Below are 53,191 nucleotides of genomic sequence, written 5' to 3'. Positions count from 1 at the left end.
GCGCGGTGCCGGTATCGCAGGTATTTCCGGGCTTGCCGTTCCGGCTGAACTCTTCATCATCGAATCCATCGGATTTTCCGCGACCCCGACGCTGCGGAAAGGCCACGAGCCAACCCCGGCTGTTGAGAAAATCGGCGATTTCGAGCGAGGCCCAGCTTTGCCTGGCAAGCTCGGGCGTCGGAGTTCCGCCGGTCGAGCCATGATTGAACACCGCAAGCGGAAACGGCCCCGGCCCTGGAGGCTTGAAAATCACCGTCTCCAGCCGGACCGGATTGCCATCTTCGACCAAATCCGTTTGCAGCAATTCGGATGTACCGCGGGACCAGGCGACGACCGCACCGGGTTTGGTCAGCGAAGCCAGGTCCGTTCTGCTCATCGCCGCACGGGCGATCCGGCTGCCCTTGAAGAAGGCCTTCAACTGCCCTTCGTCATCCATCTCGTAGGTCGCGATGAACGCCGGTCTCGTCACGGTGAGCGTGCGCCCGGACACCACCGCGTCCAATCGCCACCAGCTCGCCGGCGCGCCGGTATAGGGATTGTCGGCCTCGGCATAAACAACGCCGGCTGCGCCATCCTCGCCGATGCGTTCGACCAGCAGGATATGCTTGAAGGCGCCATTCCATGCCCCGGTCCACACCCCGCTCCAGCGCCGCTGCAGGTCGGTGGCGGATTTCGCAACAGAGGCCACGCTGGCGTCCGCGGGAAGCGATACGCCATCAATGACGAGATCAGCGCCTCTCGCGGCCGGCGCTGCCATCATCAGCGTCAATTGGAAAGCGATGAGGAGATAGCGAAGCATCGACCCATCACTACATGGGCCACGTACAACTGGGAAGCCCGGCGCAATACCCGGTGAGCGACAGCCCAACAAAAAAGCCCGGTCCTGCGACCGGGCCTTGATTGTCTTTCCGACCTGTTGGCCGTCTTACGCCGCCTCGTCCGCGACCGCGGCATCGTCGCCTTCGGTGTCGGAATCCGCATCGGCTTCACCTTCGGCCTCGACTTCCGTCTCCGCCTTGGCGCCGCGGCGCGGGCTTTTGGCGAGCTGGCTTTCGATTTCCTTGACGGCTTCGGTTTCGGTCACGTGCTGCACGACGGCGATTTCACGCGACAGCCGGTCGAGCGCCGCTTCATAAAGCTGGCGTTCGCTGTAGGACTGTTCGGGCTGCGATTCCGAGCGATAGAGATCGCGCACCACTTCGGCGATCGCGACGATGTCTCCGGAATTGATCTTGGCTTCGTATTCCTGGGCCCGGCGCGACCACATCGTGCGCTTGACGCGGGCGCGGCCTTTCAGGGTTTCCAGCGCGCGCTTGACCAGCGCCGGCTCCGACAGCTTGCGCATGCCGACATTGGCGACCTTGGCGGTCGGCACCCGCAGCGTCATCTTGTCTTTCATGAAATTGATCACGAACAGCTCAAGCTTGGCGCCGGCGATCTCCTGGTCCTCGATGGCCAGGATTTGGCCCACGCCGTGGGCGGGATAGACCACGAATTCGTTGGTCTTGAAGCCCTGGCGCTGGGTCAGGACCTTCTTCGGCTCCTCGATACGCGGCGCGGCAGCCACGGGCTTGGCGGCCGGTTTGACGGCGGCGACCGGCTTGTGCGCGACAGGCTTGTGCGCAGGGGCCTTGGCGACGGTTTTCGGGGCAGTCTTGCTGACGGAAGTCTTGGCAGAAGTCTTGGGAGCGACCTTCGAGGCATTGGCCTTCGAACCCGTCGCTTTCGCGGCAGTTTTTGCAGTCTTGTTTGGCATTGCGCTTCTTTTGTTTTTCGAGGGTTTTGCAGCCGAGGCCTTGGTGGCGGCCCGGGCATCGCGGGCACGGCCCCTGGTTGCACCGCGGCTGGCCGCGGCAGCTTTCTTGGAGACCTTGGAAACACTCTTTTTACGCGTTTTCTGTGACACAGCCTGTGCGCGGAACTGCCACGCCCCTGTTCGATGGTTTTCACGGGAACCCATAGGGGCCCTGAGCGGGCTGACGGATTCGGCTAATAATGTGCCCAATATAGCACATTTTCCGCAAAAATCAATGATTTACGCCCTGTGGCGGGCGTTTGGGCGGGGTTTTGGCCACATACCGGGAACAGGGTTAAGTCGAAACCGGTTCCCGGTCAGTCGCCCTCGCCCGGCTTCGGAGAAAAATATTTCTCGAACTTGCCCTCCTCGCCCTCGAAATCCTTGGCGTCGGGCGGGGACTCTTTCTTCTGGGTGATATTCGGCCAGCTCTTGGCGTATTCAGTGTTCACCTCGAGCCACTTCTCCATGCCCGGTTCGGTGTCCGGCTTGATGGCGTCGGCCGGGCATTCAGGCTCGCATACGCCGCAATCGATGCATTCGTCGGGATGGATGACCAGCATGTTTTCGCCCTCGTAGAAGCAGTCCACCGGACAGACCTCGACGCAGTCGGTATATTTGCATTTGATGCAGGCTTCAGTGACGACGTAAGTCATCCAGAACTCCGAAACGGATCGATTTCGAGTGGTTTGCGTAGCGCAGGAACCCTCTAGCCGCAAGGGAAGCACGGCGCTCTTGGCAAGCGTTTTTGAGCGGTTATCTGCCGCCTGAAATGCAGCTTGCAGATAGTTATTCCCTCGGCCCCTGCAAATCGTCGTACAGCACGCGGGCAGCCGGCGCGTCGCCCCGCCGCTCGGAAAATCCCTTGATCCTGAGCACGCGGACGCTGCGATCGAGCCCGATCGTCAGCACGTCGCCGGCCTTCACGCTGTGACCGGGCGCGGTCTCGCGCACGCCGTTGATGCGGACATGGCCGGCCTCGACCAGGGCGGCGGCGCTGGTGCGCGCCTTCACCACGCGCGCGTGCCACAGCCATTTATCGAGACGCTGGCGTTCCAATCGACACCACAATCTCCGTCATCCTGAGGTGCTCGCCGCCTTCGGCGAGCCTCGAAGGATGACTATCCCCACGGTCCATCCTTCGAGGCGCGCAAGTCAGCGGCGCAATTGCGCCGCCGAGCGCACCTCAGGATGACGGTTCGCTCACAACCATACCAGTTCAGCCATCCTTGCGGCCGGCGGTGAGTTGCTCTTTCAGCGCCGCGAGTTTGGCAAAGGGCGAATTGGGATCGACCGGACGGTCGCGCTCGCGCGGCGCAGCGGTCGTGGCATATTGGCGGTGCGACGGCCCGCTCTCGCGGCCGCCCTTGTCGCGATCGCGGCCCTTGTCGCGGCCGCCATGGTCGCGGCCAGGCTTGTCGCGGTTGCCTCCGAACTTGTCGCCGTCGCGGCCCTTGTCGCGATCCTTGCCTTCAAAGCGCTCGCGGGAGGGGCGGCCCCGGTCCTCGCGCGGTTCACGAACCGGCGCGGCGTCGGCTGGCGCGCCCTCCGCGGGGACGGCTGCGACCGCGTCCGCCGGCGCGTCGGGACGGGGCTTTCTGAACTCGTTCTGACGCTCGCGCCGTCCGCGCCGGTGCCGTTCGGCCGCTGCGGGCGCGCCGCCTTCGCCTGACGCGGCGGCGGGTTCGGCGCCTTCGGCGGGACGCCCGTGGTGACGCTGACGGCTGCGATCGGGACGGGGCCGGCGTTCTTCCGAACGGCCGCCGGGGCGCCAGACTTCCACCATTTCGGGAACTGCCGGCGTCTCGGGCGCGGCGGCAGCCGCTTCTACCGGGGCGGCGTCGGAAGCAGCGGCCTCTGCTGGCACCGCTTCGGTCGCGGCGACTTCCACTGGCGCCGCATCGGTAGCCGCCTCGGTGGCGTCGACCGCTTCGATCTCCGCGGCTGCTTCAACTTCCGCCTGCGCCTCGGCCTCCACGGCTTCGACCGGGCTCATCGGCTCCGGTTGCGCCTCGATCGCCGCCGGCTCGCCTTGCGGTTCAACGGCGGTGGGCGCGGGTTCTGTTGCGACGGCCGCAGGCTCGCTCTCGGGCACGTCGACCGAGAACGCGATGTCCGGCAACAAGGTCGCCGACGGGGCTGCGCTGTCTTCGGTGGCCTGCGGCGCCTGGCCGGCCTGCGGCGCATCGGGGTTAGCGTCAGCGGCCACTGGTGTCTCCGAGGCCGGTGCCTCGGTCACCGCCGGCTTCGGCGGCAGCGGCGGGCGCTTTTCCATGCGGTAGCCGAGCGCGCGCAGCACCGAGGCGAAGTCCTCGCCGGCCGATCCCGTCAGCGAGGTCATCGCCTGCGTCACCACGAAGCCGCGGCCGTCGAACGCGCCGGCGGGCTTTGCACCGGGCGAGGTTTCGCGCCACGCCAGCGCGGGGCGAATGAGATCGGCCAGCCGCTCCAATATGTCGACCCGCACCGCGCGCTCGCCGCATTGCCGGTAGCCCAGCACGCGATAGGCATCGCGCGGCAGCGTCTTGTCGACCGGAAACGAGGTGCGCCCCGATCCCGCCAGATGCTGCGCGCCCGATAGCGCCGACATGTCGACATTGTCGTGCTTTTCGGCCCACAGCAGCGAGGCCAGCGACCGCGCCGCGGGTTTCAACAGCGCCGGGAAATAAATGTGATAGGCCCCGAAGCGCACGCCGTATTTGCGCAACGACGCCCGCGACGGCTGGTCGAGATCCTTCATCTCGGCCGAAATCTTCGAGCGCTCCAGCACGCCGAGCGACTCGATCAGCTGGAACGCGATGCCGCGCGCGATTCCTGTGATGTCTTCGGCCTTGTGGAGGTCGAACAAGGGCAGAAGCAGCTTTTCGATATGCGTCTTCAGCCACAGCTCGAGCCGGGTTTGCACGGCTTCGCGCGGCGCGCCGGAGAGCCGATCGTCGGAAATGATGCGCAGCCGCGGATGCAGGCTGTCGTCGGCCGCGACCAGTTTGGCTACCGCATCGCCGGTCCAGCGGATGGTGCCGTCTGACGTCAGCACGAACGCATCGTCGGGGGCGGCGCTAAGCTTCTCGGCGCGCGCGTCGATCTCGCCGGCCAGCGCTTTGAGCGCGGTCGCCTGCAGCGCCTTGGCGTCGGAGCCCGCTTCAGCGGCGTCTGGCGCAAAGGTAAATCCGTCGAGCCGGCCGATCACATGGCCCTCGACGGTGACTTCGCCGGTCTTGCCGATTTCGGTATTCAAAACGCTGTTCTCCCGCAGGCGGCGCATCAATACACTGGTACGGCGGTCAACGAAACGCTCCGTGAGCCGTTCGTGCAGTGCATCGGACAATTTATTTTCAACTTCCCGGGCAATTTGCTGCCAATGGTCGGGATCGGCCAGCCAGTCCGGCCGGTTGGCCACGAAGGTCCAGGTGCGGATTTGCGCGATCCGGCCCGATAGCGTGTCGATATCGCCGTCGGCGCGGTCGGCCTGGTCGACCTGGGCGGCAAACCAGGCGTCGGGGATGCGGCCTTTCTTCATCAGGAATTCAAACAAAGTGGTGACCAGCTCGGCGTGGGCGGCGGGCGCGATTTTGCGGTAATCCGGGATCTGGCAGGCGTCCCACAGCCGTTCCACGGCGCTGGCACCATGCGCCATGTCGCGCACGTCGGCGTCGCGCGCGGCGTGATCGAGCACGCGCAAATCCTCCGCGATCGGCGCGCGGGTCAAGGCGTCATGGCTGGGCGTCAGCGCCAGCGACACCTGAAGTGCGCCGAGCGAGGAAAAATCCAGCTTCGAGTTGCGCCATTGCAGGACTTTGACGCTGTCGAAGGTGTGGTTCTGCAGCGCGTTCACCAGCTCCGGCTCGAACGGCGCGCAACGGCCGGTGGTGCCGAAAGTGCCGTCGCGCGTGGCGCGGCCGGCGCGCCCTGCGATCTGCGCGAATTCCGACGGATTCAGCCGGCGGAATTGATAGCCGTCATATTTGCGGTCGGAGGCAAAGGCGACGTGGTCGACGTCGAGATTGAGCCCCATGCCGATGGCGTCGGTGGCGACGAGGTAATCGACGTCGCCGTTCTGGAACATCGCCACTTGCGCGTTGCGCGTGCGGGGCGAGAGCGAGCCCAGCACCACGGCGGCGCCGCCATGCTGGCGGCGGATCAGCTCCGCGATCGCATAGACCTCGTCGGCCGAAAACGCCACGATCGCGGTGCGGCGCGGTTGGCGGGTGATCTTGCGGTCGCCGGCGAATTCGAGCTGCGACAGCCGCGGCCGGGTGACGATGGAAGCGCCGGGCAGCAGCCGCTCGATGATCGGGCGCATGGTGGCAGCACCCAGCAGCAGCGTCTCGTCGCGGCCGCGGCGGTTGAGGATGCGGTCGGTGAAGACGTGGCCGCGTTCGAGGTCGGCGGCGATCTGGATTTCGTCGACGGCGAGGAACGAGACGTCGAGGTCGCGCGGCATCGCTTCGACGGTGGAGACCCAGAACCTTGGATTCCTCGGCTTGATCTTTTCTTCGCCGGTGATCAGCGCGACCGAATCCGCACCCGCGCGATCGGCGATCTTGTTGTAGACCTCGCGCGCGAGCAGCCGCAGCGGCAGGCCGATCAGGCCGGAGGAATGCGCCAGCATCCGCTCGATGGCGAGATGGGTCTTGCCGGTATTGGTCGGCCCAAGCACGGCGGTGACGCCAGAGCCTGGCGCGCGTTCGTGAGGAGATGCAAAGGACGATGACGAAAAGGCCATTTTTATTGAGTTTCTGCGGTCGCCATGAGGGAGGGGAGTGTTTCACAATGCGACGCATGGGGGTCGCGGCTTAAGCTCTGGAACGAGTCCGGAACGAATCGCGCCCGAATCGGTGACTGCTATGCTCTCCGGCTTCGTTCACCGCAATATCTCGCGTGGAGCGCCGAACGGCATCACTAGATCAAGTTTGACGCATCGCGACAAGCCAGCGTTTGGCGGCGGAATCCTTAACGTGAGAGGCGGTGCGGAGTCGAATCAGAAGCGGGGAAGAGTCAAGCGGGATTCGGCTGTTCGAAGCGATGGACCCTTCCCCCTCGCCCCGCTCTTCGCGGGGAGAGGGGCTGCCTCCACGAATACCGAATGCGCGGTGAGTCCCCCTCACCCGAAATTCGCTACCGCGAATTTCGACCTCTCCCCGCAAGCGGGGCGAGGTGAAATTGGAGCCCTGCACCGATTAGCTCACGCCGCCGTCGCCTTCAGCGCGGTCGCGGCCGAGGCGTAGCCGCCGCGGGCGCCGTCGATGAAATGCACGTGGTCGCTGCGCAGCGCCGACGGCGTGAAGCAGGTCATCATCGCTGCGTCCTGCCGATGCAGGCCATAGCGCACGATGCCGTCGGACGCAGCCTTTTCGAGGCGCTGCGTCAACGCGCGCTCCAACTCGCTCGAGCAGTCGAGGATCATGCGCAGGCCGTCGTCATATTTGCGGAAGTCGGAATTCTCGACGACCTGCTGCACATAGGTCTTCGGCACGAAGCCGCCGACCTTGATGCCGAAGCGCATCACGACATAGGCAAACAGGGTGTGGGCGAGCACGCCGGCCCGCCGCTTCAACAGCGATCCGCCGCGCTGCGCGCGCGCCTCGTAGTCGACGCCGGCCGGCGGCCATTTCAGCGGTGGCCCGCCGGGCGGCACCGGCCGCCCCGCATCCGGACTGCGCTCGACCAGTGCGATGACGTCTTCGATCACCCTGCGAAAGGCGTCGGTGCTGGCGCCACGCGCGGGCACCACCAGCACCGCCAGGATGAGACCGCGCACGGATGGGATTTCCTCGAACCGGCACGACAAGCCGGTGAGGTCCGGCTGCGTCCCGGGCGGGGCGACTGCGACCGCAAACTCGCCGCGCTTCATTGCAGCTTCGGCCCAACCGAGGCCGCCGCCGGAAAACATCGCATAGGACAAATTCGCCGACGGCCCGAACCGGGCGACGCGGACATCGAGGCCCTGCGCGCGGATCGCCGCGACCGGCACCAGCGCCACTCGCATCGCGAGATCGAGATCCTCCTTGACCCAGGCCGCCGTCGCCGCCAGCGCGTCGCGGGCGCGGTCGAGATCGCCGGGCGCGACCGCAAAACTGGCGCCGTCGCCGCCGAACACGAACGGAAACTCGCGGCCGTCGAACGCATTGGTCACCGCCGCGATCACCGAGGCCCCGGCCATGTTGACCGCCTTGTAGCGCGCTTCCGCGATCGCCTTGGTCGATTCCACGATATCGGCGACGCCGATCGACCAGTCGTCCGGCAACGGCGCATACAGCGCCGGGTCCATCAGGCTCGTGAAGCCGCGGAACACCGGGATGGTGCCGTAGAAGCCGTCGCTACCGCCTGACATGGTCATGGGTACGAGATGATCCGGATTGGTGGAATGGTCAAACAGATACGGGGTAGGTGATATCGGGGTTCACGTGACGCGATCTCGCCTCCCTATCGCCATTACCTGATCTTTACTTGCGGTTCTTCTGCGAACCACGCCGCGCTGGCTTTCCCTTCGCGCTCCCGCTTCGCACACGAAGTCCATCGACAAGGACATCAAGCAGCCGCACCACGCTCTTCTGCCAGCCGGGCTGGTCGTGCAAGTAGCACATGCCGACCAGGGCCCGCAGCAGGTCTTCCGGGCTGATGTCGGCGCGGATCTCGCCGGCGGCGATGGCGCGGTCCAGCAACGCGCCGACGGCCTTGGTCAAACGGTCGAACGAGAAAGCGGTCAGTTCCGACGTGCTTTGCACCGCGAGCGCCAGCGCCGCCGACATGCCTTTCTTGGTGGCGACGAACTCGACATTGGATCGCAGCCAGCGGCGCAAGGCATCGACCGGGTCGGCCTCGCTCTTCAACGCTTCGGCCAATTCGCCGAGTTGCTGCACCTCGCGCCGATAGACCGCCTCGAACAGGGCCTCGCGCGTCGGGAAGTGGCGATAGAGCGTGCCGATGCCGACGCCTGCCCGTTTCGCCACCGCCTCCAGACTCGCCTCGGGACCGCCCGCGCTGAACACGGTCTTCGCAGCCTCCAGAACCCGCTCGCGATTGCGGATCGCGTCGGCGCGCGGCTTTCGAACCATTGCTGCGGAGGGGGCTGCCATCTCACTTCGTCTTGATCACAATCTTATTACCTCTGGCCGGATCGTGGTCTCATCTCGTTGTTGGAGCATGATCTTTTCAGGAAATCCGCTCCCCTTTCCCTGCATCATATGGTGGTCGTCCCCTCACTTGAAAACGGAGGGTGCCTCCGTATATGCGTCCGAGTGTCTAGCCGCGACACGTCCGCCGATCCGCTTCGCCGGCGGCATTGATGTTCGACCATAGCATTGATCGGAGCCCTGCATGAACCTCTCCATCAGCCTTACCGTGAATGGTGCGCGGCGGGACGTCGCGTTATCGGACCCGCGCGTCACGCTGCTCGATCTGCTGCGCGAGCATCTCGATCTGACCGGCACCAAGAAGGGATGCGACCGCGGCCAATGCGGCGCCTGCACGGTGCTGGTCGACGGCCGGCGGATCAATTCGTGCCTCGCCTTGGCGGTCAGCCATGACGGCGCCGATATCCTCACCATCGAAGGCATCGCGCGCGGTGACCAGCTGCATCCGGTGCAGGCCGCCTTCATCGCCCATGACGGCTTCCAGTGCGGCTTCTGCACGCCCGGCCAGATCATGAGCGCGATCGGACTGATCGACGAAGCGCAAGCCGGCGACGACCCCGAACGCGTTCGCGAATGCATGAGCGGAAACCTCTGCCGATGCGGCGCCTATGCCGGAATCACCGAAGCGGTGCTCGAGGCGCAGCAAACTCTCGCGACAGTCAACCAGAGGCGCTCCGCATGAAAAATTTCGAATATGTCAGGCCGACGACTGTCCCGGAGGCCATCGCCGCCGCGGCAAAGCCGGGTGCCGTCTATCTCGCATCGGGCACCAACCTGCTCGACCTGATGAAGGGCGGCATCACCCGTCCGGACCGTCTGGTCGACGTCACGCGGCTGCCCGGGCTCGACCGCATCGAGCATCTCCCCGACGGCAGCCTCCGGATCGGCGCGCTGGTTCGCAATGCCGATCTCGCGCACGATTCCGGCTTTGCCAGATCCTATCCCGCGGTGGCCGAAGCGCTGTTGTCGGGAGCATCGGCGCAGCTCCGCAATGCCGCGACCGTCGGCGGCAATCTCCTGCAACGGACGCGCTGCGGGTATTTTTACGACACCGCCAGCGCCTGCAACAAGCGCGCGCCGGGCACCGGTTGCGACGCCCGAGGCGGCGAGAACCGGTTGCACGCCGTGCTCGGCTGGAGCGAGGCTTGCATCGCCACGCATCCCTCGGATTTCTGTGTGCCGCTGGTCGCGCTCGACGCCGTCGTCGAAATCGAAGGCCGAGGCGGCCGGCGCGAAATAGCGCTGGAGGCGTTTTACCGCCTGCCCGGCGATACGCCGGAACGGGAAAACCTGCTTGAGCCCGGCGATCTCATCGTCGCATTACGATTGCCGGCCGAGGCTCGCACGTTCGCCGCGCACGCCCGCTATCTGAAAGTGCGCGAACGTACCTCCTACGCCTTCGCCGTCGTGTCAGCGGCCGCCGCGCTGCGTGTCGAAGCCGGCAAGATTCGGCAAGCGCGGCTCGCGCTCGGTGGCGTCGCTGCCAAACCATGGCGGGCGCGCGCGGCGGAAGAGACGCTGGCAGGCGCCGATCCCACTCCCGCCGCCTTCCGGCGCGCTGCGGAAGCAGCACTCGCCGACGCAAAGCCTTCCGGCGACAATCTTTTCAAGATCGAACTCGCCAGGCGCATCATCGTGCGGGCGTTCACGCTTGCCGCCGCGGGAACGCCCGCGCGCATTGCCGCCCTTCCCGCCTCGCCTTTCGCATCCGTTTCCGGAGCCTTGCAAGATGCCTGAGATCAGACTTGCCGAAACGCCCGCCCATGCGCGGCACGGGTCGAACATTGGACAGCCGCTGACCCGCCGCGATGGCGTCCTCAAGGTCAAGGGCGAAGCCCGCTACGCCGCGGACAACCATCCGCCGGGCATGCTGCATGCCGTTCTCGCGGTCTCCGGCATCGCGCGCGGCCGCGTGACATTCCTCGACGTGCAGGCGGCGAAGAACCACCCTGGTGTGGTGGAGGTCATGACGACAGCCAACCGGCCGCCGCTCGCGGAAGACCCCGACGCCAAGACCAATCCCTTCATGTTCCGGATGGAGCTGTTGCAGAACGACCGGGTGCGCTACGCCAACCAGCCGATCGCGGTCGTCATCGCCGAGACGCTGGAGGCTGCGACCGAAGGCGTGGCGCTGCTCGCGCCACGCTACGACGCGTTGCCGGCCCGCGTCGGGCTTGATGGCGGGGAAGCTTTCGTGCCGCCCGCGGTCGGCGTCGGCAATCCGGCCGAGATGCGGCGGGGCGATGTGGAAGCGGGTCTGGCGGCGGCCTCGAAGCGGATCGATGCGACCTATGAAACGCCCACCCAGTACCATAACGCCATGGAGCCGCACGCCATCGTCGCTTCATGGGACGGCGATCGGCTGTCTATCGATACGCCGAGCCAGGGCCTCGCCATGGGCCAGATGCGACTTGCGGGACTGTTCGGCATCCCGCCGGAAAACATCCACATTCGCAGCCCGTTCCTCGGCGGCGGTTTCGGGTCCAAGGGATTGATGTCCGGGCCGCAGGTGCTCGGCGTGCTGGCGGCGCGGCTGGTCGGCCGGCCGGTGAAACTCGTGCTGCGGCGTGAGCACATGTATGGGCCGGTCGGCCACCGCTCGCCCTCCCGTCAGCGGCTTCGCATCGGCGTCGATAGCGAGGGACAGCTGACCGCGCTCGATCATCACGCCAGGATCGCGACCAGCACCTTCGATGAGTTCTTCGAGCCGGCCGCCGACGCCTCGCATACGCTCTACGCGAGCCCGGCGATTGCCACCTCGCACGAGGCGGTCCGGATCGACACCGGCACGCCGTTGTTCATGCGGGCGCCGGGCGAAGCCACCGGATCGATTGCGCTGGAGAGCGCGATCGACGAAGCGGCATGGGCCTGCGAAATGGATCCGCTCGCCTTCCGCATCAGTAACTATGCCGAAGTCGAGCCGATTTCCGGCAAGCCGTTCTCCTCGAAGGCGCTGCGCCAGTGCTACGCGCGAGGCGCCGAGCGCTTTGGCTGGGCCAAGCGCCCGCTCGCACCGCGACAAATGCGCGACGAGGCAGGCCTGCTGGTCGGCTGGGGCATCGGCACCGCGACCTTTCCGGCGCTGATGTTCGCCGCCGAGGCGCGCGCGGTGGTGCGCGGCGACGGCTCCGGGGTAATGGAAACCGGCGCCCACGACATGGGCCAGGGCGCCTGGACCGCGCTCGCCCAGATCGCGGCCGACGGCCTCGGGCTCGATCTCGAACAGGTCGAGTTCAAGGCCGGCACCTCCGACCTGCCGGACGCCGGCATCGCCGGCGGCTCGGCGCACACCGCGACCGCCGGGATGGCAATTCACAATGTGGGCGCGGCGGTGATCGCCAAACTCGCCGATCTCGCCACCGGCGACGAGCGCTCGCCATTATTCGGCGCGGGCAATGCCGGCGTGGTCGCGCGCGGCGGCCGCCTGTTCCGCCGCGACGACGAAACACGCAGCGAGAGCTACGCCGATATCCTCAAGCGCGCTCGCCTTGCGCAGATCGAAGCCCGCGGCAAAAGCGCCATCGATCCGGCGGCGCAGGCCAACTACGCCATGCATGCGCATGGCGCCGTGTTCGCCGAGGTCAAGGTCGATCCCGATCTGGGTCAAGTCCGCGTCACCCGCATGGTCGGCGCGTTCGCGGCGGGACGGATCATCAATCCCCGCATGGTGCAGAGCCAGATCTATGGCGGCATGATCTGGGGCATGTCCTTTGCGCTGCACGAACAGGCCGTCATCGACCGGCGCTCGGGGCGGATCATCAACGCCAATTTCGCCGAATACCACGTCCCGGTGAATGCCGACGTGCCGCGGCTCGAGGCGCTGATGATCGAGGAGCACGATCCCCATGTGAACGCGCTCGGTATCAAGGGCGTCGGCGAAATCGGCATCACCGGCTCGGCCGGCGCCATCGCCAATGCGGTCTGGCACGCCACCGGCATCCGGGTGCGTCGTTTTCCCATCGGGATCGACGATCTGGTGGCGGCGGGTTCAAACTAGAGCATGATCCGGAAAAGTGGGAACCGGTTTTCCGAAAAGATCATGCTCAAACAAAAAGATAGAGCGGGATGACGATTCGAAGAAAAGTCATCCCGGTCTAGGGCGTGGACTCATTAGCGCTCAGCCAAATGCGGATTGATGCGAACTTGATGAACGCCAGACAGTCAGCTGAGAGTTTATCGTATCGGGTCGCGACATGCCGACATTTGTGGAAGCAACGCACTGAGGAGAACCGAACACAACCGATTGCCGTGTGCATCTGGTAGGATCATTATTGTGCGGCAGTTCGTGTATTGATGGCCTTGGCGTCATCGTTTCGGTACCTGGCATGGCTGAAGCTTACGATGTGATCACGGTCGGTGGTGGACTCGCCGGCGCTGCGCTTGCGAAACGGCTGGCCGAGAACGGAATGCGTGTCCTGGTCCTTGAGCGCGAGGTCGCGTTCCGCGACCGCGTGCGCGGCGAGCAGATGCATTGTTGGGGCGTCGCCGAAGCGCGGACGCTCGGGCTTTACGAGCTGTTGCTGGAGACCTGCGGCCACGAAGTCCGATACTGGTCCGACCAGCTCGTAGGCTTCTCGGAATTTGGACGGCGGGATCTCGTAACGACCTCACCGCATCGCGCGGGATCGCTCAACTTTTATCACCCGGACATGCAGTCGGTGGTGATCGGCGCGGCCGCCGCCGCTGGGGCGACGGTACGGCGAGGCGCGCGTGCCGTCGAGTTGGTTTCGGAGGGGCTGCCTGGAGTTCGCGTTCATGAGGACGGAAACGGCGAGAGGGTTTATCGCGCTCGTCTCGTCGTGGGAGCCGACGGCCGCAATTCCCTATGTCGTCGGTGGGGCGGCTTCCACGTCGAGCGTGATCCCGAAGGGATGGTGATCGCTGGAGTTTTGATGGAGGGCCTTGCGGCTCCGGGGGACCGGATGAGCGCTTCTTTAAATCCGCGCCTGGGCATGCTCTCTTTGACGGTTCCGCTCGGCGCAGGTCGCTTCCGGGCCTACGTCTCCATTCACAAGGATGCCAGAGATTCGACCGCAGTTCCTTTGAGCGGTGAGGCACATTTTCCTTCCTTTGTGACCGCCAGCATCGCGGCTGGCGCTCCGGCAAAGTGGTACGAAGGCGCACGCGCAGCTGGGCCCCTCGCTTCTTACGATGCAACGGATACCTGGGTGAGCCACCCGCACCGGGCTGGCCTGGTCCTGATCGGCGACGCCGCAGCGTCGAATGACCCATCGTTCGGCTGCGGATTGTCATTGACGCTGCGTGACGTCCGGGTACTCGCCGACAAGCTCCTCGCATCCGACGACTGGTCCGAGGCGATGGATGGCTATGCTGAGGAGCACGATCGCCATTATGGCGTGATTCATCGCCTGACGGGCTGGGCAAGGGCACTCTTTTACCATCCCGGTCTTGTCGCCGCTGCGGCGCGGGAATCCGCGCTCACACGACTTATTGCGGACCGAACCCGCGCCCTCGATATCGTTGGCGTCGGCCCAGACTCTCCTTGCGACGAGGCTACTCGCCGCCGCTTCTTCGGAGGGGATTGAGTAAATCGCCGCGGGGGTCATCGAAAATCCCTTGTCCGCTTGCTAAGTGTGGGGGATGCCGGATTCAAATCCAACGGCCCTGCAACTGACCGCGCACGCGCTCCTGATCGGCGACCGCATCAATACGGCCGGCTTTGAGGGCCAGGTGCTGTCGAGCGCGCCGATGGCGGTGCGGGTCGGCGACAACGGGCTGGCCGTGCTGTTCCGCTATGGCGTTGCGGTGTTCATCGGTCTTTCGGCTGCGCAGGAGGCGGACTTTCTCGAACGCCTGCAAACCCGGACCTTTGGCAACATCACCCCGCCCGAGGAGGAGACGGCGAAGATCCAGGTTGCCAAGGAGGCCGAGGAACCGATCCCGGTCGGCGGACCCATCCAGGTCAGGGAATTCTCGCTGGAACGGCTGCTGGTGGTGGCCGACGCGCTCGCCAAGAGCGTCGTGCTCGGACGCGACGAACGGCAGGTCGCCAACGTCTTCGACACCATCGAGCCGTTTGCCCGCGAGCTCGGACGTTTCGGCAAGACCTCGCGAAACCGCACCGACCTGCTCAAGCTGCTGGGCAATTCGCTGCTGGTCCAGCATCGCCTGTCCGGCCGCGTCGCGGTCGGCGAGAAGCCGGACGTGCTGTGGGACCGGCCCGACCTCGAACGGCTCTATGCGCGGCTGGAAGACGAATACGAACTCAGCGAGCGGGTCGAGACCTTGAACCGCAAGCTCGCGGTGATTGCCGACACCGCGACCACGCTTTCCGACATCATCGACACCAAGCGCTCGCTGCGGCTGGAGATCATCGTGGTGATCTTGATCGCGTTCGAGATCGTCGTCACGTTCTATGAGATCTATGCGCGCAAGGGATATTGAGCCCGGCAAGCGTCGAGACCAGACCCGTCATGGCCGGGCTTGTCCCGGCCATCCACGTCTTTCCTGCTTAGGTGAGACAAAGACATGGATGCCCGGGACAGGCCCGGGCATGAGGAGACACTAAACCCGCCTCAGCTCCGTCGTCCGGAACGGCTCCAGCGTGTCGATCACGTCGGGCGCTTGCTTATGATAGTTGAAGCGGAAGTAGCGGATGGTGATGGCGTCACGCGTGAAGTCGGCGATGATGAAGCCGTTTTCCTCGAGCGGTTTCAGGCTCTCTTCCACCTGCAGGTGGTTCGGCACCGAGGCGCCGATGCCGCGGAAGGCCGACGGCCAGCCGCGATCGCCGGTGCCGAGCGGACCCGACAGGATCACCTCGATCGGATTTTTGGAGAAATCCAGCGCGCCGCTGCGCATCATGCGGCCTTCGGCTATGGCGTGGAGGTCGCCGCTGATGACCAGCGGAATCCGGCCCGGCATCGCGGCCACCGCCTGCATCAACCGGTCGTGCTGCTTGAGCCAGCCGGTCTGCCAATAGGGCTTTGCAATCTCGGTGGTCAGCTTGCCGTCCTTGCCCAGCATGTCCGGATACCATTCGCCCCATTTGCCCGCGCTCCATCCCGGCGGATTGGAGGGGATGTTGACGACGTGGGTCACCTCACGGTCAGCCATCCGCGCTTTCAGCCAGCTCTCCACCGTGCCGTCGACAAACACCGCGCTCGGCCCGTTCAGGGTCTGCGAACGGCGGATGTCGTACAAGAGGACTTCCGCGAGCTTGCCGTAGCGCAAGGTGCCGAACGCTTCGGCGACGCCGGGCGGGCGGTCCGGCGCCGAGGCGCCGGGAAGTCCGAGCGGGCGATTTTCGTCGGGCAGGTATTCCGGATAATACAGCTGCCGCGTGGCGCGGGCCAGTTCCAGCATGAAATGATCGGGCGGAAAGGTGATGATGTCGTCGGTCGCCTCGTCATTGTCGAAATAGTCGTGATCGTCCTGCATGAAGAACACCGGTGTCGAGCGCAACAGCGCACCGTATTGCGGGATGATCTGCGGAGCGGTGGCGCGGCGGAACACCGCCTCGTTTGGCGTGCCGAACACCGGCTGCGCGCGATCGAAGATGCCGGCAATCGCCTCGCCCTGCGGCGAGGCTCCGCTGCCCTTCGACGCCTGCGGCGCGCGCAAGTCCCAATAGATCTGGTCGCCATTGGCGATCAGCGCATCCGGGTTGAAGGACAGCCCGCGCGCCAAGAGCTTGCGACGCAGCGCCGACGGCAGCCAGTTGATCTTGCCGGCCGGCAAACCCTCATTCAACGCGTCATGCCCGCCGCCGCAGGTGTAGATCATCAGCCGCAGTTGCTCAGGCGTTGCGTCCGGCGCCGGAAAGGTCGACAGCGACCACGGCTCGCACAGCGCGCGACCGCCGGCGCCGCTCAAAGCGAGCTTGTATGGCGTGGCGGGCTTGAGCCCGGTCACGTCGAATTGCCAGAATTCGCCGCCGGCTGAGTTCATCTGCCCGCGCACGCGATTGGACCCGACCTCGAGCTCGGGGGCTGTGAGCTGCGGGGCATCGAACGAGGCCTTGATCAGGAAGCGGTCGTGGCTGACCGTCGGCAGCAAATGTTTTAGCTGCCCCTGATCCCAATTGCCGTCATTCGCTTTCGGCGCTTCGGCGGCGGATGCCGGTCCGCCGATGCCGGAACTAATCAGGCGCGGCAGCGCCGCCGCGGCCGTTGCGCCAAGTACAAAATCCCGTCGCGTTGCCATCGCAAAACCTCCCATTGCGGTCTTGAGCCGCCATGGGCAGCGATACTGCGCTCAATAAAATCAGGGAACAAGATCGTCGCGGATCGGTTGGCCGCCTCACGGCAGCGGCACGCTATTGCAGCGGATGCACGGCGTGGTGCTTTCCCGCATCGGGATCGCGGCAGCCGGTCAACCGCACGAATTTTTGAAGATGCATCTCGTGGCCGTGGCAATCGCCGGCGTCTTGCTGTGACATCGGAATGCTGCCGCCATCGGCGTTCGCATCCATCGCGTGGTGACGTTCGGTTGAGGCCGGGCGCATATCGGAACGAATCATGGCTTGCTCCCTCGCTTGGGAAGTTGACTGACGCGACAGAACCGATCAATCGAACAAACCCAGAGGACTTGATTGACCCGGACAAATCGCGCCGGATCATTTTTGGAGCCACCAGCAGAACGTTCTGATTGATGGCACAAAGTTGGGCGTTTGTCTGCACCTTGTGGGGCGTAGAACACGTCAGGCTGACTTACGTGTCGGCTGATCTACGCGGTATTGCCGGCGTCGATGGTCATGACGCTGCCGGTGATATTGCGACCGCCCTCGCCGAGCAGATATTCGACCATGCGGGCGACGTCATCGGTCTGCGGCAATCGGCGTAGCGCGCTGCGGCCGGCGATGCGCTTGCGCTGATCTTCCGAAAGCGTTTGCGTCAGTTCGGTGTCGATAAAACCCGGCGCAATCGCGTTCACGGTGATGCCGAGCTTGCCGACCTCGCGCGCCAGCGATCGGGTAAAACCCGTCGCGGCCGCCTTGGTCGCGCCATAGACCGACAGGCCGTTATAGCCTGTGGTGGCGATGATCGAGGACATGTTGATGATGCGGCCCTCGCCGTCGGCCATCATGTGTCGCGCGACGTATTTGGTCAGGATGATCGGCGAGGTGACGTTGAGGCGCACCAGCGCTTCGATCTCGGTGTTGTGCTGGGTGGCGAGCAGGCCCTCGGTGCCGATGCCGGCATTGTTGACGAGGCCGTAGATCGCGCCGAATTCGTCGCGCACGCCCTTCACGAAAGCCGGGATGGCGTCGATCTCGCTAAGATCGAAGGCGCGGAAATGCAGGCCGCCCCTGCCCTGTTTCACGACGTCGCCGATCGCCTGGCGCAATTCGTCGCTCTCGCGCCGCGCCACCGCGATCACGTTGTAGCCGGCGGTAGCCAGCCTGCGCGCGATGGCAAGCCCGATGCCGCGGCTTCCCCCGGTCACCACGACATTATGCATCTGATCGCGCCAACTTTCCGGCCGCCGTGATGTCGAGAGCCTCGACGAATTTGATCGTGGCCGGCACCTTGTGCGGCGGCAACGATGCGCGGCAATCGGCCAGGATAGCTTCGCGGATTTCGCCGCCGCGGCTCGCGTCGCAGCCATCGGCGAGAATGATATCGGCGACCACGATCGAGCCGGTGATCGGGCTCTTGCGGGAGCGGGCGCGCGACATCCGCACGTCGGGATGGCGGTTGATGACGGCCTCGATTTCCTCAGGATGAACCTTCAGGCCGCCGATGTTGATGATGCCGCCGCGCCGGCCGACGAAGTGATAGCGGTCGCCGCGTAGCTCGACCATGTCGCCGGTGTCGACGAACCCGTCCGCGTCGGCGAGCTGAGCCGCGCCAAGGCCGACATAGGCATGCGCGGTCCGCGTCGAGCGGATCCGCAGCGAGCCGTCCTCGACTTTCATCTCGACGCTGTCGCGCGTCCCGAGCAGCGAAGCGGGAAAGCCTTCGCGACCGTCATTGACGGCAAAGCCGACGCCGGCCTCCGTCGAGGCATAGGCGTGGCCGATCGAGGCATCCGGAAATGCGCGGCGCAGGCCGTCGAGCACGGCCTGGTCGGCGATTTCGCCTGACAGCCGGACATAACGCGGGGAAAAGCCCGAGGCCGATCCGCTCATCAGCAGCTTGCGCCAATGCGATGGCGTGCCGGAGATGTGGGTGACGCCGCGAGCGTGGAGACGCGCGACATGATCGGCGAGCGCCTCGCCCGGCTCCGTCAGCACCATCGAGCCGCCGCTGAGAATGGCGCGCAGCCAGATCTGCAGGCCGCCATAGCGGCGGATGTCATAGAAGGTCGCCCACACCGGCGGAGCGCCGCGGGCCGGACCGTCGGCGACGATCGCGCCGGTCAACGCCTCGAGGCTGTGGCCGACGATCTTCGGTACGCCCGAGGTGCCCGAGGTCAGCATCAGCCATTCGGTGGCGCGCTCGCTCTTCGCCTTTCTGATCGTCCGTTCCGGCACCCGCGCCGCCAGCACCAGGTAGATGTCGGCATCCGCCCAGCGCGAGGGATGGTCGGTCACGATCGCATCGATCCCGGCATCCTCGATCAGCGCGTTGACGTGCTCGGCATTGAGATCGGGCGGGCACAGCAGCATTCGTCGCGCCACGCCGTCGAGCTCCGTCATCGCGATCGCCGATATCAGCTGATCGGAAACCGCCAGCAGCACCGATCGCCGCGACAGCTCGCCGAGCCGGTCGGCCAGGCAGGTTTGCCCAAGACTATCGGTCAGCGACACGAGCCGCCGCGCATCCGAAATGGTGCGGCCCTTCAGCTCCGGACCGAGATAATCCCGGAGCGTGAAGATTTCACGCGGGGACATTTTCGTAGGCCCGGACGAAGTCGCCCACCGTGAGCGGAAACGCCGCGTCCTCCGATATGGTAAACGGATCGATGCCGAGATCGTCCTCGAGCCGCGCCACCAGGATCGCAAAGCCGAGCGAATCGAATCCGGTCTCGTGCAGGGACAGATCGTCGTCGAGCGGCGGCAACGTCACCTGCTGCTCGACCGCGACCCGCTGCATCGCTGAAATAATCCTTAACCTTACCGACATGGTGGTGGCGCCTTCTCGTTGAAACTGAGCCGCCATGATAGAGCGCAAATGTGAAATAAGGCCGCCTCGGTGCGAACTTTTGCGTTGGTTGGTAAACATCAGGCTTGCCGAAATGCTTCGATTTCGCGATATCCGGGAATCTCCGCCAGGCGTGGCGAGCGAGCACTGACACGGGCTGTGAGGGTTCGATGAACCGGCGACATTTGCTCATCGGCGCAGCCCTGGCGCCGCTCGGGCGATTTCTGGCAACGCCTTTTTCGGCATCCGCGCGGGCGGCTGAAACCTCAGGCGGTCCATTCCCTCGCCGGCTGCGCCCCTCCGATGCCGGCTGGCCTTCCGCGGCGGACTGGGACCGGCTCAAGCAGCAAACCGGCGGCCGCCTCATCGAGGTCCAGTCGCCCCTGAAAGCCTGCGAAGGCGAACCCACTGGCGATTCCTGCCGAACCGTCTTCAGGGAGCTGAAGAACCCCTATTACATTCGCGACGAGGTGGCGTTGACCCAGACCACCGGCTGGGTCGATGCATGGACGTCGACACCCAGCGCCTACGCGGTCGCGGCGAGAGAGACCCGCGATGTCGTGGCCGCGGTGAACTTCGTGCGCGAAAATCATCTGCGGCTGGTCGTCAAGGGCGGCGGGCATAGCTATCTCGGCACCTCGAACGCGCCGGATTCGCTTTTGATCTGGACGCGCTTCATGGACGAGATCGCGCTGCATGATTCGTTCGTCGCGCAGGGATGCAGCGGGCCGCCGCAACCGGCGGTGAGCGTCGGCGCCGGCGCGATCTGGATGCATGCCTACAACGAAGTGACCACCAGGGGCGGACGTTACGTTCAGGGCGGCGGCTGCGGGACCGTCGGCGTCGCCGGCCTCGTCCAGGGCGGCGGTTTTGGCAGCTATTCGAAACGCTACGGCACCGCGGCGGCGAGCCTGCTCGAAGCGGAAATCGTCACCGCTGACGGCAATGTGCGGATCGCCAATGCCTGCACAAACTCCGATCTATTCTGGGCGCTCAGGGGTGGCGGCGGCGGCACATTTGGCGTGGTGACGCGGGTGACGCTACGCACCCACGACTTGCCGGACTTTTTCGGCTTCGTGAACATGACGATCGAGGCCGCTTCCGATGCGGCCTTTGGCCGGCTGCTGCGGCGCTTCGTCGGTTTCTACGCCGAATGCCTGCACACTCCGCATTGGGGCGAAATCGTCAACATCCGGCCGGGCAACCGGCTCGAAATCCAGTTGTCATCCCAGGGTCTCGGCAAGCAGGAAACCGAAGCGCTCTGGCAGCCCTTCATCGCGTGGGTACGCGAGGCCGCCGGCGATCTTAGATTCACGCATGCTCCTTCCATCCGCGTCGGTCCGGCGCGCTTGCGCTGGAATGCGGCCGTCATCAAGGCGCGCGCGCCGGGCGCGATACTGTCCGACGATCGTCCGGGCGCGTCGGAAGACAATGTGTTCTGGGCCGCCAATCTCAGCGAGGCCGGCCATTTCATCCACGGCTTTGAATCCCTTTGGCTGCCCGCTTCGCTGCTGAAGGCCGACAAGCAACCGCAACTCGCGGATGCGCTATTGGCTGCGGCCGGGCATTCGACCGTCGAACTGCACTTCCAGAAGGGCCTCGCCGGCGGAAGCGCCGAGGCTATCGCAGCCAGCAGGGACACCGCGACCAATCCGGCCGTCACTGATGCCTTCGCTCTTGCGATCATCGCCAGCGAAGCGCAGCCGGCTTTTCCCGGCCTGCGCGGCCATGAGCCCGATCTCGCCGATGCCCGCCAGCATGCCGGCAAGATCGTGAGCGCAATCGCCGAACTCAGGAAGGTCGCGCCCGATCCCGGTTCCTATGTCGCGGAAAGCAGTTTCTTCGAGAAGGACTGGCAGAAATCCTATTGGGGCCCAAACTATCCAAAACTGCTCGCCATCAAGCAGAAGTACGACCCCGACGGCCTGTTCTTCGTCCATCACGGCGTCGGCAGCGAAGCATGGAGCGCCGACGGTTTTACGAGACTATAGCCGGATCGAGCCGTCGAGGATGCTGGCATAGCTCGCGGCGTCGAGCGGACGATAGGCGCCGGATTTCGGGTCCCGAAAGAACAGCGGATCGCTCACCAGGCGCGGATCGAAGCCCTCGCGGGCGAGCTCGCGCTTTTTCAGCTTGAAGGTTTCGGTGGTATCCAGCGAGGCGCAGAAGCGGACGATGACGGGACAGCCATAGGCCGGCAGCCGGCGCGCGAGATGATCGCCGAATTCGACGAGATCGAAGCGGTCGCCGGCGACCACCGCTGCCATCCCGGCGCGGCCGTCGGCGCCCGGAATCGCCACGCCGTAGGTTGCGGCATCGGTGACACCGGGGCAATCGGCAACGGCTTCGTTGACCTCGGAGGTCGCGACGTTTTCGCCCTTCCAGCGAAAGGTATCGCCGACCCGGTCGACGAAATGGAAGAAGCCTTCACCATCGAGTTTCATCAGGTCGCCGGTGCGAAACCAGGCGTCGCCCTCAGCCTTTACATCGCGCAGGATTTTCTTCTCGGTCTCGCCCGCATCGGTATAGCCCTCGAAGCGGCCGCCGCCCTGATCGGCGATGCCGATCCGCCCCACGGCTTCGCCGGCCTCGCCGCGCGAGCAGGGAATGCAAAGCCCGTCCGGGCCGCGCAGGGGAAGACCGGTTTCCTCGTCGATGCGAATGATCGCCGCGGGAAAGCGATGCGCGAGCAGCGGCGGGATCCGGCCGATCGCGCCGGGTTTGCCCTCGACGTTGAACAGAGAGAAATTGCCTTCGGTCGCAGCATAGAATTCCAGGATGTGGGGAATCGAAAAGCGGGCCTGAAAGGCCTCCCAGATGTCGCCGCGCAGGCCGTTGCCGCAGGCGAGCCGCAGCCGATGGCTGGCTTCGTATTCCGACGGCGGCGCCTTCAGGAGATAGCGGCAGAGTTCGCCGATATATTGGAACAGCGTACAATCGAACCGCACGATGTCGTGCCAGAAAGTGCTCGCGGAGAATTTTTCCGCCAACACTACCGATGCCCCCGCGGCGAGCATGCTGCAGGGCGCGACGATGCCGCCGACGCTGTGACAGAGCGGCAGGCAATCATACAGCCGGTCTTCGACCGAGGCCCCGGTCAATCCGGCGAACCAGCCGCCCCAGTTGAGGATGCGGCGGTGACTGATGCTGGCGGCCTTGGGCAGGCCGGTCGTTCCGGAGGTGTAGATCAACAGCGCGCGATCGTTGATGGTGACATCACGCCGTTCGGCCGGTGACAGCGGGCCCGCATCCATTCGATCCAGCGCCAGGTCGATTCTTGCCTCATGGCCGGGGCCGCCATGGATCCAGATTTTCGGCGCGCGGTTCAGATAGGGCAGTGCGGTCTCGAACAGATCCGACAATTCGTCGGCGAGGATGACATGATCGGCGTCCGCGACATTGATGCAGTGGGACAGCGACAGCCCGAGCAGCTTCGTATTGATCAGCGCCACGACGCCGCCGACCTTGCCGATGCCGAGCCAGGCGGCGATGTAATCGGGCCGGCTCGGCATCACCAGGCAAACGGTATCGCCGGCCTCGATGCCGGCCGCCAGCGCCCAGCGCGCATAGCGGTTGATCCGCTCGGCGAGCCGCCGGTAACTGAAGGTCCCGCTCTCCGAGACCAGCGCGGGACGGTCGGGCTGCTTGGTCGACCAATCCTCGACGAGGTCGGCGAACAACCGCGACGGATCGGCCTCGATGCGCGAGGTCAATTCGATGGCCTTGAGCCAGCTTTTGGCCGCGGACGGTTTTTCGCGCAGCCGCGCCGCATTTGCCGATGGCTCAATGACGTCTGCGCTCATGGTCGAATACACGCCGGTCCGGATCAATATTCATTCGCGGCCCATCTATAGACCGTCCGGCCTGACCAAGTGTTAACCGGCAAAGTTAAGAGCCGTATCCGCCGTCCGGCGAACGGCCGATCAATGCCCGGCCCTGCGCCGGTCTTGCAAGTCGACCGGAAAGGCGCGAACATTCGCAAGCGTACCAAAGGTATCCGAAGATAGCGTTCTCAAGGGGCTATTGATGATTCGCCGCGCCATGCTGCTGATCGCAACAGTGTTTGCCGTTGTGATCATTGCGTTCCCGGCCCTGGCCGACAGGCGCGTTGCGCTGGTGATCGGCAATTCGGCGTATAAGAATGTGTCGCGACTGGAGAACCCGCGCAACGACGCCATGCTGATGGCGACGACGTTGCAGGGGCTCGGCTTCACGCTGATCGGCGACGGCGCGCAGCTCGATCTGGACAAGGCAAACCTCGATCTCGCGGTCCAGAAATTCGGCGAAACGCTGCAGGGGGCCGATGTCGGGATGTTCTACTACGCCGGCCATGGCGTTCAGGTACACAATTCGAACTATCTCGTGCCGGTGGGCGCCAATCCGACCCGCGAGGCCGACGTCGATTTCCAGATGGTCGATGTCAATCTCGTGCTTCGGCAGATGGAAGCCGCGGGCACCAAGCTCAACCTCGTCGTGCTCGACGCATGCCGCAACAATCCGTTCGGCGGCCGTGGCCTGCGGGCGACCGATGGCGGGCTTGCGCAGATGCGCGCGCCCGAGGGAACGCTGATTTCCTTTGCTACCCAGCCTGGAAATGTCGCGCTCGACGGCGAAGGCAACAGCCCCTACACCAGGGCGCTCGCGGCAACCATACGCAAGAGCGGGCTGGACATCTTCCAGACCTTTAACGAGGTCGGGCTCGCGGTAAAGCACGCCACCGGCGGCTCGCAGCAGCCCTGGGTCTCGAGTTCGCCGATCGACGGCAGCTTTTATTTCGTCCCGCCGGCACCTGCGGCCAACGCGCCGGCTGCGGGCAACAACGACGATGCCGTGCAGGCCTGGGCCGCGACCCGCGACACCACGAGCCTGGCGGTGATCGAGACTTTCATCCAGCAATATGGCGGCAGCATCTATGGGCCGTTCGCGCGCGCCCGCCGCGACGAGCTCAAGAACAGTCAGGTCGCGCTGGCGACGCCGAAACCGGTGCCGGAGACCAGGCCGGCCGCACCACGCCTGACCAGGACCGACGTTGAAAAGCTGTTCGAACCGTTCAACCTCGTCGTCGCGCAGGTCGAAAAGAACTTCGTCGAGCCGCGCAACGACAAGGACCTGTACGTCGCGGCCGGTGCCGCCATGCGCAGGGCGTTCCCGCCGGCGCAGCAGATTTCGAGCGCGGCGCCGCAGGAGACGCGCTCCGCCGGCAACGATAATTCCAGGGGCGATCTCAACTCCGTCTATGACACTGCGCTGGCGATCATGAACCAGCGGCCCTCCGGCAGTGAAGACGCCCACATCGTCGAGGTCGCCATCAACGGCATGCTGGCATCGCTCGACCCGCACTCCGGCTACATGGATGCGAATGCCTATCGTGACATGCAGACGCAAACCCGCGGCACCTTCGGCGGGGTCGGACTTGAAGTCACCATGGCCGACGGGCTGGTCAAGGTGGTTTCGCCAATCGACGGTGCGCCGGCCGCCAAGGCCGGAGTTCTGGCGAACGACGTCATTGTCAGTGTCGACGATGTGTCGGTTCAGGGACTGACGCTCAATCAGGCGGTCGAGAAAATGCGCGGACCGGTGAACAGCCGGGTCAAGCTGAAGATCGTCCGTCAAAAACTGGAAAACCCCTTCGACATCGTCATCGTTCGCGACACCATTCACGTTGTCGCCGTGCGCTCTAGGATCGAAGGCGGCGACGTCGGCTATATCCGGATCACCACGTTCAACGAGCAGACCGACGCCACCTTCAAGCAGGCGATTGCCGACATCGCCGGTCGGGTCGCCAACGACAATCTCAAGGGATACATCATCGACCTGCGCAATAACCCCGGAGGATTGCTGAGCTCCGCCGTGTCGGTATCGGACGACCTGCTCGAACGCGGCGAAATCGTCTCGACGCGCGGTCGCAATGCGCAGGATAACCAGCATTTCAGCGCCAAGCCGGGCGATCTGACCAAAGGCAAGCGGATACTGGTCCTGGTCAATGGCGGTACCGCCTCGGGATCGGAAATCCTCGCCGGCGCCCTGCAGGACAATAAGCGGGCAACCGTCATTGGCACGCGGTCTTTCGGCAAGGGCTCGGTCCAGACCGTCATTCCCTTGGGGACCGATCGCGGCGCCTTGCGGCTGACGACGGCGCGCTATTTCACGCCTTCGGGCACCTCGATCCAGGCCAAGGGTATCGTGCCCGACATCGAGGTGCTGCAAGACGAACCGGAGGACGTCAAGAAAAAGAGCGCGCCGCTCGGCGAAGCCTTGCTGTCGGGGCATTTGCACGGCCAGGGCGTGGAGCAGGTCGCTTCGCAATCCTACATCCCGCCTGATCCGAAGGACGACAAGGCGCTGGCCGCGGCCGTGGATTTCCTGCACACCGCACAATCGCGCGCACCGGCCAAGCGCTGACGTCATGCGCGTTGGCACGGGCGGCACCTTGCCGTCCGGCCGATTGCTGCTACGCTACCGGCAAAATCAGACAAAGGGGAGCTCGCCCGCCATGAACGTCCGCCGCATCTTACGTCACCTGTCGCTCTTGCTGGTGCTTGCGCCCATTCCGGCCTGGGCCGGGCTGACCCGCATCTACATCACCAACAGCGCCGGCGACAGTATCGACGTCATCGACCCCGCGACCAACAAGGTGGTGCAGCAGATCAAGGGGATCGAGGGCGCCCATGGCATCAACTTTTCTCCCGACGGCTCCCGGGTCTATGTCAGCGACGAACTGAACTCCACGCTTGACGTGTTCGACCGCAAGACCGGCAAGCTGCTCAAGAAGGTGGAATTGAGCGCGCACCCCAACAACATCGCGGTGGCCAAGGACGGCCGCATCGTGGCCGGCATCGCCCGCGATCCCGGCGCGCTCGACATCATCGATCCCGTGACGCTGACGCGCACCAAGAGCGTGCCGGTCAATGGCAGGCTGCATAATGTCTATGTGACTCCCGACAGCAAATACGCGGTCACCGGTTCGATCCGCACCAAGATCGTCACGATCATCGATCTCGCCACGGAAGCGCCGGTCTGGGAAGTGCAGTTCGACAAGGGCATTCGCCCGATGACGATCGAAGCAGGCCCCGATGGCGCGACCAAACGGATCTTCGTGCAATTGTCCGACCTGAACGGTTTTGCGGTGATCGATTTCGCCGCGCGCAAGGAAGTGGCGCGGATTCAGCTGCCCGCGGCCAAGTCCGAGTTCGAGACCGACGGCGATCGCGCGACCGCGCCCTCGCACGGCATCGGCGTTGCGCCAGACGGCAAGACGCTGTGGGTGACCAGCATCCCCAACAACGCAGTCTATGTCTATTCGCTCGCGGACCTGTCGCTGGTGGGCGAGGTCGCGCTGCCGCAGCTCAAGTTGCCGGGCCATGCCCCGATATCGGCGGTCGCCAATTGGGTCACGTTCACGCCCGACAGCAAGACGGTCTATATCTCGAACGCCGGCCTGCGCTCGGTCTCGGCGGTCGATACCAAATCCATGAAGGTGGTCGCGGTGGTGCCGGTCGGCGAGGTGCCAAAGCGCATCAACACGCTTGTCATCCCCGATGCGCCGGGCTCCGCCGCTACGGCTTCTTCGAAGCGAGCGTCGCTCCGTTGACCCAGGCGGCGAGCGTTCGCCAGGCCGGATCGCGCTTGGAGGCGAACTGGCGGCCGCCGGAGTGAAACACGTCGCCGCCGTCTTCCGGCGCCAGCGGATGCAGCAACAGCCGGCTGGTCGCGGCGTCGCCGGGATTGACCAGCTGCGAGACCGTCTCGAAATTTTTTCGCGATTGCTCCTCGGTCCAGACGCTTGCGCCGGGCGCCAGCCGCTCCAGATGGAAAGCGTTGTTGCTCTCGGCATGACAGACGTAGCAGCGCGCATGGTCCGGCCGCTTGGTCAGGAACACCGGCTCGACGCGGGCCTTGAAATATTCGTAGTCGAGTGCCGGCGCGGTCAGCGCCGCGCCGATTGAACTCGAGAGGGTAACCGTGGCAAGAACCGCCACGACGACACGCGCGCGACCCGGCATTTTATTCTCCATTTTGTTTTTAGGGGCTATCGAGCGCGCGGATCGTACTTCAAATGCGGCCTTCGGCAAGCGGCGAATCTCCCGGCCGCTGCTGAACGTCAGGGCGGTGATCCCCTCCCGTCTGCCGGTTAAGTGATTGGGCTTGCGCTGTCGCCGGCGAGCAAGAACTGCGGCTTCTGCGAAAACGTCCAGCCGGTGCCCGCCTTGTCGACGATCCACACCATGTCGAAGCGACCACCGGGCCATTTGCCGGGAACGGGAGGCGGGTTCGGCAGCAAGGCCACAAGCTGCGGAATGAGGGTGTGCTCCCACGCCACCAGAATCGTTCCGGTGCATTGCAGTACATCGTCCATCAGGCCTTTCAGATCATCCTTCGAGTGCTTGTCGTTGACTTTGACGCCGCCGTTTTGCGAGAGAAAATCGATCAGCGGCGTGACCGTTTCGAACGGACGCTCGCTCTTGCTGCCGTGGGCAACCCCCGCGGCAAAAACCGTCGCCGGTATCAGGTCGCGGGCGCCCGACACCGGGCAAAAAAATCGCGCCAGGGCGCCGGCGCGTTGCCATCCCCTGACGATGAGGCTTTCCTTGTCCTCTGTGCCGTCAGCCATGACGCCCTTCGCCTTCGAGGTGTCATTGGGCTTTTCGGCATGGCGGATGAACATGATGCGGTTTGGCGCCATCACGAATTTTCCCGTTTGCAGCGCGGCCGGGGCCGGTCGATGGATGAAACCCAACCAGAAATATCAATGCAGCATTCGCATCAGGCGCAGTCTAAAAACCAGGCTCGGGATGTATTATGCTACATATACAAGCACAGATAGTTTGTCGTCACCATCAAAAATAAAAAGGCGCCGCAGAGGACTTGAGGGAGCGACGCGCTGGTGATCGGCCGCCATCTTCATCGTTGCCGTCTGAGCCTCGCAAGCCGGCTGGCTAAAGCCTTCTCCCCGACGCCAGAACGCGGCATGTTTGATGCTTGCGCCATTTTCGTATGCGGGAGAATCAAATGGCAAAGCGCTTCAAGGTCGGCGATCACGTTGCCTGGAATTCCGAGGCCGGGCGAGTCAGCGGCAGGATTATCAGGGTCCATACGCGAAACGTGGACTATAAAGGCTATACGCATCACGCCAGCCAGGACGACCCGCAATACGAAATCAAAAGCGACAAGACCGATCACGTCGCCATGCACAAGGGGCCGGCGCTGAAGAAGCTGAGTGACAGGTGATCGCGGCGATGCGGACTAGAGTAATGGAGCCTGCTCCGGTGGATAGATAATGCGCATTCCCTCGACTTGCGCGAACGGCGTGAGCTTGTGCATCCGGTAACTGCTCTCCGACAAAATCTCGACCACGGAGACGCCATGCCACCGAGCGCATCGGCGACCAGCGAACGGTGGCACCGCCACGGCACGGCTTCGGCGCACATGATCGCCACGCGCTGTCGGCGGCTCATCTCGATGAGTTGCTCGAGCGCGCCCTGGAACGCTTCAGTCAGCATGTAATCGGCATAGCCGCGAAAACCGGCGTTGCGCCAGCCCGTGTTCGGAGAATCCTTCCGCGCATGCCGCAGCCCGCCCAGCGCCGGCATGTGGATATATTGGAGGTGCTCCGCCTCAAGGCTGGCTGCCAGCGCGGTGTCGTTGAACTGGGGATTATGCCGCGAGCGCGGCATGGTGCGGATGTCGACGAGGCGTTCAATGCCGTAGGCCCGCAGCACCGCCACGAAGCTCTCGATCGGCAGGGTGGAATGGCCGAGCGTGAACAGAGCATCTTCCGGCCAGTGCATTTCCTGCGGGGGAAGGAGCTTGGTCATGGCAAATTGCCCGATCTGGCCGGCAACCGGAGTTGCCGTTCTTGCAACGCAACTTTACCGGCTGCAGGTTGCGCCTCCAATGCCTGCGCCATGAAAAAGCCCGCACAAGGCGGGCCATCTCACCGATATCGCTATCGAAGTCTGGTTGCGGGGATAGGATTTGAACCTATGACCTTCAGGTTATGAGCCTGACGAGCTACCGGGCTGCTCCACCCCGCGATAAACCGTTGCGTGCGCTTCGCCGAAAAACCGGATGCCGAAACGGGTTTGGCCAACGCCTGGGCGTCGCTTCCGGTCCGGAGGCTTCCTGAGAAGGCAACCCCTAGCGAATGCCCCTGGGTCGCGGCCGGTATGTACCAATGCGGGTGGGCTTTGGAAAGGGGCGTGAGCGGTGTTTTGAGGATTTTATGACGGCCGGAATGGCTCAAATTGCACCTTTTGCGGGCGCGAAAGCCGCTGCAACAGCACCCTTGCCAGAAGTTCCGCAAAAGCGGAGCCTCCCCGCCAAGCAGGATTTGAGGAAACGCCATGGATCAGTCCCTGAAAAGCCCGGGCCAAGGCGCCCTGGATGACGCCTTTCACGCCATGTTCGAACTGTCGCGGGGCGAGCCCGAGCCTGTGCTCGCGCAGCGGCTCGACCGGCTGGCGCGGCTGCGCGCGCTGGTTTCGGACAACGAGGCCGCTTTCCAGGCGGCGATCTCCGCGGATTTCGGCCATCGCAGCGCCACCGAGACGCTGTTCGCGGAAACCATGTTCCTGCTCGGCGAGATCAAGCACACCACAAAACACCTGAAGAAATGGATGGCGCCGCGGCGGATTGCGACCGCGCTGCAGTTCATGCCGGCCCGTAATCGCCTGATCCCGCAGCCGCTCGGCGTCGTCGGCATCATTGCGCCCTGGAACTATCCGCTGCAGCTGACGCTGGCGCCCACGATCGGCGCGCTCGCCGCAGGCAACCGGGTGATGATCAAGCCGAGCGAGCTGACGCCGCGGTTCTCCGCGCTGCTGAACCAGGCGATCGCGGCCAAGTTCGAGGCCACGGAAATCGTCGTGACCGGCATCGAGGACGATATCGCCAGGAGCTTTGCATCGCTCCCCTTCGATCACCTGATCTTCACCGGCTCGACCCGCGTCGGCCGCCTGGTGGCGGAAGCAGCCGGGCGCAATCTGACCCCGATTACGCTCGAGCTCGGCGGCAAATCGCCCGCGATCGTCGACCGCTCCGCCGATCTCACCGAGGCCGCCACCCGCATCGCCTACGGCAAACTGCTCAATGCCGGCCAGACCTGCATCGCGCCGGACTATGCGCTGGTGCCGGAAGCCAAGCTGCAAGAGTTTGCCGAGATGGTGCAGGCCGGCATGCGCCGGATGTTCGGCACCGATCCCGCCAATGAGGATTACACCTCGATCATCTCCGAGCGGCATTACGCGCGGCTCGAAGGCCTGCTGCTTGACGCCGTCGCCAAGGGCGCGCGGATCCTGCAGCCGGCAAAAGCCGACGATCCGGCATGGAAGTCGAGGCGAAAGTTTCCGCCGACCATCGTGCTCGATGCGACATCAGACATGACGATCCTGCAGGAGGAAATTTTTGGGCCGCTATTGCCCGTCATCGGCTACAAGGAGGCAGCCGAGCCGATCGCCTACATCAACAGGCATGACCGGCCCTTAGCGCTGTACTGGTTCGGCAAGGACGATGCGGCGCGCGATCAGGTGCTGGCGCGCACGGTGTCCGGCGGCGTCACCGTCAACGACTGCCTGTTTCACTTCACGCAAGTTTACCAGCCGATGGGCGGCGTCGGCGCGTCCGGCACCGGCGCCTATCACGGCCAATGGGGTTTCGACAATCTAAGCAAGCTGAAGCCGGTGTTCTATCGTTCGCCGTTCAACCGGCTGGCCGATCTCTACCCGCCCTATGGCGCGAAGATCGCGCGGCTGGAAAAGATGCTGCGATTCATGTCGTGACCGTCATTGCGAGCGCAGCGAAGCAATCCATCTTTCCGCTTGCTGCGCCATGGATTGCTTCGCTTCGCTCGCAATGACGGCAGAGATTGGAACCAACAAAAGTCTTCAAGGGGGAAACAGGTGTGACGGATACATTCGATTTTGTCGTGGTTGGCGGCGGCTCCGGCGGCTGCGCGGTGGCGAGCCGGCTTTCGGAGGATCCCAACACCTCGGTGGCGCTGCTGGAAGCCGGCGGCTCCGGCGACAACTGGGTGGTCACCACGCCCGGAGCGCTGATCCTGATGGTGTCCGGCAAGGTCAACAACTGGGCGTTCGATACGGTGCCGCAAGCAGGCCTCAACGGCCGCATCGGCTATCAGCCGCGCGGCAAGACGCTCGGCGGCTCGTCCGCGATCAACGCCATGGTCTATATCCGCGGCCACCGCCAAGACTACGATCAGTGGGCTTCGCTCGGCAATACCGGGTGGTCCTATGCCGACGTGCTGCCCTACTTCAAGCGCTCTGAGGATAATGAAGAGCTCGACGGCGAGTATCACGGCAAGGGCGGACCGCTGCACGTCTCGGGCTCGCGCTCCGACAATCCGGTGCGGGAGACCTTCCTGCAGGCGGCGCGCGAGGCGCAATTCCGCATCCGCGAGGATTTCAATGCCGATGAGCAGGAAGGCCTCGGCACCTACCAGGTGACCCAGAAGAACGGCGAGCGCTGGAGCGCGGCGCGCGGCTACATTCATCCTTTCATGGCGACACGCGCCAATTTGCGCGTCGAAACCAACGCGCAGGCCACCCGCATCCTGTTCGAGGGCAAGCGCGCCGTCGGCGTCGAATTCCGCCAGGGCAAGGAAATCAGGCAAATTCGCGCCCGCCGCGAAGTGATCCTCTCCGCCGGCGCGTTCCAGACCCCGCAACTCCTGATGCTGTCCGGCGTCGGCGACAGCGCGGCACTGGCCAAGCACGGCATCGAAAGCCGGCATCATTTGCCCGGCGTCGGACAAAACCTGCAGGACCATCCGGATTTCGTCTTCGGCTTTACTTCGGATGCGCCCCATTTCGCCGGACTTTCGTTCGGCGGCATCGCGCGGATCTTCAAGGGGATCGCGCAATACCGGCGCGAACGGCGCGGACCGATGACCTCGAACATCGCCGAATGCGGTGGCTTCCTGAAAACCCGCCCCGACCTCGACGTGCCCGATATCCAGCTGCATTTCTGCATGGCGATGGTGTCCGATCACGGCCGCAAGCCGCGCTGGGGCACCGGCTTCTCCTGCCACGTCTGCCTGCTGCGTCCGAAGAGCAAAGGCAGCGTCTGGCTGCAAAGCGCCGATCCGTTCGCCGCGCCCGCGATCGATCCGAATTTTCTCGGCGAAGAGGCCGATCTCCATGCCATGGTGGCCGGCTTCAGGATGACGAGACGGCTACTCGATGCACCCGCGCTGAAGGCAATGCAGACTTCCGACGTCTTCACCGCGGGCGTCGAGAGCGACGACGACATCAAAAAGACGCTGCGCCAGTATGTCGACACGGTCTATCACCCGGTCGGCACCTGCAAGATGGGCGTCAACGATTCGCTAGCGGTGGTCGATCCGAAATTGAAGGTGTACGGCCTCGAAGGCCTGCGCGTCGTCGACGCCTCGATCATGCCGACCCTGATCGGCGGCAACACCAATGCGCCGACCATCATGATCGGCGAGAAGGCCGCCGACATGATCAAGGCCGAGATGCGGGGGTGACGGCGCCGCAGACAGCCGCAGGACCGACGCGGCGCTCGCTCCGACTAAAATATCGAAAACAACCCCATGCAAAGTAGCTTGCCGTCGCCGGCATGAATGCTTTGCGCGTGAAAACATTTTGACACGTCGGGCAAATCAGCGGCACAATTCCATCCTCGCGCAAGTCCCGACGTGGTAGATTCCGTCGGCGCATCCGAGAATAGCCGGACCACGTCTTTTCGGACCGTCAATGCCCCATCGGTTTGTAGCCGCTGGCGCCCATCGGCTGATAGCCGCCGGGATTTCGAACGACCGTCGTGGTGTAGGTCGCGCTGGTCGAGGTGCGCGCGACCTGCGTGGTGGTCGCCGTCGCGGTCGGTCCGACGGTGGTCACCGTATTCGCCTCGCGATTGACGACCGTCGTATAGGTCTGCGCGTTGGCCGCCGTTGCCGCCAGCAAAAATCCCAAACAGACAACAATTCTCATGATGATGCCCTCAAGCGATACCCCGCTTGGGGCTGGATATCGGAGGGGTTTTAAGGAAACGCTGTCGGATTAGTTCAAATCTGAAATGTGCAGTCCATCGAACGTCATCCCCGCGTAACGGCTTCGCCGTTATCGCTGGAGGCGCGAGCGCTTGCGAGCCTCGAAGGATGACAGCCCGTGGCCCCATCCTTCGAGGCCCGCCGAAGGCGGCGGGCGCCTCAGGATGACGAAGATCGCGTGGGTGGCTCCAGCATGGTGGCGTCGGGAATGATTTCTTTACAGACGTCGAATAGACCGGTCATGACCGACTCCGCGAAGTGGGATTTGTCGCTCATGAACAGTTTCGATGCTGCCGTATATGCCGCCCTGGTCGTTGCCACCGTCCTCGGCTTCAATTCCGGCCTGTTGCGCAGCGCGGTCACGATCCTGGCCTATCTGGTCGCGATGCCGATCGCGGTCTGGGCGATGTCGCTGGTCTCGCCCGGCATCGATGACCAGCCCGGCTCGACCTGGGCGCAGAGATCGCTGCTGTTCTTCCTGTTTTTCCTGATCGTCGGCATGGCGCTCGGAAAACTGATGCGCATGGCGCTCGACGAAACCATCGGGCCGGGCGCCGGGATCGGCGACCGCCTCGCAGGTGCCGCGCTCGGCGCGGTCCGCGTCGGCCTGGTCGCGGTGACGCTGGTTCTGGTTTTCGACCAATTGGTGCCGGCCGATCGCCAGCCGGCCTACCTCGCCGGATCGCAGCTACGGCCGCTGTTGTCGGTGGCCGGGCAAAAAGGTCTTGGATCGCTGCCGCCCGATGCCGTGGCCTTTATCGATCGGCTCAGGAAAGACCGGCGGATTTAGGCCCGGGATTGCCTCTGATATGCATTTCAGCCGTGGCCGCTCCCTTATCAGCGCCGCCTGGTTTCGCTAAGATGATGCGGACCGGACTTCAAAAATCATCCGACATAACGGGAGTGAGACAGTGGATCTAGGGATCAAGGGCCGCCGCGCCATCGTTTGCGCATCCTCCAAGGGCTTGGGACGAGCCTGCGCGATCGCGCTGGCCAACGAAGGCGTGCATGTCACGCTGACCGCGCGCGGCGCCGAGGCGCTGGCCAAGACCGCGGCCGAAATCCGCAAGGCCAATCCCGGTGTCACCGTGACCGAGATCGTCGGCGACATCACGACGCCTGCGGGTCGCGAGGCCGTCCTGAAAGCCTGTCCCGATCCGGATATCCTGGTCAACAACGCCGGCGGGCCGCCGCCCGGCGATTTCCGCAACTGGACCCGCGACGACTGGATCAAGGCGCTGGACGCCAACATGCTGACCCCGATCGAACTGATCAAGGCCACCGTGGACGGCATGATGGCGCGGAAATTCGGCCGCATCGTCAACATCACCTCCGCCGCGGTAAAATCCCCGATCGAGATACTGGGCCTGTCCAACGGGGCTCGCGCCGGCCTGACCGGCTTTGTCGCCGGCATCTCCCGCAAGACCGTGATCAACAACGTCACCATCAACGGCTTGTTGCCGGGTCCCTTCGATACCGATCGGCTGCGCGGCACCGGAAAGGCCGAGGCCGAGAAACGCGGTATGTCGGTGGAAGCAGTGATGGCGGAGCGGGCGAAGCTCAATCCGGCCGGGCGGTTCGGCGAGCCTGAGGAATTCGGGCTGGCCTGTGCGTTCCTCTGCGGCGCCAAGGCGGGTTTCATCACCGGCCAGAACATCCTGCTCGATGGCGGCGCGTTTCCGGGCACGCTGTGAAGGCGGTCTGGTACGAGCGAACCGGCGCCGCGCCCGATGTCCTGACCTTTGGCGAGATGCCGACGCCCGAGGCTGGACCCGGGGAGGTGCGGATCCGGCTGGAGGCCTCCGGCGTCAATCCCTCCGATGTCGCCCGCCGCGGCGGCAGCTATCGCGCGATGGAATATCCGCGCGTGATCCCCAACAGCGACGGCGCCGGGATCGTCGACCAGGTCGGTGAGGGCGTGACACGCTTTGGCGTCGGCCAGCGCGTCTGGTTCTTCAACGGCCAACGCAACGGCCGCGCCTTCGGTACCGCGGCGGAATATATCTCGCTCGCCGATTACCTGGTGACGCCGCTGCCGGATGATGTTTCGTTTGCGGCCGGCGCCACGCTCGGCATCCCCTGCATGACCGCGTGGTGCTGCCTGTTCGGCGACGGCCCGATCGCGGGCCGGACGGTTTTGGTGACCGGCGGCGCCGGCGCCGTCGGTCACTATGCGGTGCAGCTGGCGAAAGCGGCCGGCGCGCGGGTGATCGCCACCGTCAGTTCGGCACCCAAGGACATGGAAGCGCGGCTCGGCGGCGCCGATCTCGTCGTCAACTACAGGACCGAGGACGTCGCCGCCAAAGTCATGGCATTCACCGAAAAGCGCGGCGTCGACCGCGTCGTCGATGTCGACTTCGGCGGCAATCTCGCTACCACGCTGAAACTGATGGCGATGAATTCGACGATCGCCATCTACGCCACCAACGGCAATCGCACTCCCACGCTGCCGGTACGCGAGCTGATGGAAAAATGCATCGCGCTGCGCGCGCTGGTGCTGCCCGCGCTGCCGCGGCCACTGCACGCCGCAGCCCAGGCCGATATCTCGAAATGGCTCGCCGCCGGACCGCGCATCCACAATATCGCCGCGCAGTTTCCGCTTGCGGAGACCGTGCAGGCACATCTCGCGGTGGAAAAAGGCGACAAGCTCGGCACCGTCATCGTCGACTGCGCGCGGTAGAGCCTCATCATATTCAATGTCACGTTTGTAGCGGTGCTTTGAAAGTTTGGCCGGAAATCGCAGGCCGATACTTCGTCTGCCAAGCGAATTTCTGCCATCGCCAACGGACCGTGATACATTTCACGGAATCATGAGTTCACTAAAGAACTCAGGACTGTATCAACTGCTGTGAGCGCAAAATCGGAAGTACAGCGAGGCCGGCGGTGAGTGTAAGGGCGACCGGATAGTGGTCCGAGCACTTCTGGTGCAGATAACTTTGGGCTGTGCGTAGCCAGAAGCAGTGTCGCACTAATGGTGGCTTCGTCCACCTCGGTGCTGTGGAGTTCCCCTGCCGAGACGACGTAAGCGTCACTCTGAAACAGGCGCGTAACGGATCCTTCCACGACGGTGCCAACTTGCGAAGTTGGCACTAGATAATCAATATTCTCATTGTGAAATACCCTATAGACGCGATGAGTTGGGTCAATGCTGCTGCCTCTAAGGCAATGTACGGTGTTAGTAATCGTGCCGCAAAGCACCAAGCTCTGAAGCTTCCAATCATGCGAGTGTATTGGAGTCACGTGAATCGTCTGACGAAGCGTGCGGCCAGGCCAAATGTGAAGTCGCACCGTCAGCGACTGCTGACGAAAAAGCTCAAAATACAAAAAACCGAGAGGATGAACAAACATATCTGGTGGGCTCGTTGAAACAATTCGAGAACGTAGAGCCCCAATAAGCTGAGGCGCTTTATTAACGAAATCCTTCAATTCTGAATTGGGCATCATCGAGCTCTTTACAATGATAAGCGGTCTGCATCGACGACCTATGCAAACGAACTCGTCGGCGACCTCGCGTACTCTGCTGCGCGCTGATAATCTTCTCGTGAGAATGCGACGGCGAAGCCAAGTTCGGTTATCAACTGACGTGCTTTGCTGGCGTTGAGTTCTTCTCGCCTTGACATAAGGCCGTTCGGAAAAGCAACTCGATAACTTTGGCTTCGACTTAGCTCCAATTCCGAGCGGTATGATTCATAGAAATAGCCCGGGGTATATTTGATGGCGGGAGCTGTGGGCTGCTCGCGCGTTACAATAAGGACGCTGTCGGACATGTCGTACCGAAAATGAGATGCTCTATCATACAAATAGACATCAAGTATTAGACGGGGCTCCTCATATGCGTAGATGAATACAGAAAGAATTGTAGCTAGGCTCTGCTGCCGAACCAGTGCGCCGCTCCATGGGATTCCTTCCACCGGGCTACGGCTCTTGTTCTTCCGTTGCATTTCCGCATAGAACTCACACAATGATGTGTCGCGTGGATCTATTATTTGGATGGTAACATTGATAATTGCGGCATTATTTTCGGCAGCTCTTGCAAGTGCCGGAAGCGTCGCTGCCTTGAAGAAGGTCCCGGTGCCGCCCTTATAGTGCCACGCCCTTGTGCCAGTTGCAGCTTTGACTACGGTCGAAGCTATCCTTGGCTGTGGCAACTCGGCGAAGAGAACGCGGCGCTCTTCGCGCCGGGTAAGTACGATAAATATTGTACCCAACATCAACGTCGCGAGTAGAACGCTAACTAACTCCCCTAACGCGTTCGAAATCAGGATTAGCTGTCCTGCTTCAGGTAGATGGCATTCAGCTGTTCGGGCGCTTTCGAATCCGCAAGCAACAGAGAGGAGGCCAAATCTGGCGGCCCATGTCAGCACAATAAAGCAGATGAATATTATCGGGGTCGCTCGGCTCGCCACAATTCGATCGACCAAAGACGCGTATGAGAGTGGCGCGTCACCAAGTGGACCTGCGGACATTGTCCCAACTCCTATTGCTATTGGACCCGATGTCTTTCTCCACGCGGCGACGAACCCAAGCTTCAGGCTCACTATCCTAGAGTTCGCACGGTCGTCGCCGCGCTCCTAAACGCAGCAAAAATTCGCGCAATCGCATCCGTTCTTCTTTTGAAGATACGCCATGGACAGTCTATCGCGACCTAAATGGTATTGAAACGTGACTATACCTTAGATTGCCGATACTGTGGCAGCCAATATCGGCAAATGGCTCCCCCCGCAGGCGGCCGCAGGCGAGGAGAGGAAAAGTTATCATCACACCGGCGTGGTGCGCTCATCGTTCCAGGTCAGGCCGAACGCGTCCAGGCCCTCGGCGAGATAATCGCTGACCAGGGGCTCGCCGAGCAGATAGCTTGCGGTATGGTCGTTGTAGCCGTCGGCCGCCTCGCGCCGCAGCTCGTCCCATTCCTCGATCCCGTCATCGCCGCGTCCGAGCCGCATCAGGGCGACCAGATCGATCTGCTCGTCCTCGGTCATGGCGTTGATGAAGCCGGTGATCTCACGCACCACCGGGTCGTCGCCGTTGTCGTCCAGCACGTCGATCATGTTGTCGTCGGCGCCATTCGAGCCGGAGTCCGGATCGGACGCCCCCTCCTTGACGTCGAATTCGCGCATTTTCTCGATCAGAAACGCGACCTTTTCGACCGAGACGGCTAGCTCTGGCATTGCGGCGCTCCCAGGATTGGCATGCCGCGTCAACGCGCAGGCCTGCGAGATGATCCATTGCGCGGGGGCACGGAAACCAGCATCTTTCACCCCAACAAAACCAGCACATGGGGAAGCGCCGGATGATCTGGAAGGTGGGCAAGGTCAAAATCACGAAAATCGTCGAACTGGAGACGACAGGCAGCACCCGTTTCATCCTGCCGCTCGCCAGCAACGAGGAAATCCGCAAATCACCCTGGCTCATTCCGCATTTCGCCACCGAGGAAGGCCGGCTGAAAATGTCGATCCACTCGCTGGTCGTGGAGACCCCGACGCGCCGGATCGTGGTCGATACCGGGCTCGGCAACGACAAGCAGGGCCGCAATGTGCCGACCTGGAATAACCGGCAGGGACCCTACCTCGAAACCATGACGGCGGCGGGCTTTGCGCCCGACAGCATCGACACCGTGCTGTGCACCCATCTGCATGTCGACCATGTCGGCTGGAACACCCGGCTCGAAGGCGGCCAATGGGTCCCGACCTTCGCCAATGGGCGCTACATCTTCGGCAGAAGCGAATACGAGCACTGGCGCGACCATAGCGAGGAACCCTACCAGAAAGCCGTTTTCAACGACTCGGTTAAGCCGATCGCGGACGCCGGCAAAGCCGACCTCGTCGCCAGCGACGCTCGCATCGCCGACGAAATCACCCTGATCCCGACACCGGGCCATAGCCCGGGCCATATGAGCATCCTGATCCGGTCGGACGGCGAGCAGGCGCTCCTTACCGGCGACGTCGCCCATCACCCCTGCCAGATGGCGCATCTCGACTGGTCGTCGACCGCCGATTCCGATCCCCGGCAGTCGGCGGCGACGCGGCGGGAGTTGTTCTCCCGCTTCGCCGACACCCCGACACTTGTGATCGGCGGCCATTTCAACGCCGGCCACATCCGGCGCGACGGAGATGCCTTCAAATTCGTCGTTTGAGCCACCCTGCCATGCGGCTGGGCAGTTGAATTTCCCCGCGCGCTGTTCCAAGAAGCATTCAAGCAAACGCCACCCAGGGAGTGATACCAAATGAAGCTTGTTCGTTATGGCGCCATCGGCCAGGAAAAACCCGGCCTGATCGATAAATCCGGCCAATTGCGCGACCTGTCGGCGCATGTGAAGGACCTCAACGGCGAGGCCTATGCGCCGGCCTCGCTGGCCAAGCTCGCCGCCCTCGATTCCGCCTCGCTCCCCGCGGTCAGCGGCACCCCGCGGATCGGCGCGCCGGTGACCGGCATCTCGAAATTCGTCGCCATCGGACTGAACTATGTCGATCACGCCAAGGAGACCGGCGCGCAGATCCCGACCGAGCCGATCTTCTTCCTCAAGGCCAACACCTCCCTGTCAGGCCCGAACGATCCGGTGGAGAAGCCCCGCGACTCGATCAAACTCGACTGGGAAGTCGAAATCGCCGCCATCATCGGCACCCGCGCCAAATATGTCGCCGAGGCGGACGCGCTCAATTACGTCGCCGGCTACTGCGTCTGCAACGACGTCTCCGAGCGCAATTTCCAGCTCGAGCGTCTGGGCCAATGGACCAAGGGCAAGTCGCACGACACCTTCGGCCCGCTCGGCCCCTGGCTGGTGACCAGGGACGAGATCCCGGACGTGCAGAAGCTCTCGATGTGGCTCGACGTCAACGGCGAGCGCCGCCAGACCGGATCGACCTCGACCATGATCTTCACCATCGCCAAGTGCATCGCCTACGTCTCGCGGTTCCTGACGCTGCTGCCGGGCGATATCGTCACCACCGGCACCCCGCCCGGCGTCGGCGCCGGCATGAAGCCAACGCCGAAATTCCTCAATGTCGGCGACGTGGTCACGCTCGGCATCGAGGGCCTCGGCGAGCAGCGGCAGAAAATCGTCGCGGCGTGAGCTGGTCGTCATCCTGAGGTGCGAGCCCGACGACGCACCAGCGTAGTCGGGCGAGCCTCGAAGGATGACTGGCTCGGTGCCCGCGACCATCCTTCGAGACGCCGCGCGAAGTGTGCGCGGCTCCTCAGGATGACGGCGGTGGTTGTTTCAGCATTTCAAAGGGCGACCCCATGAAACTCTCCTACTCCCCGGCCTCGCCGTTCGCACGCAAGGTGCGCATTGCCGCGATCGAACTCGGGCTGATCGACAGAATCGAATTCATGCCGGCGGCCGTGGTGCCGGGACAGCCCAATGACGACTATTCGAAGATCACGCCGCTGAAGAAGCTGCCGGTGCTGATCCTCGATAATGGCGAGGTGATCCTCGATTCCTATGTCATCGTCGAATACCTCGACGACCTCGCCGGTGGCGGCAAGCTCATTCCGGCATCCGGCGCCGCCCGATGGAAGGTCAAGAGCGATCATTCCCTGCTGCAGGGCATGCTGGATTCGATGCTGCTGTGCCGGTACGAGAAGATGGTGCGCCCGGAACCGCTGCGCTGGCAGGCCTGGGGCGACGACCATTGGAACCGCGCCTGGAGCGGCATGGCGCGCTTCGAGAAACAGGCGGACATGCTGGCGCGGCCGCTCGATATCTCCCAGATCGCGCTCACTTGCGTGCTCGGCTATGCCGATTTCCGTTTTGCCGACTGCGGCTGGCGCAAGGCCTATCCGAAGCTCGATGCCTTCCACGAGAAAATGCTGGCGCGGCCCTCGGTGAAAATCTCGCTGCCGCCGGCGGCCTGAACGGAAAAGAGTTTGCCATGAGCCTCAAATTCACCGCCGGCGATCTCACCATCCATCGCATCATCGAGCAGGAAACCACCTTCCTGCCGGCGCTGGACCTGCTACCGGGCCTGACCGCGGACGTTTTGGCGGAGAACCGGCCGTGGCTGCGCGAGGCCGGCGCGATCGACGAAAACGACGTGCTGATCCTGTGCTTCCAGTCCTACATCGTGAAGACGCCGCACCATACCATCCTCGTCGACAGCTGCATCGGCAACGACAAGCCACGGCCGCTGCGCCCGAAATGGAACATGAAGACCGACGGCACCTATATGCGCGGGCTGGCCACGGCCGGCTTTTCGGTCGACGAAATCGACTTCGTGATGTGCACGCATCTGCACGTCGACCATGTCGGCTGGAACACGCGGCTGGAGGAAGGCCGCTGGGTGCCGACCTTTCCGAACGCGCGCTATGTGTTCGGCAAGACCGAGTTCAACTACTGGACCGAGCAGAATGCCAAGGCGGAAGTGCCGCCGTTCGGCGACAGCGTGCTGCCGATCGTCGAGGCCAAAAAGGCCGAGATCGTGCGTGACGATTTCGAGATCGGCGATCACGTGCGCATCCTGCCTACCCCGGGCCATACCCCGGGACATGTCGCCTTCAGCTTCGGCCGCGGCAGGGACGCCGCCGTTGCCAGCGGCGATCTGATGCACTCGCCGCTGCAGGCGCGTTACCCCGAACTGTCGGCGAAATTCGACGTCGATCAGTTGCAGGCGGCCACGACACGGCGCAATTTCATGGAACGCTATTGCGACACCGATACGGTGTGCTGCACCGCGCATTTCCCCTCGCCCTCGGCGGGGCGAATCCGGCGCTGGGGCGACGGGTTCTCCTGCGAGGCGGTGTGAGTACGCGTGCGGAATCGCCTGAATTCGAGACCCTTTCGCTGGGAAGGGTCGACGACCATGTGACGATCGTTCGGCTCAACCGGCCGAGCTTTTCCAACGCGCTCAACACCCAGATGGGCCTCGATCTGGTGCGCTATTTCGAGGACGTCGCGCTCGACGGCCGTGGCCTGCGCTGCATCGTCCTGACCGGAGCTGGCGACAAGGCGTTCTGCGCGGGCGGCGACCTCAAGGAGCGCCGCGGCATGACGGATGAGGCGTGGACGCGCCAGCACGTCATCTTCGAACGGATGGTGCGGGCGCTGATCGACTGCCCCGTGCCGATCATCGGCGCCGTCAATGGTGCTGCCTATGGCGGCGGCTGCGAGATCGCCGCCTGCTGCGATTTCCTATACGCCGCCGAAACCGCGCGCTTCGCGCTCACCGAAGTCACGCTCGGAATCATGCCCGGCGGCGGCGGCACGCAAACGCTGCCGCGCGCGGTCGGCGAGCGCCGCGCCAAGGAACTGATCCTGACGGGAAAACCATTTTCGGCCGCGCAAGCCCACGCCTGGGGGCTCGTGAACGAAGTCTTCCCGCCGTCCGACCTGCTGCGCGAAGCGCTCGCCACGGCATCGCGCATCGCGCGCAACGCCCCGATCGGCGTCCGCCAGGCCAAGCTTTCTATCCACCGCGGCCTGCAGTCATCGCTGCGGGACGGGCTCGCGCTCGAGATCGAGGCCTATAACCGCATGGTTCCGACCGAAGACCGCCGCGAAGGCGTGCTGGCCTTCAACGAAAAACGGCCGCCCGATTTCAAGGGGCGGTAAGAGCCCACCTCGCCCCGCTCGCGGGGAGAGGTCGAAATTCGCGTTAGCGAATTTCGGGTGAGGGGGACTCTCAACAAGTCACGCTCGCTGAGACAGCCCCTCACCCCGACCCTCTCCCCGTGAAGAACGGGGAGAGGGAGAAGAAACCCATCCGCTTAATCGAACAGGCTCGGGGTGTGATTGACGGCCGCGCCTTCGATGGCGAGCATCTTCAGTTTTGTCACCACGCCGCCATTGGCCGAGAAGCCGCCGGGCTTGCCACCGGCGGCGAGCACGCGGTGGCAGGGCACCACGATCGGACAGGGATTGCGCCCGAGCGCCTGGCCGACATCGCGCGACAGCTCGACGCCGCCGAGCCGTTTGGCGATGTCGCCATAGGTCATGGTCTTGCCCGGCGGGATGGCGCGGGCGATGTCGTAGACGCCGCGGTTGAATTCGGGAACGCCGTCGAGATCGAGCGGGATATCCCGGAGATCGTTCGGCTTGCCCGCGAGCAGCTCGGCGATGCCGTCGATCGCGTTCTGTATCTCGGCCGGCGGCGGCGCCTCGGCGATGTCGCCGTGGACTTGCCGGATGCGGGTCCGGGTCTTGTCCTCGTTGCCCATCGGCAGCTGCACGCCGCTGATGCCGCGTGCGCCCCACACGATGCCGCAGCGGCCGATCGCGGTGTCGAAGATTGCAAAGCTGTGTCCGGTCATGGCTGGCTCCAGATCAGATCGCCCCATGGGTTGAGCTTGGTCCCTGGGTGCTATCTAGGCTTGGAAATTGTTGCGATCCACCCGGATTCCGGGAAAATTTCGGGCCGTTCCATGTTTCCGTCATTCCGGGGCGCGCGGCAGCGCGAACCTCAGATGCGCAATTGCGCATCGGGGAATCTCGAGATTCCGGGTCTGGTCCTTCGGACCATCCCGGAATGACCCCATCCTATGGGCACACGCTATCTTCCATGAAATAACTGCTTCACCGTTCCCCGCCCCACCATCTCCCGAGCCCTCCCATGCAAACCCTTCCCGTCAACGGCTACGACATGGCCTATCTCGAGATCGGCGCCGGGCCGCCGCTGGTCTGCGTCCATGGCACGCTCGGCGATTTCCGGACCTGGTCGGCGGTCTACGGACCGCTGTCGAAAAAACATCGGGTGATCCCGGTCAGCCTGAGGCGGTTTTTCCCCGAGCACTGGGACGGCGTCGGCGGCGATTATCTGATGGCGCAGCACGTCGCCGACATGATCGCCTTTCTGGAGAGGCTCGATGCCGGCCCGATCGACCTGATGGGCCATTCGCGCGGCGGACACATCGCGTTTCGCATCGCCGAGCAGCGGTCTGAATTGCTGCGCCGCCTGGTGCTGGCCGAGCCTGGCGGCGAACTCGACCGATCGCTCGATCCCGCGGCCGACCTTGGCCCTTCGCCGCGTGCGGCAAGGATCGTGAGCTCAGCCGAAATGATCAAACGGGGCGATATCGACGGCGGGCTGGCGATCTTCTGCGACATGATCGATGGCGACGGCGCCTGGGCGCGCCTGCCTGCCCTGTCGAAACAGCAACTGCGCGACAATGCCTATACCCTGATCGGTCAAGTCGGCGAGAATCGTCAGCCGTATACCCGGTCCGGCGCGGAATCGATCAAGACGCCGACGCTGTTCATCGGCGGCGCCGACACGCCGGGTGCCCTACCTGTGGTGCTGCGCGCCTTGGCGGCGCACGTGCCCGGCGCGCAGACCGCGTTGATTGCGGGCGCCCGCCATTGGATGTTCGAGCAGGCGCCGCAGGAATTTTGCGAGATCGTGCTGGCGTTCCTGGGGGAAGCGTAACGGCGCTGCCGCATGGCGCACCACGTGGCTGCGGGTTGGTAAAGCCATGGCGCCGGTGCTAGTCTTTCTTCAAGGGAGTCCGTTATGAAGAAACCCGCAAGAAGGTTGATAGGGAGCACGCGATGATCATCGACTGCCACGGCCATTACACGACGGCTCCGAAACAGCATGAACAGTGGAGACAGGCGCAGATCGAAGCGCATGGCAAGGGTGCGCCGGCGCCGCCGCGGCCCCCGATCAGCGACGACGAGATCCGCGATTCGATCGTCAACGGCCAGCTCAAGGTGCAGCGCGAACGCGGCACGGATCTGACGATCTTTTCGCCGCGCGCCGCCGGCATGGGGCACCATCTCGGCAACGCCACGACCAGCGAAGCGTGGGCTACCGCGTGCAACGACCTGATCCACCGGGTCTGCGGCCTGTTTCCCGAAAATTTCGTCGGCGTCTGCATGCTGCCGCAGAGCCCCGGCGTCTCGCCGAAAAATTCGACCGCCGAACTCGAGCGCTGCGTCCGCGACCACGGTTTCATCGGCTGCAACCTGAACCCCGATCCCTCGGGCGGCTACTGGACCGATCCGCCGCTGTCCGATCCCTATTGGTTTCCGATCTTCGAGAAGATGGTCGAACTCGACGTGCCCGCGATGATCCACGTCAGCTTTGCCTGCAACCCGGCGTTCCACACCACCGGCTCGCATTACCTGAACGGCGACACCACCGCCTTCATGCAGCTGTTGACCTCGGATGTGTTCACGAGATTCCCGAAGCTGAAGCTCATCATCCCGCATGGCGGCGGTGCCGTGCCCTATCACTGGGGCCGCTTCCGCGGGCTGGCGCAGGCGATGAAACTGCCGCTGTTGAAGGATCACCTGCTCAAGAACATCTATTTCGATACCTGCGTCTATCACCTTCCCGGCCAGGAGCTGCTCGCCAAGGTGATCCCGGTCGACAACATCCTGTTCGCCTCGGAGATGATCGGCGCCGTCCCCGGCATCGATCCTGAGACGGGCTATAATTTCGACGACACCAAACGCTACATCGACCAGCTTCCGCTGTCGGCGGCGGACAAGACCAAGATATTCGAAGGCAATGCCAGGCGCGTGTTCAGCCGGCTGGCAAACCGTGACAGCAAGAAGACGATGGAGAAGGCTTAAATGATCGGATTTTCGATAAAACCCATCGCCCGCCGGGTCAGCCCCGACTACGTGCAGAAATTCAAGCCGCTGCCGGTCGCCAATGTCAGCGATTGCATGTCACGGATGACCGGCGGCGGGCCGCGGCTGCGGCCCTATCATGCCGGCGGCGTGCTTGGCGGTCCGGCTTTCACCGTGAAGACGCGCCCCGGTGACAATCTGATGGTGCACAAGGCGCTCGATATCGCTTCCCCCGGCGACGTCGTCGTGGTCGACGCCGGCGGCGATCTCACCAATTCGATCATCGGCGAGATCATGGTCAGCCACGCCATCAACCGTGGGCTCGCGGGTATCGTGATCAACGGTTCGATCCGGGATTCCGACACATTGCGCACCCTGAGTTTTCCGGTCTATGCGGCCGGCGTCACCCATCGCGGACCCTACAAATCCGGTCCCGGCGAAATCGGCAGGACGATCGCCATCGACGGCATGGTGATCGAGCCCGGCGATCTCATCATCGGCGACGGCGACGGCCTGCTCTGCATTCCCTTCGATGAAGTCGAGGAAGTCTATCAGGCCGCCGCCGCCAAGAAGAAGGCCGAGGACAAGACGCTCGCCGACCTGAAGGCAGGTCGCTCGATGGACCGCGCCTGGGTCGACGAAGCGCTCAAGCAGCTAGGCTGCAAATTCTAACTGACGAAGGCCGCGACTTGCCGGGCCGGTTGCGGTAAACTTCCGGCAAATCGGCTGAAGAACAAGGAGGAAGCCATGAAACTGACCCAGCAGCAGATCGACGATTTCAATCGAGAGGGCTGGCTGTTCCTGCCCGAACTGTTCCGGGCCGAGGAAGTGGCCCTGCTGGCGCAGGAGGCCGTGGGTATCTACGGCACCCAGCGACCCGAGGTGTGGCGCGAGAAGAGCGGCGCGCCGCGCACCGCCTTTGCCGCCCATCTCTACAACGAGGCGTTCGGCCTGCTCGGCGCGCATCCGCGCATGATCGATCCGGTGGAGCAGATCTTTGGCGAAAAGCTCTACATGCACCAGTACAAGATCAACGCCAAATCCGCCTTCACCGGCGACGTCTGGCAGTGGCATCAGGATTACGGCACCTGGAAACGCGACGACGGCATGCCGCTGCCGCGCGCCATGAATATCGCGATCTTCCTCGACGAGGTGATGCCTATCAACGGCCCGCTGATGCTGGTGCCGAAGAGCCAGCACGCCGGCGATCTCAAGGCGTCCCATGATCTTCAGACCACCTCGTACCCGCTGTGGACGCTGGACGAGGAAACCGTGACGCGGCTGGTCAAGGAAGGCGGCATCGTCGCGCCGACCGGCAAGGCCGGCGGCATGCTGATGTTCCACGGCAATCTGGTGCACGGCTCGGCCGGCAACATCACGCCCTATCCGCGCAAGATCGTCTATCTGACGCTGAACGCGGTTTCCAATTACATCCGCACCCCGACACGGCCGGAATATATCGCCCATCGCGATTTCGCGCCGATCCAGACCGTGGACGACGACGCGCTGCTGCGGCTGGCGCGAGCGCACCGGCAGGCAGCGGAGTAACGCGTCGGGATCAAGCCAAGCCGTCATGCCCGGGCTTGTCCCGGGCATCCACGTCTTTGCGAACGTAGCAGCAAGGAAGACATAGATGGCCGGGACAAGCCCGGCCATGACGACAGAGCAGATTCTCGCGAGCAAGCCTGACCCGGATCACCTCCATGAACCTTTCCCACCTCCTCAACGCCCGCGTTGCTGCCGGAAAGCCCGTTCGCGTCGCGCTGATCGGGGCGGGAAAATTCGGCTCGATGTTCCTGTCGCAGGTGCCGCATACGCCGGGGCTTGAGGTCCCCGTGATCGTCGATCTCGATCCAGAGCGCGCGCGCGAGGCCTGTCGCACCGTCGGCTGGGATGCGGTGCGAATCGCGGCGACCACCTTCACCGCCGACGCGGCCAAGGCAACGTCAGGCAATATCGACGTGATCGTGGAGGCGACCGGCAATCCCGCGGTCGGCATCAAGCATGCCCGCGCGGCGATCGCGCACGCCAAGCACATCGTGATGGTCAATGTCGAGGCTGACGTGCTGGCGGGGCCGTTGCTGGCGGAGGAAGCCCGGAAAGCGGGCATGGTCTATTCGCTGGCCTATGGCGACCAGCCGGCGCTCACCGCCGAGATGGTGGACTGGGCGCGCGCCACCGGATTCCGCGTCGTCGCCGCCGGCAAAGGCACGAAATATTTGCCCGCTTATCACGACGTGACGCCGGCAGGGGTCTGGGGCCATTACGGGCTGTCGGCGGACGAGGCGCAGTCGGCCGGCATGAACCCGCAGATGTTCAACTCGTTTCTGGACGGCACCAAATCGGCGATCGAAATGGCGGCGATCGCGAACGCCACCGGACTGGATGTGCCGACCGACGGGCTGTTGTTTCCGCCCTGCGGCGTCGACGACTTGCCGCATGTGATGCGGCCGCGCGAGGCTGGCGGCGTGCTGGAAAAATCCGGCGTGGTGGAAGTGGTGTCATCGCTGGAGCGCGACGGCCGGCCGGTATTCCGGGATCTGCGCTGGGGCGTCTATGTCGTGCTGGAGGCGCCGAACGACTATGCCGCCGACTGTTTCAGGCAATACGGCCTGAAGACCGATGCCAGCGGCCGTTATGCGGCGATGTACAAGCCGTATCATCTGATCGGACTGGAATTGAACATCTCGATCCTGTCGGCGGCATTGCGTGGCGAGCCGACCGGGCAGCCGCATGGTTTTCGCGGCGACGTCGCCTCCATTGCAAAGCGGAGTTTGCGCGCCGGCGAAATGCTCGACGGCGAAGGCGGCTATACCGTGTGGGGCAAATTGATGCCGGCGGCCACGAGCCTCAAAGCCGATGCGCTGCCGATCGGGCTCGCGCACCGGGTGAAGCTGAGGAACGACGTCGCCCATGGCGCGGTGGTGCGCTGGAGCGACGTCGAAATCGATGCCGGCAACGAGACCGTCAAGGTCCGGCGCGCGATGGAAGCGCGGTTCGGCGCGGCGATGTAAAATTTTCCGTCATTGCGAGGAGCGGAGCGACGAAGCAATCCATGTTCCGGTAAAGATGGATTGCTTCGCGGAGTTTATCATCGGGCGCGCATTCGCGCGACCCGTTGGCTCGCAATGACGGTTGAAGCAGCGTGCGTTCTGGCCGGCACCCTATTGCTGCTGGCCGCCGAGCGCTTCGGAGAGCTTGTCATAGTATTTGCCGACGAGGTCGATATTGCCCTTGTTCTCGACCACCGGCGCCGGCGTCTTCAATGACTCATTGAGGTCGGCGAGCGCTTCCTTCTTGTCCTTGGGCGACATCTTCTTGTCGGCCTGGACCTCGGCAATCTGCGCCTTGATCACGGCCTCGGCGCCGACATACTTCTTTGAGGCGGGATCGAAGCCTCCGAGCACCAGGCTGATGTTGTCGAGCACGTCGTTGTATTGGTCGTAGGAGGCAAAGCCGTTCTTCTTCGCAACGGCGTCGAGCTGGGCGGTGACCTTGGCGTCCGGCTTGACGTTGTCGGGCAGCTTGTCGGTGATTGCGTCCATGTCCTTCTGCGCCGCGAGCACGCCCTGGACCTGCTTTTCGGTCAGCGCCATCTGTTTCACGGCCGGCGGGGCGCCTTGCGGGGCCGGCGCCATCTGCTGCTTGGCCTGCGCCAGCGCGCTGTCGGTGGTTACAGCGGCGAGCGAGACCGCAAGGCAGGCAATACTCAGCGCGGCAATGGCGGGACGAACGAACTGACGCATGGGAGTCTCCTCGGGCTACGGGGTTTTGGAAGATCGAAGGCGGTATTGGGTACGGGTTTTGAAATGAACGGCCAATGAACTCGGCGGCTACGCTAGCGGCCGATCATGACCGAAGATCGCACGCCCGCGGGGGCGCTGCGCACAAAAAAACGCCAACTCCTGAGGGAATCGGCGTTTTGGGATCGGAATGGCAGAAGCGGGCTTCCGGCAACCCGGTAGCGGTCAGCGGCTCAACCTCGGGACACCGGCGACTTCCCGCAGCACCTCGTCGGCTTCGTGGTTGCCGGTCAGGATCTGCGGGCAGCGCAGACAGGCGGCGCGGCCCTCCTGACGGAACCAGCGACAGTCGCGCCGGATGTTGCAGGCTGGAAGTTGGTCGACCACTTCCGGCAGCATTTTGGCGATCCGAACCGCGAGCTGGCAATCGACCCCGTCGAAATGCGTGCATTTCCGTTCTTCACAACGCGCCGACAGGCGGAACACCTGGGACACGTCCAGCGGCGCCGCGAGTTCGAGCACAGGCGGGGTCGCCGGCAGCGCCTCATCGAGATAGGCCAGCCGGGGCTCATCGGCGTCGCGCGAGATGACGCCGAGGATTTGCACATCGCCCATGCCGGGCTGCGCGCTCGGACATTTCAGCGGCTGCTCGGCCCGTGCCACAGGGTCTACTCTTCGAGCAGATCGATGCCGGGCGGCGGCAAGAAACCGCAGATGATGTGTCCGCCGCCGAAAATCGCCCCGGGTATGGCTCCCTTGACGGAGGGCACCTCGGCAGCGATGCCGGAATGGACGTCGGCGGCAAGCGTTTGTGCCTCTCCGACCGTGAGCTTTCCGTCAGCATTTTCAACGATGAAACCGCACCACCAATAGGGCGGGATGAAGCCGAGGCGGTAGTCGGGCTGGGGAAATGCCGCCTTGTGCCGGCCGATCGCTTTGGTGACGCTGGTTTTGGCGGCGGCGGAAATGCTTTTCGCGGAGATCGAGACAGGCTTGGCCATGAAATTCTCCCTCTAGGTCGGAAGATATGGCTACCCCTACCAAGGTAGTGCTACACTATACCACAACCTTAAGGACTGTGTCCACGCCATCGCACCGGCGCCAGGGCGGACATTGCGCCGCACCTCGCTCGCCTTGCGGCGATCCGGGACAACAAAAAACGCCGCCGAGGGGAAACCGCGTTTGGCGTATAGCGAATCGCTAACGGTTGCGGAGATCGACTGCCCCAAGAAGTCATAACCAAAGGGGCAACAGTCCGAAAGCCCCAGTGAATACCCTTTCAGTTACCGGCTCTAACTGGAATTGGGGCCGGTCGAGAGAAAGGCGGCTGCCCGTTAACGGAATCGAAACGATGGGTCCGATAGAGATGGGTCTCATACAATTGCGACAATCCATACAAAGGAGACAACCCGTGTCTGATCCGTTTAGAGTGCTAATTCTACTCTCATTTGCAGGCTACTGCGTCACACTTTCCACCCGAATGCTCCTAGCTGGTGTAGGGCCGGAGCAAGCTGCCCTCCCGGTTGTGTTTGGATGGGCAATTTTGCAATGGTCCCAAACAATTTAGGGTTGGACCCTTGTATTAGCTCGCGAATCAGGGTCGTCATCACATCGACTCATGCGGAGCTAACTGGACCTAACCTTGGTAAAGACACCGGCCGTTCAATCTGACTTATCGTCGGCATCTCAAACGTTGGGAGCGGCTAGATTTCCACGGGTTCTCATTCTCGATGATAACAGAGATAATGCTGAGGCGTTTGAGCGTGCTCTCACCCGAGGCTCGGACAAGGGGCATTTGCCGGTCAAATTTGCCGTCCAAATTGTAACTGAACCCGAGGACATCTATCGTTATTTGAATGAGAACGTTATCGACATTTACGTCATAGATTTGAAATTGACTGACGCACTGACACCGATTGCAGACAAACGAATCGGTGCCGAAATAATCCGACGGATTTCTCAATCATCGAACGCGGGCTTAATCGTTTATTCTTCAGAGCCCGTAGATTTTCAATCGCCTGAATCCTTGACGGACGGCGCCGATGACTACATCGCCAAAGGCACAGACCCCGCGATTATTCAAGCGCGCGTTATCGCCCTTTGGCGTAGGGTCCAAAAGATTCGACCCTCCCTTATGTCTGCGTTCGCTCACACTAATCGCATCTTTGAGATCGGGCGGTGGCATTTCGTTGTTGGGAGTCGAGAACTAACCGACGAGCTTGGCCAAAGAGTAAAGATATCCCCCACCGAGCACGCGCTACTTAGCCATCTAGTCACAATCGAGAATCATGAAATAGACCGAGAACATTTCAATACTCATGTTTTGGGTCGAGAGATCTTTCACGACGATCGACGTCTCGACAATCTAATCTCACGCCTACGGTCAAAGCTCGGCGACAGTGTTCAAATTATTTCTCTTCGAAGTGATGGTTACAGGCTCCTAAGCGTTAGGGAATTGGGCAAATAAAAACGCCGCCTCCCCGAAGGGGAAGCGGCGTTTTGTTTGATCATGACACGTAAAGAGGAATTGCTTTGTCCTTGGCAGGCCTGGCAGCGACCTACTCTCCCAGGGCTTAAGCCATAGTACCATTGGCGCTGAGGAGTTTAACGGCCGAGTTCGGGATGGGATCGGGTTCAAGCTCCTCGCTAGAACCACCAGGCCGGCGAAGGACAAAGATACGAAGCAAGCTCGAATGCGAAGCATTCGAGCGCAGTCCTCGGGCTTGACCCGAGGACCCACGCTTGAAGCCAAGCAAAGGTCTCTGTTTCGATGGATTGCCGGGTCAAGCCCGGCAATGACAAGGAAACTATGGACACTGAAAATGAGAGCAATCAAGCCAATCGAACGATTAGTACCGGTAAGCTACATGCGTTGCCGCACTTACACACCCGGCCTATCAACGTGGTGGTCTACCACGGTTCTCAAGGGAAT

Annotated in this window: 47 protein-coding genes, 1 tRNA gene, 2 rRNA genes and 2 pseudogenes; 26 read left to right on the top strand and 26 right to left on the bottom strand. The window is 63.5% G+C overall.

The window, feature by feature from the left end:
- From VK804_RS05580 to VK804_RS05550, 7 genes and pseudogenes are all read right to left on the bottom strand, one after another.
- Positions 1–799, bottom strand: a pseudogene (locus VK804_RS05580) (hypothetical protein); the annotation flags it as partial.
- Positions 800–925: 126 nt separating this feature from the next.
- Positions 926–1,756: a CarD family transcriptional regulator gene (locus tag VK804_RS05575; RefSeq protein WP_414642722.1), complete on the bottom strand. Its 831-nt coding sequence runs from the start codon at positions 1,754–1,756 to the stop codon at positions 926–928.
- Positions 1,757–2,112: 356 nt separating this feature from the next.
- Entirely contained in the window at positions 2,113–2,451 is a 339-nt protein-coding gene (fdxA, locus tag VK804_RS05570) for a ferredoxin FdxA (protein ID WP_325368689.1), read from the bottom strand.
- Between the two features lie 133 nt (positions 2,452–2,584).
- Positions 2,585–2,854, bottom strand: coding sequence for an RNA-binding S4 domain-containing protein (locus VK804_RS05565; protein WP_325368687.1), 270 nt, complete (start codon positions 2,852–2,854; stop codon positions 2,585–2,587).
- Between the two features lie 160 nt (positions 2,855–3,014).
- Positions 3,015–6,521 carry a helicase-related protein gene (locus VK804_RS05560; protein WP_325368685.1) on the bottom strand — a complete coding sequence of 1,169 codons (3,507 nt, stop codon included), beginning with the start codon at positions 6,519–6,521 and terminating at the stop codon, positions 3,015–3,017.
- A 459-nt stretch (positions 6,522–6,980) separates the two neighbouring features.
- A complete protein-coding gene (locus VK804_RS05555; RefSeq protein ID WP_325368693.1) occupies positions 6,981–8,129 on the bottom strand; it encodes a DUF3095 domain-containing protein in 1,149 nt (382 codons plus the stop codon).
- 112 nt (positions 8,130–8,241) lie between these two features.
- Entirely contained in the window at positions 8,242–8,874 is a 633-nt protein-coding gene (locus tag VK804_RS05550) for a TetR/AcrR family transcriptional regulator (RefSeq protein WP_325368684.1), read from the bottom strand.
- Between the two features lie 241 nt (positions 8,875–9,115).
- On the opposite strand from VK804_RS05550, the gene VK804_RS05545 reads away from it, so the two are divergent.
- The 5 genes from VK804_RS05545 to VK804_RS05520 all read left to right on the top strand — a co-directional run bounded on the left by VK804_RS05545 (position 9,116) and on the right by VK804_RS05520 (position 15,336).
- On the top strand, positions 9,116–9,613 hold the full coding sequence (locus tag VK804_RS05545) for a (2Fe-2S)-binding protein (protein WP_325368682.1): 498 nt from the start codon (positions 9,116–9,118) through the stop codon (positions 9,611–9,613).
- On the top strand, positions 9,610–10,668 hold the full coding sequence (locus tag VK804_RS05540) for a xanthine dehydrogenase family protein subunit M (protein WP_325368680.1): 1,059 nt from the start codon (positions 9,610–9,612) through the stop codon (positions 10,666–10,668). The genes VK804_RS05545 and VK804_RS05540 overlap by 4 nt, the downstream gene beginning before the upstream one ends.
- Entirely contained in the window at positions 10,661–12,928 is a 2,268-nt protein-coding gene (locus tag VK804_RS05535; protein WP_325368678.1) for a xanthine dehydrogenase family protein molybdopterin-binding subunit, read from the top strand. Before VK804_RS05540 ends, VK804_RS05535 begins: the two co-directional genes overlap by 8 nt.
- A 328-nt stretch (positions 12,929–13,256) precedes the next feature.
- The gene (locus tag VK804_RS05525; protein ID WP_325368676.1) at positions 13,257–14,477 is read left to right on the top strand and encodes an FAD-dependent oxidoreductase; all 1,221 of its coding nucleotides are present in this window, start codon (positions 13,257–13,259) and stop codon (positions 14,475–14,477) included.
- Between the two features lie 55 nt (positions 14,478–14,532).
- Positions 14,533–15,336: an RMD1 family protein gene (locus VK804_RS05520; protein ID WP_325368674.1), complete on the top strand. Its 804-nt coding sequence runs from the start codon at positions 14,533–14,535 to the stop codon at positions 15,334–15,336.
- A gap of 120 nt (positions 15,337–15,456) precedes the next feature.
- Here VK804_RS05520 and VK804_RS05515 read toward each other — a convergent pair whose 3' ends face one another.
- From VK804_RS05515 to VK804_RS05495, 5 genes are all read right to left on the bottom strand, one after another.
- Positions 15,457–17,097 carry a hypothetical protein gene (locus tag VK804_RS05515; protein WP_325368672.1) on the bottom strand — a complete coding sequence of 547 codons (1,641 nt, stop codon included), beginning with the start codon at positions 17,095–17,097 and terminating at the stop codon, positions 15,457–15,459.
- 112 nt (positions 17,098–17,209) lie between these two features.
- Positions 17,210–17,413, bottom strand: coding sequence for a hypothetical protein (locus VK804_RS05510; RefSeq protein WP_325368670.1), 204 nt, complete (start codon positions 17,411–17,413; stop codon positions 17,210–17,212).
- A gap of 206 nt (positions 17,414–17,619) precedes the next feature.
- Positions 17,620–18,354, bottom strand: coding sequence for an SDR family NAD(P)-dependent oxidoreductase (locus VK804_RS05505; RefSeq protein ID WP_325368668.1), 735 nt, complete (start codon positions 18,352–18,354; stop codon positions 17,620–17,622).
- Entirely contained in the window at positions 18,347–19,729 is a 1,383-nt protein-coding gene (locus VK804_RS05500) for a fatty acid--CoA ligase family protein (RefSeq protein WP_325368666.1), read from the bottom strand. The genes VK804_RS05505 and VK804_RS05500 overlap by 8 nt, the downstream gene beginning before the upstream one ends.
- Positions 19,716–19,961, bottom strand: a complete 246-nt coding sequence (locus VK804_RS05495; RefSeq protein ID WP_325368664.1) for an acyl carrier protein — start codon at positions 19,959–19,961, stop codon at positions 19,716–19,718. The genes VK804_RS05500 and VK804_RS05495 overlap by 14 nt, the downstream gene beginning before the upstream one ends.
- A 188-nt stretch (positions 19,962–20,149) precedes the next feature.
- On the opposite strand from VK804_RS05495, the gene VK804_RS05490 reads away from it, so the two are divergent.
- Positions 20,150–21,970: an FAD-binding oxidoreductase gene (locus VK804_RS05490; RefSeq protein WP_325368662.1), complete on the top strand. Its 1,821-nt coding sequence runs from the start codon at positions 20,150–20,152 to the stop codon at positions 21,968–21,970.
- Here the strand turns inward: VK804_RS05490 and VK804_RS05485 are convergent.
- On the bottom strand, positions 21,965–23,782 hold the full coding sequence (locus VK804_RS05485) for a long-chain-acyl-CoA synthetase (RefSeq protein WP_325368660.1): 1,818 nt from the start codon (positions 23,780–23,782) through the stop codon (positions 21,965–21,967). The genes VK804_RS05490 and VK804_RS05485 overlap by 6 nt on opposite strands.
- Positions 23,783–24,005: 223 nt before the next feature.
- Here VK804_RS05485 and VK804_RS05480 point away from each other — a divergent pair.
- From VK804_RS05480 to VK804_RS05470, 3 genes and pseudogenes are all read left to right on the top strand, one after another.
- A pseudogene (locus VK804_RS05480) lies at positions 24,006–24,737 on the top strand (caspase family protein); the annotation flags it as partial.
- A gap of 375 nt (positions 24,738–25,112) precedes the next feature.
- A complete protein-coding gene (locus tag VK804_RS05475; protein WP_414642723.1) occupies positions 25,113–26,381 on the top strand; it encodes a S41 family peptidase in 1,269 nt (422 codons plus the stop codon).
- A gap of 91 nt (positions 26,382–26,472) precedes the next feature.
- Positions 26,473–27,570 carry a cytochrome D1 domain-containing protein gene (locus tag VK804_RS05470; RefSeq protein ID WP_325368658.1) on the top strand — a complete coding sequence of 366 codons (1,098 nt, stop codon included), beginning with the start codon at positions 26,473–26,475 and terminating at the stop codon, positions 27,568–27,570.
- Here the strand turns inward: VK804_RS05470 and VK804_RS05465 are convergent.
- Both VK804_RS05465 and VK804_RS05460 read right to left on the bottom strand, forming a co-directional pair.
- On the bottom strand, positions 27,536–27,982 hold the full coding sequence (locus VK804_RS05465; RefSeq protein WP_325368656.1) for a hypothetical protein: 447 nt from the start codon (positions 27,980–27,982) through the stop codon (positions 27,536–27,538). The two genes, VK804_RS05470 and VK804_RS05465, sit on opposite strands and share 35 nt — an antisense overlap.
- A 128-nt stretch (positions 27,983–28,110) precedes the next feature.
- Positions 28,111–28,662 carry a histidine phosphatase family protein gene (locus tag VK804_RS05460; RefSeq protein ID WP_325368654.1) on the bottom strand — a complete coding sequence of 184 codons (552 nt, stop codon included), beginning with the start codon at positions 28,660–28,662 and terminating at the stop codon, positions 28,111–28,113.
- Between the two features lie 326 nt (positions 28,663–28,988).
- Here VK804_RS05460 and VK804_RS05455 point away from each other — a divergent pair, with 326 nt between their 5' ends.
- Complete coding sequence (locus VK804_RS05455) at positions 28,989–29,207, top strand: DUF2945 domain-containing protein (protein WP_325368652.1); 219 nt, start codon at positions 28,989–28,991, stop codon at positions 29,205–29,207.
- On the opposite strand, the gene VK804_RS05450 is transcribed toward VK804_RS05455, so the two are convergent.
- Both VK804_RS05450 and VK804_RS05445 read right to left on the bottom strand, forming a co-directional pair.
- Positions 29,156–29,794, bottom strand: coding sequence for a DUF488 domain-containing protein (locus VK804_RS05450; RefSeq protein WP_325368650.1), 639 nt, complete (start codon positions 29,792–29,794; stop codon positions 29,156–29,158). The two genes, VK804_RS05455 and VK804_RS05450, sit on opposite strands and share 52 nt — an antisense overlap.
- Before the next feature lie 142 nt (positions 29,795–29,936).
- Positions 29,937–30,013 (bottom strand) — tRNA-Met (locus VK804_RS05445).
- A 309-nt stretch (positions 30,014–30,322) separates the two neighbouring features.
- Between VK804_RS05445 and VK804_RS05440 the strand changes: the two genes are divergently transcribed.
- Positions 30,323–31,756: a coniferyl aldehyde dehydrogenase gene (locus tag VK804_RS05440; RefSeq protein ID WP_325368648.1), complete on the top strand. Its 1,434-nt coding sequence runs from the start codon at positions 30,323–30,325 to the stop codon at positions 31,754–31,756.
- A 122-nt stretch (positions 31,757–31,878) separates the two neighbouring features.
- Positions 31,879–33,483 carry a choline dehydrogenase gene (locus tag VK804_RS05435; protein ID WP_325368646.1) on the top strand — a complete coding sequence of 535 codons (1,605 nt, stop codon included), beginning with the start codon at positions 31,879–31,881 and terminating at the stop codon, positions 33,481–33,483.
- A 226-nt stretch (positions 33,484–33,709) separates the two neighbouring features.
- Here the strand turns inward: VK804_RS05435 and VK804_RS05430 are convergent, their stop codons facing one another.
- Complete coding sequence (locus VK804_RS05430) at positions 33,710–33,949, bottom strand: hypothetical protein (protein ID WP_325368643.1); 240 nt, start codon at positions 33,947–33,949, stop codon at positions 33,710–33,712.
- A gap of 333 nt (positions 33,950–34,282) precedes the next feature.
- On the opposite strand from VK804_RS05430, the gene VK804_RS05425 reads away from it, so the two are divergent.
- The 3 genes from VK804_RS05425 (at position 34,283) to VK804_RS05415 (ending at position 36,688) form a co-directional block, all read left to right on the top strand.
- A complete protein-coding gene (locus VK804_RS05425) occupies positions 34,283–34,798 on the top strand; it encodes a CvpA family protein (RefSeq protein WP_325368641.1) in 516 nt (171 codons plus the stop codon).
- A gap of 121 nt (positions 34,799–34,919) precedes the next feature.
- Positions 34,920–35,702 carry an SDR family oxidoreductase gene (locus VK804_RS05420; protein WP_325368639.1) on the top strand — a complete coding sequence of 261 codons (783 nt, stop codon included), beginning with the start codon at positions 34,920–34,922 and terminating at the stop codon, positions 35,700–35,702.
- Positions 35,699–36,688 (top strand): NADPH:quinone reductase, encoded by a 990-nt coding sequence (locus tag VK804_RS05415; protein WP_325368637.1) that lies wholly within the window; start codon positions 35,699–35,701, stop codon positions 36,686–36,688. The genes VK804_RS05420 and VK804_RS05415 overlap by 4 nt, the downstream gene beginning before the upstream one ends.
- A gap of 802 nt (positions 36,689–37,490) precedes the next feature.
- Here VK804_RS05415 and VK804_RS05410 read toward each other — a convergent pair.
- On the bottom strand, positions 37,491–38,474 hold the full coding sequence (locus VK804_RS05410) for a hypothetical protein (RefSeq protein WP_325368635.1): 984 nt from the start codon (positions 38,472–38,474) through the stop codon (positions 37,491–37,493).
- 291 nt (positions 38,475–38,765) lie between these two features.
- Positions 38,766–39,176 (bottom strand): DUF3775 domain-containing protein, encoded by a 411-nt coding sequence (locus VK804_RS05405; protein ID WP_325368633.1) that lies wholly within the window; start codon positions 39,174–39,176, stop codon positions 38,766–38,768.
- A gap of 122 nt (positions 39,177–39,298) precedes the next feature.
- On the opposite strand from VK804_RS05405, the gene VK804_RS05400 reads away from it, so the two are divergent.
- The 5 genes from VK804_RS05400 (at position 39,299) to VK804_RS05380 (ending at position 43,555) form a co-directional block, all read left to right on the top strand.
- Positions 39,299–40,141: an MBL fold metallo-hydrolase gene (locus VK804_RS05400; protein ID WP_325368631.1), complete on the top strand. Its 843-nt coding sequence runs from the start codon at positions 39,299–39,301 to the stop codon at positions 40,139–40,141.
- A gap of 90 nt (positions 40,142–40,231) precedes the next feature.
- On the top strand, positions 40,232–41,077 hold the full coding sequence (locus VK804_RS05395) for a fumarylacetoacetate hydrolase family protein (RefSeq protein WP_325368629.1): 846 nt from the start codon (positions 40,232–40,234) through the stop codon (positions 41,075–41,077).
- Positions 41,078–41,247: 170 nt separating this feature from the next.
- On the top strand, positions 41,248–41,862 hold the full coding sequence (locus VK804_RS05390; protein WP_325368627.1) for a glutathione S-transferase family protein: 615 nt from the start codon (positions 41,248–41,250) through the stop codon (positions 41,860–41,862).
- A 17-nt stretch (positions 41,863–41,879) separates the two neighbouring features.
- The gene (locus tag VK804_RS05385) at positions 41,880–42,749 is read left to right on the top strand and encodes an MBL fold metallo-hydrolase (protein WP_325368625.1); all 870 of its coding nucleotides are present in this window, start codon (positions 41,880–41,882) and stop codon (positions 42,747–42,749) included.
- Positions 42,746–43,555: an enoyl-CoA hydratase/isomerase family protein gene (locus VK804_RS05380; RefSeq protein ID WP_325368622.1), complete on the top strand. Its 810-nt coding sequence runs from the start codon at positions 42,746–42,748 to the stop codon at positions 43,553–43,555. Before VK804_RS05385 ends, VK804_RS05380 begins: the two co-directional genes overlap by 4 nt.
- 155 nt (positions 43,556–43,710) lie before the next feature.
- On the opposite strand, the gene VK804_RS05375 is transcribed toward VK804_RS05380, so the two are convergent.
- Positions 43,711–44,253: a methylated-DNA--[protein]-cysteine S-methyltransferase gene (locus VK804_RS05375; protein WP_325368620.1), complete on the bottom strand. Its 543-nt coding sequence runs from the start codon at positions 44,251–44,253 to the stop codon at positions 43,711–43,713.
- Between the two features lie 299 nt (positions 44,254–44,552).
- Here VK804_RS05375 and VK804_RS05370 point away from each other — a divergent pair, with 299 nt between their 5' ends.
- From VK804_RS05370 to VK804_RS05350, 5 genes are all read left to right on the top strand, one after another.
- Positions 44,553–45,365: an alpha/beta hydrolase gene (locus tag VK804_RS05370; protein WP_325368618.1), complete on the top strand. Its 813-nt coding sequence runs from the start codon at positions 44,553–44,555 to the stop codon at positions 45,363–45,365.
- Positions 45,366–45,487: 122 nt separating this feature from the next.
- Positions 45,488–46,516, top strand: coding sequence for an amidohydrolase family protein (locus tag VK804_RS05365; protein ID WP_325368616.1), 1,029 nt, complete (start codon positions 45,488–45,490; stop codon positions 46,514–46,516).
- Positions 46,517–47,188, top strand: a complete 672-nt coding sequence (locus VK804_RS05360; protein ID WP_325368614.1) for an RraA family protein — start codon at positions 46,517–46,519, stop codon at positions 47,186–47,188.
- 75 nt (positions 47,189–47,263) lie between these two features.
- Positions 47,264–48,064 carry a phytanoyl-CoA dioxygenase family protein gene (locus tag VK804_RS05355; protein WP_325368612.1) on the top strand — a complete coding sequence of 267 codons (801 nt, stop codon included), beginning with the start codon at positions 47,264–47,266 and terminating at the stop codon, positions 48,062–48,064.
- A gap of 155 nt (positions 48,065–48,219) precedes the next feature.
- Positions 48,220–49,530: an NAD(P)H-dependent oxidoreductase gene (locus VK804_RS05350; RefSeq protein ID WP_325368610.1), complete on the top strand. Its 1,311-nt coding sequence runs from the start codon at positions 48,220–48,222 to the stop codon at positions 49,528–49,530.
- Between the two features lie 150 nt (positions 49,531–49,680).
- On the opposite strand, the gene VK804_RS05345 is transcribed toward VK804_RS05350, so the two are convergent.
- The 3 genes from VK804_RS05345 to VK804_RS05335 all read right to left on the bottom strand — a co-directional run bounded on the left by VK804_RS05345 (position 49,681) and on the right by VK804_RS05335 (position 51,260).
- Positions 49,681–50,262 carry a hypothetical protein gene (locus VK804_RS05345; RefSeq protein ID WP_325368608.1) on the bottom strand — a complete coding sequence of 194 codons (582 nt, stop codon included), beginning with the start codon at positions 50,260–50,262 and terminating at the stop codon, positions 49,681–49,683.
- A gap of 222 nt (positions 50,263–50,484) precedes the next feature.
- The gene (locus VK804_RS05340) at positions 50,485–50,922 is read right to left on the bottom strand and encodes a hypothetical protein (RefSeq protein WP_325368606.1); all 438 of its coding nucleotides are present in this window, start codon (positions 50,920–50,922) and stop codon (positions 50,485–50,487) included.
- Positions 50,923–50,927: 5 nt separating this feature from the next.
- Complete coding sequence (locus tag VK804_RS05335) at positions 50,928–51,260, bottom strand: hypothetical protein (RefSeq protein WP_325368603.1); 333 nt, start codon at positions 51,258–51,260, stop codon at positions 50,928–50,930.
- A gap of 641 nt (positions 51,261–51,901) precedes the next feature.
- On the opposite strand from VK804_RS05335, the gene VK804_RS32955 reads away from it, so the two are divergent.
- The gene (locus VK804_RS32955) at positions 51,902–52,726 is read left to right on the top strand and encodes a response regulator transcription factor (protein WP_414642721.1); all 825 of its coding nucleotides are present in this window, start codon (positions 51,902–51,904) and stop codon (positions 52,724–52,726) included.
- Between the two features lie 78 nt (positions 52,727–52,804).
- Here the strand turns inward: VK804_RS32955 and rrf are convergent.
- Both rrf and VK804_RS05325 read right to left on the bottom strand, forming a co-directional pair.
- A 5S ribosomal RNA gene (rrf, locus tag VK804_RS05330) occupies positions 52,805–52,919 on the bottom strand.
- A 168-nt stretch (positions 52,920–53,087) separates the two neighbouring features.
- Positions 53,088–53,191, bottom strand: a 23S ribosomal RNA gene (locus VK804_RS05325); the annotation flags it as partial.

It is taken from the genome of Bradyrhizobium sp., from assembly GCF_035484855.1.
GTDB lineage: Bacteria > Pseudomonadota > Alphaproteobacteria > Rhizobiales > Xanthobacteraceae > Bradyrhizobium.
The sequence above is the reverse complement of the archived record's forward strand: the minus strand, read 5'-3'. Positions and strand labels throughout refer to the sequence as shown.

What these genes read in the sequence shown, in the direction of transcription:
- VK804_RS05575 (WP_414642722.1), bottom strand. Translation starts at nt 1,756, where the DNA reads ATGCCAAACAAGACTGCAAAAACTGCCGCGAAAGCGACGGGTTCGAAG.
- fdxA (WP_325368689.1), bottom strand. Translation starts at nt 2,451, where the DNA reads ATGACTTACGTCGTCACTGAAGCCTGCATCAAATGCAAATATACCGAC.
- VK804_RS05560 (WP_325368685.1), bottom strand. Translation starts at nt 6,521, where the DNA reads ATGGCCTTTTCGTCATCGTCCTTTGCATCTCCTCACGAACGCGCGCCA.
- VK804_RS05555 (WP_325368693.1), bottom strand. Translation starts at nt 8,129, where the DNA reads ATGTCAGGCGGTAGCGACGGCTTCTACGGCACCATCCCGGTGTTCCGC.
- VK804_RS05550 (WP_325368684.1), bottom strand. Translation starts at nt 8,874, where the DNA reads ATGGCAGCCCCCTCCGCAGCAATGGTTCGAAAGCCGCGCGCCGACGCG.
- VK804_RS05545 (WP_325368682.1), top strand. Translation starts at nt 9,116, where the DNA reads ATGAACCTCTCCATCAGCCTTACCGTGAATGGTGCGCGGCGGGACGTC.
- VK804_RS05540 (WP_325368680.1), top strand. Translation starts at nt 9,610, where the DNA reads ATGAAAAATTTCGAATATGTCAGGCCGACGACTGTCCCGGAGGCCATC.
- VK804_RS05535 (WP_325368678.1), top strand. Translation starts at nt 10,661, where the DNA reads ATGCCTGAGATCAGACTTGCCGAAACGCCCGCCCATGCGCGGCACGGG.
- VK804_RS05525 (WP_325368676.1), top strand. Translation starts at nt 13,257, where the DNA reads ATGGCTGAAGCTTACGATGTGATCACGGTCGGTGGTGGACTCGCCGGC.
- VK804_RS05520 (WP_325368674.1), top strand. Translation starts at nt 14,533, where the DNA reads ATGCCGGATTCAAATCCAACGGCCCTGCAACTGACCGCGCACGCGCTC.
- VK804_RS05515 (WP_325368672.1), bottom strand. Translation starts at nt 17,097, where the DNA reads ATGGCAACGCGACGGGATTTTGTACTTGGCGCAACGGCCGCGGCGGCG.
- VK804_RS05510 (WP_325368670.1), bottom strand. Translation starts at nt 17,413, where the DNA reads ATGATTCGTTCCGATATGCGCCCGGCCTCAACCGAACGTCACCACGCG.
- VK804_RS05505 (WP_325368668.1), bottom strand. Translation starts at nt 18,354, where the DNA reads ATGCATAATGTCGTGGTGACCGGGGGAAGCCGCGGCATCGGGCTTGCC.
- VK804_RS05500 (WP_325368666.1), bottom strand. Translation starts at nt 19,729, where the DNA reads ATGTCCCCGCGTGAAATCTTCACGCTCCGGGATTATCTCGGTCCGGAG.
- VK804_RS05495 (WP_325368664.1), bottom strand. Translation starts at nt 19,961, where the DNA reads ATGTCGGTAAGGTTAAGGATTATTTCAGCGATGCAGCGGGTCGCGGTC.
- VK804_RS05490 (WP_325368662.1), top strand. Translation starts at nt 20,150, where the DNA reads ATGAACCGGCGACATTTGCTCATCGGCGCAGCCCTGGCGCCGCTCGGG.
- VK804_RS05485 (WP_325368660.1), bottom strand. Translation starts at nt 23,782, where the DNA reads ATGAGCGCAGACGTCATTGAGCCATCGGCAAATGCGGCGCGGCTGCGC.
- VK804_RS05475 (WP_414642723.1), top strand. Translation starts at nt 25,113, where the DNA reads ATGCGCAGGGCGTTCCCGCCGGCGCAGCAGATTTCGAGCGCGGCGCCG.
- VK804_RS05470 (WP_325368658.1), top strand. Translation starts at nt 26,473, where the DNA reads ATGAACGTCCGCCGCATCTTACGTCACCTGTCGCTCTTGCTGGTGCTT.
- VK804_RS05465 (WP_325368656.1), bottom strand. Translation starts at nt 27,982, where the DNA reads ATGCCGGGTCGCGCGCGTGTCGTCGTGGCGGTTCTTGCCACGGTTACC.
- VK804_RS05460 (WP_325368654.1), bottom strand. Translation starts at nt 28,662, where the DNA reads ATGGCGCCAAACCGCATCATGTTCATCCGCCATGCCGAAAAGCCCAAT.
- VK804_RS05455 (WP_325368652.1), top strand. Translation starts at nt 28,989, where the DNA reads ATGGCAAAGCGCTTCAAGGTCGGCGATCACGTTGCCTGGAATTCCGAG.
- VK804_RS05450 (WP_325368650.1), bottom strand. Translation starts at nt 29,794, where the DNA reads ATGACCAAGCTCCTTCCCCCGCAGGAAATGCACTGGCCGGAAGATGCT.
- VK804_RS05440 (WP_325368648.1), top strand. Translation starts at nt 30,323, where the DNA reads ATGGATCAGTCCCTGAAAAGCCCGGGCCAAGGCGCCCTGGATGACGCC.
- VK804_RS05430 (WP_325368643.1), bottom strand. Translation starts at nt 33,949, where the DNA reads ATGAGAATTGTTGTCTGTTTGGGATTTTTGCTGGCGGCAACGGCGGCC.
- VK804_RS05425 (WP_325368641.1), top strand. Translation starts at nt 34,283, where the DNA reads ATGAACAGTTTCGATGCTGCCGTATATGCCGCCCTGGTCGTTGCCACC.
- VK804_RS05410 (WP_325368635.1), bottom strand. Translation starts at nt 38,474, where the DNA reads ATGTCCGCAGGTCCACTTGGTGACGCGCCACTCTCATACGCGTCTTTG.
- VK804_RS05405 (WP_325368633.1), bottom strand. Translation starts at nt 39,176, where the DNA reads ATGCCAGAGCTAGCCGTCTCGGTCGAAAAGGTCGCGTTTCTGATCGAG.
- VK804_RS05400 (WP_325368631.1), top strand. Translation starts at nt 39,299, where the DNA reads ATGATCTGGAAGGTGGGCAAGGTCAAAATCACGAAAATCGTCGAACTG.
- VK804_RS05395 (WP_325368629.1), top strand. Translation starts at nt 40,232, where the DNA reads ATGAAGCTTGTTCGTTATGGCGCCATCGGCCAGGAAAAACCCGGCCTG.
- VK804_RS05390 (WP_325368627.1), top strand. Translation starts at nt 41,248, where the DNA reads ATGAAACTCTCCTACTCCCCGGCCTCGCCGTTCGCACGCAAGGTGCGC.
- VK804_RS05385 (WP_325368625.1), top strand. Translation starts at nt 41,880, where the DNA reads ATGAGCCTCAAATTCACCGCCGGCGATCTCACCATCCATCGCATCATC.
- VK804_RS05375 (WP_325368620.1), bottom strand. Translation starts at nt 44,253, where the DNA reads ATGACCGGACACAGCTTTGCAATCTTCGACACCGCGATCGGCCGCTGC.
- VK804_RS05370 (WP_325368618.1), top strand. Translation starts at nt 44,553, where the DNA reads ATGCAAACCCTTCCCGTCAACGGCTACGACATGGCCTATCTCGAGATC.
- VK804_RS05365 (WP_325368616.1), top strand. Translation starts at nt 45,488, where the DNA reads ATGATCATCGACTGCCACGGCCATTACACGACGGCTCCGAAACAGCAT.
- VK804_RS05360 (WP_325368614.1), top strand. Translation starts at nt 46,517, where the DNA reads ATGATCGGATTTTCGATAAAACCCATCGCCCGCCGGGTCAGCCCCGAC.
- VK804_RS05355 (WP_325368612.1), top strand. Translation starts at nt 47,264, where the DNA reads ATGAAACTGACCCAGCAGCAGATCGACGATTTCAATCGAGAGGGCTGG.
- VK804_RS05350 (WP_325368610.1), top strand. Translation starts at nt 48,220, where the DNA reads ATGAACCTTTCCCACCTCCTCAACGCCCGCGTTGCTGCCGGAAAGCCC.
- VK804_RS05345 (WP_325368608.1), bottom strand. Translation starts at nt 50,262, where the DNA reads ATGCGTCAGTTCGTTCGTCCCGCCATTGCCGCGCTGAGTATTGCCTGC.
- VK804_RS05335 (WP_325368603.1), bottom strand. Translation starts at nt 51,260, where the DNA reads ATGGCCAAGCCTGTCTCGATCTCCGCGAAAAGCATTTCCGCCGCCGCC.